Annotated in this window: 38 protein-coding genes and 1 pseudogene; 25 read left to right on the top strand and 14 right to left on the bottom strand. The window is 44.2% G+C overall.

From position 1 onward, the window contains the following. From F6K63_RS29570 to F6K63_RS29555, 4 genes and pseudogenes are all read left to right on the top strand, one after another. The coding region (locus F6K63_RS29570; protein ID WP_287313938.1) for a CHAT domain-containing protein at positions 1–227 on the top strand (227 nt) is incomplete at its 5' end. Between the two features lie 258 nt (positions 228–485). Then, a pseudogene (locus F6K63_RS29565) lies at positions 486–722 on the top strand (DUF4058 family protein); the annotation flags it as partial. Between the two features lie 215 nt (positions 723–937). Then, entirely contained in the window at positions 938–1,429 is a 492-nt protein-coding gene (locus tag F6K63_RS29560) for a DUF4058 family protein (protein WP_502708381.1), read from the top strand. Positions 1,430–1,588: 159 nt separating this feature from the next. Beyond that, a complete protein-coding gene (locus tag F6K63_RS29555; protein ID WP_287313937.1) occupies positions 1,589–1,780 on the top strand; it encodes a hypothetical protein in 192 nt (63 codons plus the stop codon). 3 nt (positions 1,781–1,783) lie between these two features. Here F6K63_RS29555 and F6K63_RS29550 read toward each other — a convergent pair whose 3' ends face one another. From F6K63_RS29550 to F6K63_RS29540, 3 genes are all read right to left on the bottom strand, one after another. Further along, positions 1,784–3,265, bottom strand: coding sequence for a cytosine deaminase (locus tag F6K63_RS29550; protein ID WP_287313935.1), 1,482 nt, complete (start codon positions 3,263–3,265; stop codon positions 1,784–1,786). Continuing rightward, positions 3,180–3,386: a hypothetical protein gene (locus F6K63_RS29545; RefSeq protein ID WP_287313934.1), complete on the bottom strand. Its 207-nt coding sequence runs from the start codon at positions 3,384–3,386 to the stop codon at positions 3,180–3,182. Before F6K63_RS29545 ends, F6K63_RS29550 begins: the two co-directional genes overlap by 86 nt. 212 nt (positions 3,387–3,598) lie before the next feature. Further along, positions 3,599–5,002: a putative bifunctional diguanylate cyclase/phosphodiesterase gene (locus tag F6K63_RS29540; protein WP_008181747.1), complete on the bottom strand. Its 1,404-nt coding sequence runs from the start codon at positions 5,000–5,002 to the stop codon at positions 3,599–3,601. A gap of 719 nt (positions 5,003–5,721) precedes the next feature. Between F6K63_RS29540 and F6K63_RS29535 the strand changes: the two genes are divergently transcribed. The 12 genes from F6K63_RS29535 to F6K63_RS29480 all read left to right on the top strand — a co-directional run bounded on the left by F6K63_RS29535 (position 5,722) and on the right by F6K63_RS29480 (position 18,213). Then, positions 5,722–7,059 (top strand): AAA-like domain-containing protein, encoded by a 1,338-nt coding sequence (locus F6K63_RS29535; protein WP_008181745.1) that lies wholly within the window; start codon positions 5,722–5,724, stop codon positions 7,057–7,059. Positions 7,060–7,081: 22 nt separating this feature from the next. After that, positions 7,082–8,350, top strand: a complete 1,269-nt coding sequence (locus F6K63_RS29530) for an AAA-like domain-containing protein (protein ID WP_353736804.1) — start codon at positions 7,082–7,084, stop codon at positions 8,348–8,350. A gap of 369 nt (positions 8,351–8,719) precedes the next feature. Then, a complete protein-coding gene (locus F6K63_RS29525; protein ID WP_008181742.1) occupies positions 8,720–8,926 on the top strand; it encodes a WD40 repeat domain-containing protein in 207 nt (68 codons plus the stop codon). Positions 8,927–9,079: 153 nt separating this feature from the next. Beyond that, positions 9,080–9,232, top strand: coding sequence for a hypothetical protein (locus F6K63_RS29520; RefSeq protein ID WP_154659725.1), 153 nt, complete (start codon positions 9,080–9,082; stop codon positions 9,230–9,232). Positions 9,233–9,433: 201 nt separating this feature from the next. Then, positions 9,434–10,045, top strand: coding sequence for a hypothetical protein (locus tag F6K63_RS29515; protein ID WP_287313933.1), 612 nt, complete (start codon positions 9,434–9,436; stop codon positions 10,043–10,045). 601 nt (positions 10,046–10,646) lie between these two features. After that, on the top strand, positions 10,647–11,612 hold the full coding sequence (locus tag F6K63_RS29510; RefSeq protein WP_287313932.1) for a DNA adenine methylase: 966 nt from the start codon (positions 10,647–10,649) through the stop codon (positions 11,610–11,612). A 153-nt stretch (positions 11,613–11,765) separates the two neighbouring features. Further along, on the top strand, positions 11,766–12,698 hold the full coding sequence (locus F6K63_RS29505; RefSeq protein WP_287313931.1) for a type II restriction endonuclease: 933 nt from the start codon (positions 11,766–11,768) through the stop codon (positions 12,696–12,698). Positions 12,699–13,114: 416 nt separating this feature from the next. Continuing rightward, positions 13,115–13,303 (top strand): hypothetical protein, encoded by a 189-nt coding sequence (locus F6K63_RS29500; protein ID WP_287313930.1) that lies wholly within the window; start codon positions 13,115–13,117, stop codon positions 13,301–13,303. 50 nt (positions 13,304–13,353) lie between these two features. After that, a complete protein-coding gene (locus tag F6K63_RS29495) occupies positions 13,354–14,058 on the top strand; it encodes a helix-turn-helix domain-containing protein (RefSeq protein ID WP_287313929.1) in 705 nt (234 codons plus the stop codon). Between the two features lie 330 nt (positions 14,059–14,388). Next, complete coding sequence (locus tag F6K63_RS29490) at positions 14,389–16,029, top strand: M10 family metallopeptidase (protein ID WP_287313928.1); 1,641 nt, start codon at positions 14,389–14,391, stop codon at positions 16,027–16,029. Between the two features lie 208 nt (positions 16,030–16,237). Further along, the gene (locus F6K63_RS29485; RefSeq protein WP_287313927.1) at positions 16,238–16,897 is read left to right on the top strand and encodes a hypothetical protein; all 660 of its coding nucleotides are present in this window, start codon (positions 16,238–16,240) and stop codon (positions 16,895–16,897) included. Positions 16,898–17,283: 386 nt separating this feature from the next. Beyond that, the gene (locus F6K63_RS29480) at positions 17,284–18,213 is read left to right on the top strand and encodes a thermonuclease family protein (RefSeq protein WP_287313926.1); all 930 of its coding nucleotides are present in this window, start codon (positions 17,284–17,286) and stop codon (positions 18,211–18,213) included. Positions 18,214–18,533: 320 nt separating this feature from the next. Here the strand turns inward: F6K63_RS29480 and proX (F6K63_RS29475) are convergent, their stop codons facing one another. Then, positions 18,534–19,556, bottom strand: a complete 1,023-nt coding sequence (gene proX / locus F6K63_RS29475; protein WP_287313925.1) for a glycine betaine/L-proline ABC transporter substrate-binding protein ProX — start codon at positions 19,554–19,556, stop codon at positions 18,534–18,536. Positions 19,557–20,041: 485 nt separating this feature from the next. Here proX (F6K63_RS29475) and F6K63_RS29470 point away from each other — a divergent pair, with 485 nt between their 5' ends. Beyond that, on the top strand, positions 20,042–20,971 hold the full coding sequence (locus tag F6K63_RS29470; protein WP_287313924.1) for a thermonuclease family protein: 930 nt from the start codon (positions 20,042–20,044) through the stop codon (positions 20,969–20,971). A gap of 320 nt (positions 20,972–21,291) precedes the next feature. Here F6K63_RS29470 and proX (F6K63_RS29465) read toward each other — a convergent pair whose 3' ends face one another. Next, the gene (proX, locus tag F6K63_RS29465) at positions 21,292–22,314 is read right to left on the bottom strand and encodes a glycine betaine/L-proline ABC transporter substrate-binding protein ProX (protein WP_161603190.1); all 1,023 of its coding nucleotides are present in this window, start codon (positions 22,312–22,314) and stop codon (positions 21,292–21,294) included. 470 nt (positions 22,315–22,784) lie between these two features. Here proX (F6K63_RS29465) and F6K63_RS29460 point away from each other — a divergent pair, with 470 nt between their 5' ends. From F6K63_RS29460 to F6K63_RS29450, 3 genes are all read left to right on the top strand, one after another. Next, positions 22,785–24,209, top strand: coding sequence for a pyridoxal phosphate-dependent decarboxylase family protein (locus F6K63_RS29460; RefSeq protein WP_287313923.1), 1,425 nt, complete (start codon positions 22,785–22,787; stop codon positions 24,207–24,209). Between the two features lie 8 nt (positions 24,210–24,217). Then, positions 24,218–24,880, top strand: a complete 663-nt coding sequence (locus F6K63_RS29455; protein ID WP_287313922.1) for a class I SAM-dependent methyltransferase — start codon at positions 24,218–24,220, stop codon at positions 24,878–24,880. A gap of 531 nt (positions 24,881–25,411) precedes the next feature. Then, positions 25,412–26,074 carry a class I SAM-dependent methyltransferase gene (locus tag F6K63_RS29450; RefSeq protein ID WP_287254500.1) on the top strand — a complete coding sequence of 221 codons (663 nt, stop codon included), beginning with the start codon at positions 25,412–25,414 and terminating at the stop codon, positions 26,072–26,074. A gap of 58 nt (positions 26,075–26,132) precedes the next feature. On the opposite strand, the gene F6K63_RS29445 is transcribed toward F6K63_RS29450, so the two are convergent. The 5 genes from F6K63_RS29445 to F6K63_RS29425 form a co-directional block, all read right to left on the bottom strand. Beyond that, positions 26,133–27,026 carry a class I SAM-dependent methyltransferase gene (locus F6K63_RS29445; RefSeq protein WP_287313921.1) on the bottom strand — a complete coding sequence of 298 codons (894 nt, stop codon included), beginning with the start codon at positions 27,024–27,026 and terminating at the stop codon, positions 26,133–26,135. Further along, positions 27,007–27,885 (bottom strand): TauD/TfdA dioxygenase family protein, encoded by an 879-nt coding sequence (locus tag F6K63_RS29440; protein WP_287313920.1) that lies wholly within the window; start codon positions 27,883–27,885, stop codon positions 27,007–27,009. The genes F6K63_RS29445 and F6K63_RS29440 overlap by 20 nt, the downstream gene beginning before the upstream one ends. A gap of 29 nt (positions 27,886–27,914) precedes the next feature. Next, complete coding sequence (locus F6K63_RS29435) at positions 27,915–29,201, bottom strand: cysteate synthase (RefSeq protein WP_008187905.1); 1,287 nt, start codon at positions 29,199–29,201, stop codon at positions 27,915–27,917. A 517-nt stretch (positions 29,202–29,718) separates the two neighbouring features. Next, positions 29,719–31,467 carry a diflavin flavoprotein gene (locus tag F6K63_RS29430; protein ID WP_008187904.1) on the bottom strand — a complete coding sequence of 583 codons (1,749 nt, stop codon included), beginning with the start codon at positions 31,465–31,467 and terminating at the stop codon, positions 29,719–29,721. A gap of 41 nt (positions 31,468–31,508) precedes the next feature. Beyond that, entirely contained in the window at positions 31,509–33,227 is a 1,719-nt protein-coding gene (locus F6K63_RS29425; RefSeq protein ID WP_008187903.1) for a diflavin flavoprotein, read from the bottom strand. A gap of 568 nt (positions 33,228–33,795) precedes the next feature. Between F6K63_RS29425 and F6K63_RS29420 the strand changes: the two genes are divergently transcribed. Then, the gene (locus F6K63_RS29420) at positions 33,796–34,593 is read left to right on the top strand and encodes a pantothenate kinase (RefSeq protein ID WP_287251922.1); all 798 of its coding nucleotides are present in this window, start codon (positions 33,796–33,798) and stop codon (positions 34,591–34,593) included. Between the two features lie 32 nt (positions 34,594–34,625). On the opposite strand, the gene F6K63_RS29415 is transcribed toward F6K63_RS29420, so the two are convergent. Then, entirely contained in the window at positions 34,626–35,081 is a 456-nt protein-coding gene (locus tag F6K63_RS29415; RefSeq protein ID WP_008187901.1) for an NUDIX hydrolase, read from the bottom strand. A gap of 380 nt (positions 35,082–35,461) precedes the next feature. Here F6K63_RS29415 and rbp point away from each other — a divergent pair, with 380 nt between their 5' ends. Both rbp and F6K63_RS29405 read left to right on the top strand, forming a co-directional pair. Beyond that, positions 35,462–35,752 carry an RNA-binding regulator gene (rbp, locus tag F6K63_RS29410; protein WP_287265581.1) on the top strand — a complete coding sequence of 97 codons (291 nt, stop codon included), beginning with the start codon at positions 35,462–35,464 and terminating at the stop codon, positions 35,750–35,752. A 683-nt stretch (positions 35,753–36,435) separates the two neighbouring features. Then, on the top strand, positions 36,436–36,633 hold the full coding sequence (locus F6K63_RS29405) for an Asl3888 family RNA-binding protein (protein WP_008187899.1): 198 nt from the start codon (positions 36,436–36,438) through the stop codon (positions 36,631–36,633). 579 nt (positions 36,634–37,212) lie between these two features. Here the strand turns inward: F6K63_RS29405 and argH are convergent. The 3 genes from argH to F6K63_RS29390 form a co-directional block, all read right to left on the bottom strand. Beyond that, positions 37,213–38,607 (bottom strand): argininosuccinate lyase, encoded by a 1,395-nt coding sequence (argH, locus tag F6K63_RS29400; RefSeq protein WP_287313918.1) that lies wholly within the window; start codon positions 38,605–38,607, stop codon positions 37,213–37,215. A 313-nt stretch (positions 38,608–38,920) separates the two neighbouring features. Continuing rightward, positions 38,921–39,172: a hypothetical protein gene (locus F6K63_RS29395; protein ID WP_008187897.1), complete on the bottom strand. Its 252-nt coding sequence runs from the start codon at positions 39,170–39,172 to the stop codon at positions 38,921–38,923. Positions 39,173–39,200: 28 nt separating this feature from the next. Beyond that, positions 39,201–40,661, bottom strand: coding sequence for a GAF domain-containing SpoIIE family protein phosphatase (locus F6K63_RS29390; protein ID WP_287251918.1), 1,461 nt, complete (start codon positions 40,659–40,661; stop codon positions 39,201–39,203). Between the two features lie 435 nt (positions 40,662–41,096). Between F6K63_RS29390 and F6K63_RS29385 the strand changes: the two genes are divergently transcribed. Continuing rightward, complete coding sequence (locus F6K63_RS29385) at positions 41,097–41,528, top strand: helix-turn-helix domain-containing protein (RefSeq protein WP_008187894.1); 432 nt, start codon at positions 41,097–41,099, stop codon at positions 41,526–41,528. A 408-nt stretch (positions 41,529–41,936) separates the two neighbouring features. Then, positions 41,937–42,797: an RNA-guided endonuclease InsQ/TnpB family protein gene (locus F6K63_RS29380; RefSeq protein WP_287313939.1), complete on the top strand. Its 861-nt coding sequence runs from the start codon at positions 41,937–41,939 to the stop codon at positions 42,795–42,797. Positions 42,798–42,821 lie beyond the last annotated feature (24 nt).

Genomic DNA, 42,821 nt, shown 5'->3' with positions numbered 1-42,821 from the left:
TGCAAAATGCTGGTGCGGATGCTGCGATCGCATCCCTGTGGAGCGTGGATGACAAAGGTACCCAAGTCTTGATGAATAAATTTTATGAGGTCTTAAAACAGGGGAACGTTACTAAAGCCGAAGCCCTGCGACAAGCTCAAATTGCTTTCATTAGCAGCAAGGTAGGGTCTGGTTTCGAGCATCCCTTTTATTGGGCACCGTTTATTTTAATTGGGAATGGATTATAGGGTTATTTGGTTGAAGGTTAGGAGGTTGAAGGTTGAAGGTTATGGGGTTGAAGGTTATGGGGTTGAAGGTTGAAGGTTATGGAGTTTAAGGTTGAAGGTTCAGAAGATAACCGGCAAACTTGCTAACTTGCTAACTTGCTAACCTACTAACCGGCAACCTACTAACCTTCTGCTAACCTTGGCCAAAAGGCCACGCTACGCGAACAACCTGCTAACCTTCTGCTAACCTAGAAGACAGAGCTGATGGGAGGTTAAGGGATGCCGTCAATCTTTCCCGGTATGGATCCGTATTTAGAGCATCCGGATTTATGGCCAGAAGTACATCATTGGTTGATTAGTTTAATTGCTGAGTCTTTAATTCCTCAGGTACGTCCGAAGTATAAAGTAGCTATTGAAAAGCGAATTTATCAGGTTAATAAAACTAACCAAGATGACGTCTTATTAGTGGGAATTCCTGATGTTACTGTTAAACGTCAACCCAATACTGAAGATTCTCCCACCTCTAAGAGGTTGTCTGAGAAGTCTCATTTGCTACATCCAAGCCCCCTAAATCCCCCAATTTTGGGGGACTTTTAGAAGCAAATTGACTCTTGTTCCCCCCAAAGTTGGGGGGCTAGGGGGGCAAAATTCAGTATCAAAAAACTTTTCAGATATCCTCTAAGGTTGCTGTTGCGTCACCAACCACAAAACCGGTAACAGTAATCGTTCCTATGCCTGAAGAAATCAAACAAGGGTATTTGGAAGTAAGAGATATGACTACCGGTGCTGTGGTAACCGCTATCGAAGTTTTATCTCCAGTAAATAAGCGCTCTGGTGAAGGAAGAGAAACTTACCTGAAAAAACGCCAACGGGTGTTAGGAAGTTTGACCAATTTAGTGGAGATCGATTTGCTCAGAGGCTGGAAACCAATGCCACTCTTAGATAATACTATTGAAAGCGATTATCGGGTTTTGGTTAGTCGAGAGGAGCATCGCCCACGAGCAGAGTTATATACTTGTAATCTCCCAGAGCAACTACCAACTTTTTCCCTACCGTTACGTCCAGAAGATTCTGAACCGATAGTGGATTTACAAGGTATAATCAGTAGTGTTTATGAGCGAGGGGGTTATGATTATCAACTCGATTATGACCAAGAGCCAGTACCAGCTTTATCAGAAACAAATCGGATATGGGCTAAGGAATTGTTGAAAACTGCTATATAGCAATTTTCATAGTTATCAGGTACAGATAATTTTTTCTAAATTCCTAATTCTAAATTCGCGCATTCTACTTGGTGGTGCGTTACGGGGCGGGCTATTCTAATACTGGCGACGAAGTGGAAAATTAGGGCAAGCCCGCCCCTAACACACCCTACACATCTGTTGCTAAATTCCCAATTCGCGCATTCTACTTGGTGGTGCGTTACGGGGCGGGCTATTCTAATACTGGCGACGAAGTGGAAAATTAGGGCAAGCCCGCCCCTAACACACCCTACACATCTGTTGCCCCGATTCCCGACTCCCGATTCCCGATTCCCGATTCCCGACTCCCGATTCCCGATTCCCCAATTCTAAATTCTAAATTCTAAATTCTAAATTCAATAAATCATCCAACTCAGCATAATCCGGCAACCTAGTATCAATTGACTTACCCTGGCGCAAGATAATTCGGTCATGTTGGGGACGGGACAAAAGTTCACTGAAATGGCGTCCCTTAAACAAAATCAAATCTGCCGGGAGTCCCACCCCAATCCTACCCATGTCAGGTAAACCCATTAAATCAGCCGCTGTCTTGGTTACGGCACAGGGCCAATCACCGATGGGCATATCTAAATGGGCAATCCGTACGGCTTGGGTAAACACTTCTAATACATCATGGTCCCCAAATCCATAAAAGGGGTCTCGACAATTATCACTAGCTAATGTTACCGGAATACCCTGTTGTTTAATTTCATGGAGCCTGGTTACTCCCCGCCAGGAAGGTGTAGAGTTAGCCTGTCGATCTTGTAGATAAAGATTGCACATGGGTAAGCTAACAATAGCAATTCCTGCTGCTTTGACCAACTTGAGAGTTTCCGCAACCTCGTCTAAGGGTTGCATGGCCAAACTGCAACAGTGACCACAAATAATTTTTCCGGTAAACTGATGACGAATCGCAGCTTGGGCAATCTTTCGTAAGCAATGGGAATCGGGATTACCGTTTTCATCAGCATGGAAATCTAGGTTGAGGTTTCTCTCCTTAGCTAAGGAAAAAACCCTATCGAGTTGAGCCTCCAGGTCTTGGTTGCTATAGGCTACTCCCCCAAGTATGCCTCCGACTTCAGCAATTTTGTCGGCTAAGGTCATGCCAGCGGGAGTTTGATAATAATCTAGAGTAACTAGAGACACCGCTTGTAGGGTAATTCTGTCAAGCCATTCTTTCTGGAGGGTTTGGAAAACGCCTAGGCTAATGGCAGCTTGTTCGCCGACCGAGTCAATGTGGGTGCGGATAGCTTTAGTGCCATGAGCATAGCTACATTTGAGTCCAAATTCCATGCGCCGATATAAATCTGACCGTTGCCAATAGGTTTCGGCATCAGCATGTCCGGTCAGACAGGCACTATTAAAGGTACCATCAGGATTGGGAGACCGTTCCCAAATATGACCTTTATCCAGATGGGTGTGTATATCTAGAAAACACGGCCATACTTGTCCTTGCCTGAGATTTATACTGGGTATATTACTGGGTATGTGACTAGGTATATTACTGGTATCTGTGCTAGCTTCAACACTGTTTGCGATACTGTTTTCGGTACTGTTTGCGATCGCGTAGCGTGACCGTTCGCGTAGCGTGGCCTTTTGGCCAAGGTCAATCCCATAACGGCTCTTTTCGAGCATCGTGTTTTGCTGCCCCTTGGGAACAATCGCCTTTGGCACTATTCCAGCAATGGCTCCCTGATTAATTTCAATATCAACTAAGCACAAACCCTGCTCGTTACGATGGTAAACGTTGCTGTTTTCCAGTAGGCAAAATGGTACATGGGCATTTGTGAGCCAGTATCGTTCGGCTTTGGGAATCATTAGGGAGTCGGGAGTCGGGAGTCGGGAGTCGGGAGTCGGGAGTCGGGAGTCGGGAGTCGGGAGTCGGGAGTCGGGAGTCGGGAGTCGGGAGTGGCCTATGGGAAAATTGAATGTACCTCATAAGTATCATAAACAGTATCATAAACGCGCAGTCGATCATCAAACCCAATCCTGATTTCTGATCACACCAAGAAATCCTCTGCTGTTCTAATCTTCCTTTATCCGAAGTTCCCGATTCCCGATTCCCGATTCCCGATTCCCAATTCTAAATTCTAAATTCTAAATTCTAAATTCTAAATTCTAAATTCTAACTTCTAACTTCTAACTTCTAACTTACCGATTCCCCATCTCCCCATCTCCCCATCTCCCCACACTTAGAGTCTCTAACCAGGCTTCAGTAGCTTCGGGATTTAAAGGCTTAGAAAACCAATACCCCTGTCCATATTGACAACGCCAATCACAAAGCTGTGCCAATTGCTTTTCAGTTTCCACTCCCTCTGCTACTACATCTATGCCGAGGTCGTTTGCCAACTTTACCATCCACCGCAAAATTTCCCCATGTTTGTGATCATCACTCATACCTTTTACAAAAGAGCGGTCAATTTTTAATATATCTATCGGTAAATTTGGCAAGTAACTTAAGACAGAATAACCAGTCCCAAAATCATCAATGCACAACTGAATCTGTCGCTGTTTGAGTTTCTCCAACAGAACCACTGCAGTGGTTTCCAGCAGTAAACTTTCTGTGATCTCTAGTTTCAAACTCTGGGCATCGAGACCAGAATCCCACAAAATTGTGTCGATTTTACCGATTAGATCCGGTTGGGATAATTGTAAGCTGGAGATGTTAACGCTGATCGTTAAATCCTGATATTGGGGAAACTGTTGTTGCCACTGCCACATTTGTTGGCAAGCCTGGCGTAGTACCCACCAACCCAGTGGCACAATCAGCTTTGTTTCTTCTGCCACTGGAATGAACTCTGCTGGCAACAGCAGTCCCCGTTCGGGATGCTCCCACCGCACCAGTGCCTCAAAGCCAGCCAGCTTATGGGTTTCAAGAGACACAATTGGCTGGTAATAAAGCCGCAATTCTTCGCGCTTAATACCCAAGCGTAAACTATCTTCTAACTCCAACCGCTCTATACTCCGGGTGCGCATGGCAGGGGTAAACAGCTTATAGCCAGTGTTACTCTCCATTTTGGCTCGATAAAGAGCTAGACTGGCGTTGTCAAGAAAAGCAGAGGCTTGGTAATCATCCCTGTCATTGCTAGCAATTCCAATATTGGCACTCAAAAAAATCTCATGGTCATCAATCGAAAAAGGCGTCCGCAGGCTAGTGCCAATCTGTTCTGCTACCAAGGTAGCTTCACTGACATCGTTAATGTCTTTGAGTAAGATAGCTAATTCATCTTCGGACCACCGCGCCACGGTATAGTTAACGGTATAGTTAACGGTAGAATTCAGGGCATCAGTCAAGCGAGAATCAAAAGCCTTTAGCAATTTTGCTCCCACCTGCCGTCCCATACTAAACTGAATGACTTTAAAACGTTCCAAAGCCACCAATAAGACGGCGAATCGATAACCCTTATACCACTTTGACCTCTGGATTACTTGCCTCAACCGTCTCCTAAAACTATCTGCGTTGAGCCAGGGAATCAGGAGGTCATTAAAGGTAGAATCCTGAAACCTTTGTACAGGTTGCTGATCTTGCTGATCATTGTTACTTCTAGCGAACACCTACTTTCTCTATCACCCTGAATTAGCTCAATTGAGTTACTCATTGATAATTGAGCCAAAAAGGAAACCCAAAAGGAAACCCAAAAGGCAAAAGCTGTGGTATAGTTAACCTTTTACCCTATTCTTTAAGCTCAATTTTGTTAATGGTTGTTAACGATGAACATCCTTACTGATGGTTTGACTAAGCAAATCAATAACGCTGTTTGGGGTCATCCTAAGTTGCGGTTATACCGTTTAAATCAGAGGTGGGACTGTTGAATGTTGAGTGAATGTGGACGATAAACAAGCAACGGCCAACTGTCGAAAACCCAACTTCAAGAGAACGCTAGCCACCGTGGAGCACTACCGTGGATCAGTGATGGAACATCTTAGTTAACCATTAGTTAACTAGATTAGTTAACTAGGGAAAACAAAATAGAGCATGGACTAGGGGTAAATCCCATGCCCTATTCTTGGATGCCCACAATTACGAGGTAGTTTTAACTGTTACCCTTTAACCCGTATAGGTAGTTTTTAGATGGCTTAATTGCTTAAGCCTGGTTGACTAGGGAAGCTGATCCCCCTTGAAGTAGGTAGCCAGCGATCGGCTATTGATCGCTGGCTTGGTGTTAACCCTAAAGGACGATTTGCGATCCCTGACTTTAAGGTAAATCGGCAATGTGGCTTTGTCTGTGAGAAAAAGTAATAAATAATTCTAATTGATTACATAATAAAAAGTAATGAGTGTTGAAGAAGCATTGGCGATGGTGGATACGGTCATCAAACCCGAACGCTTAAACGCAGTTCAAGAACTGGTGCTCCGCCAATGTTGGTCAGGACAAACTTATCAAGAGATTGCTGAGGGGTCTGGTTACGACGCCGATTACATTCGGGTGGTTGGCTCCCGCTTATGGCATATCCTGTCAGAGGTGTTTGGAGAGAAGATCACAAAAAATAACATTCGTTCTGTGATCAGGGACCGATTACGAGAGGTCGAGCTTCAGGAGTTGCCAGAGGTCGAGCTGGAATTACCTACAGAGTTCGAATTACCTAGAGGTGTGGTCCCTCTCAATTCTTCTTTTTATATCGAGCGTCCCCCCAATGACTCTCTATGTTACGAAACAGTGTTGCAGCCAGGGGCATTAATCCGAATTAAAGCCCCTAGACAGATGGGTAAAACCTCCCTGATGGTGAGGATTCTTGATCACGCTAGAGCATCTGGCTTCCGCACAGTCGCTCTGAGCTTGCAGCAAGCTGATGCCAATGTCTTTACGGATTTAGAACGATTTTTACAATGGTTCTGTGCCACAGTCACTCGTAGCCTAGAATTACCAAATCGACTAAATGATTATTGGGATGATATCTTTGGCAGCAGTGGTAATACCACAGATTACTTCGAGAATTATCTATTAAAAGAAATAGATACACCGATGGTATTGGCATTAGATGAGGTCAACCTGTTGTTTAATTACCCTGCTATTGCCACGGATTTCCTCGGTTTGCTGCGAGCTTGGTATGAAAAAGCCAAATACGGTGTAACTGGTAGCACAATTTGGCAAAAACTGCGCTTAATTATTATACATTCTACTGACGTTTATATTGCCTTACATATCCACCAATCGCCGTTTAATGTGGGATTATCCATTGAATTGCCAGAGTTTACCAAGGCCCAAGTGCAAGAATTAGCCCGTCGCCACGGAATCGATTGGGGTACTGATGATTCGAGGGTCGATCACGTATCTTTAATTATGGCTAAAGTAGGAGGAAATCCTTGTCTTTTAAGGGTAGCGTTATATCATCTTAGGCGCGGTGACGTTACCTTTGAAGAGTTATTGAATTCAGCAGCAAGGGAATCGGGGATTTATCATGATGACCTTCGACGACAATGGTGGAATCTACAACAATATCCACAACTGGTCGCAGCCTATGGAAAAGTAGTGATGTCATCCCAGCCAGTGGAATTAGAGCAAAAGCTAGCCTTTAAGTTGCAAAGTTTAGGATTAGTACAGCTCCACAAACAGGGGGCTGTACCTAGTTGTGATTTGTATCGTCAGTACTTTAGTACTCACCTGGGCTAAAACCCATGGATGCCTGGAAGTTATGAAAAAGCACAACTATCAAGTTGGCGGGAGTTTACCCCCTGATACCCCCTGCTATGTGCGTCGTAAAGCAGATCAGGATTTGTATCAGGCTCTGGTAGCCGGTGAGTTTTGCTATGTCCTTACCTCCAGGCAAATGGGTAAGTCTTCTTTGAGGGTGCAAACTACTCACCGATTACAAGGAATAGGCATCCACTGTGGAATCGTTGATTTGACGGAAATTGGTACCCAAGATTTGACAGCAGACCAGTGGTATGCTAGTATATTACGCTGTCTGGTGAGCAGCTTCAACCTCCAGGTCAATTTACGCGCTTGGTGGCGCTCACGCTCTGATCTATCCCCAGTCAAGCGTCTGAGTGATTTTATTGAGGAGGTGCTACTGGCAGAGGTTGAGGGAAATTTGGTGATCTTTATTGATGAAATCGATAGCATTCTGGGTTTATCGTTTCCGATTGAAGATTTTTTTGCCCTGATCCGAGCCTGCTACAACAAGCGCACAGAAAACCAAGCCTACCAACGCCTCAGTTTTGTCTTGTTAGGGGTAGCCACTCCCTCGGATTTGATCGTAGATAAGCAACGCACTCCGTTTAATATCGGACGGGGGATTGAGTTATGTGGATTTACTCTGGAAGAAGCCAAACCCCTAGGGCTAGGATTTAACGGAATGGTTAGCAATCCCAAAGCCTTACTTAGGGAAATCTTGGGGTTTACGGGAGGACAGCCTTTACTGACTCAAAAGCTATGTCAGCTGATTCTAGAGGATATAGAGAATGGTACTGTCAATGGCAAATCCCTTGAGTCTCTTGTGGATAGGCGGATTATCGACAACTGGGAAGTCCAAGATGAACCAGAGCATCTCAGGACCATACGCGATCGCATTCTCAGTAATGAGCAACGGGCTGGGCGGTTATTAGGACTTTATCAGCAAATTCTGCAACAGGGAGCAGTAGCAGCAGATGACAGTTGGGAACAAATGGAATTGCTACTGTCGGGATTAGTGGTCAAGACTGAGGGCAAGGTTAAGGTCCGCAACCCCATTTATGCTGCTGTTTTCAACTGTGATTGGGTCAGCAAGCAACTATCAAATCTTCGTCCCTATGCTACAAGTCTAAGAGCTTGGTTCAATGGTGATTGTCAGGATGAATCGAGACTATTGCCTGGTCAAGCCTTACTCGATGCCCTAGCTTGGGCAGATGCCCGTAGCCATCAAGGCTTGGAACAAACTGCAACAGTTAGCTGGGGCAAAGGCAAATACCCAGACTCAAGTTGAGAAAGTTGAGAAAATGCTCTGGCGAATCATTAGACCTTCTAGCAGCGATGCAGAGGTCCTTTTTGCTGCATTGCTTGCCTGTTCCTTGAGGAGTAGGATTTACCCCGTCTCTTACTGGCTGGGATTTCACCGAAAAGCGCAAAAAATCAACGTAACCAACCTTGTTCTTACTTACTATTCTAGTTTAACACGATAGCCGGGATAAATCCCGGTACGCTGGCCTTTGGCCACGCTACGCGAACGCCGCCCACTGAATAAATTAAGTGGCTAACTCTCGCTTGATGTTTTTGTGTTTATTATAGCACAAATTTTCAATGATACGCAACATTTTCAGTCCCCAATTCCCCTCCCGCGCTTGTCTTACTGGCAGTGCCAGACGCTGCGCGAACGACTATAACGGGAGTCCCCTTGGGGAAGAATGATGGTACCTTGCTCACTACCCTCACCGCACATCAGGATGAGGTAGAGGGCATCGCCTTCAGCCAAGATGGGGAAATTCTAGCTTCTGCCAGTGCTGATAGTATAGCAGTCGCCAGGGCAGTTAGGACATCGACATTAGTCTCACACCCTTTGTAAGCGATGCAGAGGTGCGACCCGTGGCGAATTTAATTCGCCAACGGAAAGCGCACCATTACGGTCTTGGGGGTTTCCCCCATGAGCGACTGCATCAAGAAGCGCAAGAGTTTGACTTCTGACAAATGACTTCTGACAAATGACTTCTGCTATAACGTGATTTTGTGGAATGTGGATCAAGTCCTGGATCTTGATCAAGTCCTAACCTATAGTTGTGATTGGCTCCAGGATTATTTGAGCACAAATGCTGAGCTAGAAAAACGCGATCGCACTCTTTGTGATCGGATTAAGCACTTGAAAAGGGAGTAGGGAGCGGGGAGTAGTCGTCAAGAGATCCAAAGAGTGTTTGATATTATGATAAATCAGCAAAATTGTTCATGATATAATTATCAATTATATAGATAATTAAAATTAGATAATTTCAGGATAATTACCCTTAATAAAAATCTCCCCATCTCCCTATATCCCTATCTTCCCATCCCCCCACACTCCCGACTCCCTATCTTAATAATGAACAAAATTCCCATCCTCCAACCTGGTAAATCTTATACCTTTAGAAGTTATTTTGATATGGTCGTTGAGCCAGAAGACATTTTGGCGGAATTTGGCTATACCTTGAAGCGAAGCTCTTTGACTTTAGAAAAGTCTACGACAAAACTAGACCGACTCCCTAGTCTCAAATCTAGAATTGAAGAAAGCTTACCCTATGTTAGTTTAACCAGTGAAACAGCTCGACGGGAATTACTAATCGCTCCGATCTTGCTTGATTTAGTCCACTATACTCAAGCTCAGCTAAGAATCGAATATCCCCTAACTGTTACAGAATACTTGAAAGGTTATTTAGACTATTATCTTTATACCGATAGTAAATTGCTGGTAATAGAAGCAAAAAATGCTAATATCCAAAGAGGCTTTACCCAACTTGCTGTAGAACTGATTGCTCTCGATCTATGGAGTGACGCTGACCAATTGATTTTACAGGGTGCTGTTTCTACAGGGGATATCTGGCAATTTGGGCTTTTGCACCGAGAGCATAAACAAGTTACTCAAGACCTGAATCTTTACCGTGTTCCAGCTGATTTAGAAGAATTGTTCCGAATTTTGGTAGCTGTTCTTGGGTAAGCGATCAGCGATCAGCGATCAGCGATCAGCTATTAGCTATCAGCTATTAGCTATCAGCTTTGAGTCTGTGGCTGACGGCATCTCAAGTAGCGTGAGCTAAAAGCTCACGGCTGACGGCTGATCGCTGTTCGCGTAGCGTGAGCTAAAAGCTCACGGCTGAATGCTTACGGGAGCAGGGGAGCAGGGGGAGAAAGATTTTGTCTGGATATCGTAAGTGTGGGCAATTATCCGGATTTGATATAAATTAAGATATTTTTAAATATCAACAATCAATTATTTTTAATACTTATTTTTTTTTTGTAAAAACTGGATTAAATTAGCATAAAAAAAATTTTTAATAAAATATTTCCTAGATACAAGTTATCTGGCATGGTGAAAAAATCATAATAGCTGAGGGATATATAGCCTTGATAAAGCTATCATCAAAACCAATGCTTATTTAGAATAAAATCAAAAAAATATGGCATATTTTGACTACTGTTCCCTGTTCCCTGTTCCCTGTTCCCTGTTCCCTATTTCCTTGTTATATTAATCCTATGTTTACATCTCAAATAAAAATGCTATACAATATTGATGGTATGCAATTTTACTAATTACAAACGTGGCTATTTTAACAGAATCTGAACCATTTACCCTAATACAGCACCCAATAAAAAAAGAAAGAGAATTAGCATCTCCTGTGCTAAAATGGGCAGGTGGCAAAACGCAGCTTCTGCCACAACTTCGAGAGAGATACTCACCAAAGCTACGCAAGGGAAGTCTGACGACTTATATCGAGCCCTTCGTGGGAGGAGGTGCAGTTTTTTTCGATATTGTCAACAGTTTCGATATCCAGAAAGCTTATCTATTCGATACCAATCCTGAGCTGATTATCCTTTATAAGGTTATCCAACAGGATGTTGAATCACTGATCAAAGAACTGTTAAAGCTTAGTAATACATACCTACCCAAAGATGATCAACGTCGGAAAGCATTATACTACGAATACCGCAAAAAATATAACACCTTTAATAAACAAATAGATGCTAACTCTTACGCTCGGAATTGGAGCAAGCGAGCTGCCATAACGGTTTTTCTGAATAAAACTTGCTTTAACGGTCTGTATCGGGTCAATAGCAAAGGAGAATTTAATGTGCCAGTGGGACGATACAAAAATCCTAAAATTCTGAATGCCAATAATCTGCGAGCTGTCTCCAAGCTATTCGAAATTGCTCAAATAGAACAAAGGGACTTTAGTCAAGCCCTGGAATATGCTGATCATAGCACCTTTATTTACTATGATCCTCCCTATCGTCCCATCAGCAAAACTTCAAATTTTAATTCCTATCATTCCCTGGAATTTGATGATAATGAGCAGCGTCGTTTACGGGATGTGTTTGTGAAAGCTGATCAGGCAGGAGCCCATCAAATGCTCAGCAATTCTGATCCAACTAACTATGTTAATGATTTGTTTTTCGATGAGTTATATCAAGGGTTTACTATTGAGCGAATATTGGCATCCCGTAGAATAAACTCAAAAGGAAATAGCAGAGGATACATTAGAGAAATTCTGGTTAATAACTATTAAAGTGACATTTAAACTAATCTGAAAAGGGAGCATTTCAATCATGTAACTATAGGAGTAATTATAAGAAGGTAGAGGGGGGATACGGGGAATGATTTTACCATTGGTTCTTTTTATTTAAAAAGGACAAAGGATATAGTACACAGGACAAATCCGATGAAATTTAATTCTGTATTTAGGGAAAATCTTGGCTGTAATGACTCTGATAGCGTATTCGAGTATGTGATGGCAACCCTGAAACCCTCTATTTTGAAATGGGATTATTTCGTAAATTGGAATAAGGTTGGGAAAAATGTTAGAGATATTGAGATTAGTCTCAATCTTTTGAACTATCTTGTGGGCAAGGATAATGTTGAAGAAGAAGCAAGAGTGTTATTCAGAGAACATCCAAAGCTAATCTCTATCATTCCAGCCTTGCTAGCTTGTCGTGAGCATAAGTTTCAGATTTTAACCGACTATCAATCAGGAAAATTTAACTATGATAATTTCAGTTTTAAAAAGAAAGAAAATTTAACAGAAGAAGATATTGATCAAGCTATTGTTTTTCTAAAGGAGTTAGGTTTCCTAGAGCAAATCACCTCAAGACGTATCAAGTCCCTAACAGATTACTTTATCGGTGTCGAGGTCGGTCTAGATACAAATGCTCGCAAAAACCGGGGCGGTAAAGCTATGGAAGACATCGTCGAGTACTTTGTCAATTCTATCTGTACTCGTCATGGCTTTAAGTACATCCCGCAGGCTAAGTCAGATGGCATCAGATCAGAATTTGGTAAACACCTTACCATCAAGAAAGCGTCTAAAACGATTGATTTTGCAATTAATACTCCTAATAAACTCGTTTTAATCGAAACCAACTTTTATAAAGGTGGTGGCTCTAAACTAAAATCGACAGCTGGTGAGTACAGTGAGATATTCTTACAGTGGAAACAAGATGGTCACGAATTTATCTGGATTACCGATGGTGTTGGTTGGCAAACAGCTAAAGGACCTCTTCGCGATACCTTTGATAAAATTGATTACATTCTCAACCTAGATATGGTTGAAAAAGGTGTCCTAGAGGCTTTGATATTAGACCAAGAATTCTCTTGATTTATCAGGGGTTGCCTTACATTAGCTTACAGCATTCATCTGATAGCTTAATGCTGTCGATTTCCCTGAAAATTACTATCATTTTTTTAATTATTTATTAGTTTTATACGCCATGATTATCTTGGCTATTTCATAATCTTAATTAATTAAATAGGGTAAAAAAATGGTAATGTATAGGGTTTCTCATAGTTATGAGGTACACAGAATTTTTTCCCACTTTCGACTTTCCTCTTCTTTCTTCCCTGCTCCGAAGTCCCTGTTCCCTGCTCCGAAGTCCCTAAAACCCAGAACCCAAGTATCTCACTCAAGTGAAAATTGCTATACTTAAAAGTAAGGTGTAATTAACTGACCAGTCAAGGAATAGTGAAGCCATCGATTATGAACCGGCTAAACCCCAAGGAGGTACCAGTGGTCAAATGGTACAGTTCAAGATTGAACTCATTGAGCATAGCCCTTTTTCGGATTTTGGCTTCAATGCTTCAGCCGAACGAGGGACAAGGAACTGCACCAAAGACCAGGTGGTCTCAAGTGCCTTTACTCGACAGATGCTGCCGAGATCCCTCAGCCCCTCTCGGTTGAGCCATGGCATGGCAAAGGGATGTTGAACACTTTTCCAGCGGCAGGTTGTGTGATTTTTGAATAGGAAAAGAGCCCTATGGAACTCAAGCAAAGGGTGCAATTGAGCTGCGATCGGCAAAATTTCACAAAGTGCGATCGCTGTGTCCTGAATTTACTGCGTCCTCACCTGATGCAGGCCGAGGCGAATACCCCTGAATGCAGCCAAATTCAGCAAATAGTGACACAGTTTAAGCAAGCGTTGGATCACGGGTGTGTGATCAGTTTGGCCAGGGACGGGCAGGTGCAGTTGATGACGGAACAGGCAAAGCATCTACTAAGGCAGTATGCTTTACCCCATGACCCACAGGCATTACCAGACCCCTTACAACATTGGTTCAAGTATCAGATTTCGCAACTCACTTTCAACGGTGATAGACCGTCCCCCTGCTTACCCTTACACATAGAGCAAGCAGAACGACAGTTGATCATCCGTCTCATTCCTGATCTCCCCACAGAGCAATATCTGTTGCTGCTGGAGGAACAAGAACTGCCCTCGTTCTCCATTGCTGCTCTAGAATTGCTCGGACTGACCAAACGTGAGGCGGAGGTACTTTTCTGGATTGCCAAGGATAAAAGCAATGCCGGAATTGCTAGAGTACTCGGTTGCTGTGAAGGAACAGTGCGGAAACATTTGGAGAAGCTTTACAAAAAACTAGGTGTTCAAACCCGCATGGGTGCGGTGATGGTGGCTCTGGAAAAATTGGGGATACTCAAAGAGTCGTTTGTTGCAAAGTCGTCATAATCCTATACGCGGATCTTCGTATTGTTTCCAAGGCTGATTCTGAGGAAAAATAGAGTTAACTAGATCAGCAAGAAATCCTTCAGCAATTACTAGCTGCCATGCAGGAGGAAGCCGAAAGGGGGGTAGCAATCCAGGGCTGTTTCATTGTCAATTTTTCGGTTCACTGAACCTCCCGAGTGGCAGCAGTTTCGCTCCTGTTTTTCTATTATTAAACTCAATAGTAGAAAAAAACGGCGATTTGCGTGACCTTAAGGTGCTTTGAGCCCCTCAACCATGAATTTTATGGTCGAGAATGAAACAGCCCTGGGGTAGCAATCAAGGAGGAAAATTATGCCCTCAAGAACAACTGTAACAGCAACGGGCAACAATAACATTGATGGTTTGCTGAAAGGGGTTAAGTGGTCCTCTCGCTCACTGAGCTTTAGCTTCCCTAACAGCATCAATGACTATGAGTCCGGTTATCCAGACCGCGCCACTCATGGAGCTAGTTTCCAAACCCTAAACGCCACCCAGCGAGCTGTGGCTCGCGCATGGATCGGGCCAGGGGGAGAATTCTATAATGTCTCTTTACTCAGCCCGTTTGAACTGACCGGTGCCAATGACCGCAATGCCACCATTCGTATGGCCGAGTCTAACGTACCGCGCACCGCCTTCGCCTATTATCCTGCAAACACTGTCCAAGCAGGCGATGCATGGTTTAACAGAACCTCTTACAATAACCCGGTCATTGGCAGCTATGCTTATCGCTGCTTTGGCCATGAACTTGGTCATGCCTTGGGTCTGAAACACGGTCATCAGACTGGTGGTGTTAGTAATGTCGCTATGAACTCCGATCGCGACTCCATGGAGTTCTCGATTATGACCTACCGCTCCTATGTGGGGCATCCAGGCACGGGGGGATATACAAACGAGCGCTGGGGATATGCACAGTCGCTAATGATGTATGACATTGCAGCGATCCAACATATGTACGGTGCATGGTTTGGCTACAATGCTACCAACACCACTTATACATTCTCAACCACTACCGGGGAGATGTTTGTCAATGGTGTCGGGCAAGGCACACCTGGTGCTAACCGCATCTTCCGGACGATCTGGGATGGTAATGGGAATGATACCTACAACTTCTCTAACTACACCACTAATCTATCCATCGACCTGAGTCCAGGTGGTTGGTCTAACCTTGATACCAGCGGGGGGCACTTCCAGCAAGCCTATCTAGGCCGTGGTCATTATGCCCGTGGCCATGTCTTCAATGCCCTTCAATACCAGGGCGATAGCCGCTCGCTGATTGAGAATGCCTATGGTGGCTCAGGGAATGACCGCATCTATGGTAACAGCGCTAATAATCAGCTGCGGGGAAATTCTGGAAATGACACCCTCTACGGCTATGGGGGCAATGATACCCTTGATGGTGGGAATGGTGATGACTTGCTCTATCTCGGTGATGGTAACGATTACGTTAATATTACCTCCTTGGGCAACGACACTTTTTACGGCGGCAATGGTAATGACTCCATTTACGGGTATACTGGCAACGAACGCTACTACGGCGATGCTGGCAATGACACCCTAAAAGGATATTCCGGTGACGATACAATTATTGGAGGTGCAAACAGTGACATACTGCTTGGCGGGTCAGGGGATGATGTCTTAACAGGTTCGAATCCTAGTGTCTTCTATTCTGGTATGGGTGAATTTGATAATCTGACTGGTAATGCCGGAGCAGATATCTTTGTCTTGGGTGACTCCTATGAGGCTTACTATCGAGGTCTTGGTAGTGCTAACATTCTTGACTTCAACTCGAATGAAGGCGATCGCATCAGAGTCTTTGGCAGTGCCAGTAGCTACTCTCTGTCTTATAGTGGTACTGGCCTCTTAGACACTACCATCAGTTACCAAGGTGATGCCATCGGTATCGTCCATGATACGACCAACGTGTCCATATCCCGTGATTTTATCTTCGTCTAGGGGTATGTGGTCGAGAAACTGGTGTCAGCTAACTTATCGAGTGGTAGACTAACCCCGTCGGGAGGTAGGAGTTTTGAGAAAGAATCGATGGTTTAAAAGCTATTATTTCATAGTTGTTTTTGGTGCTACAGCTTTTGGAGCTACTTTATTAGCTGTTTCAAAGCCGTTTTCTCAAGCAAGAGTTCCATACCTAAACCACGAAAAGCAAATGACTGGTCAACAAGGATTTCAGTCCAAGAGTGACAATGAGATAGTTCATTTTTATGCAGAAAAATTTAATTTTGAAGCCCATGTGGACTTTCCCTCTTCGGTCTTCACCAATCCAGATAACTATGCCGAGTCTATCACTCACGATAATAACGGGGCTTTCGATATTACTCTGATCAATCAGGGTAATACTATCAAATATCTGTTTCAGGTTTCCAGCATACCTGAACAGCAATGCCAATCAGACGCGACTAGAGCTTGTCTTCAGGGGGGAGCAAATGCACCAGCCAGAGGCAATGTTGCGGAGATTCAACTGTCGTTGCCAGGCAAGAAATTAATCCCAGGAACCTATAGGGTTCGACCAGGTGGAACAACACCCGTGGAAGAGGTGATAACTTACTCACGGCAATTATATTCAGACCCTTCTCATGGCCAGTTAGGATGCCAGACATGGGGAAAAGGTAAGCTGAAAGTTAAAAAGGCTGTTTATAATGCCAAGGGCAAGCTAGATTACCTCGAAGCAAGCTTGCTTCGAGTGTGCGAACAAACAGCACCTTTCGCAGCTATATTACCACAGGACAATCTGTTGCAGGTTGAAGCAGAAAACATACCAAAATACACATACCATGCTTCTTGGTCTTGTCAACTGAATAGCAAGTAGGTTGACAAAAATGTGATTTACTATTGGAAAGGTGAGAATAACAGCTATAGGAATGAAGAATTGAGAATTGAGAATTGAGAATTGAGAATTGAGAATTGAGAATTGGTAATTCTTCATTCTTCATTCTTCATTCTTCATTCTTCATTCTTCATTCTTCATTCTTCATTCTTCATTCTTCATTCTTCATTCTTTATCAACATCGATTATATCTGGGGCATCTCGCTTTTGCAATTAGGCAAAATTGCTAATAAAATAACCAAAATTACCACACTTGCCCTTCTTTTTTACAATTATTGAGATGCACCCCATTAGACCGGGCGCTGCACCTCAAAAAACCAGCAATTCTAATGCCTCATTCCATTGTTAACGAACAAAGAGGAGAGCTCATGAAAGGTACAGTCATCAAAAATCTCAAACTGATCAAAGTTGTTGACGGTGACACCATCAAGATACTCTTGGATAATGAGCAAGAATCAATTCGGTTTGTTTGTCTTGACACAGAGGAAAGTCAGCGCGGTGGGAGTAAACCGATAACCAACGCTGGCATCCTGGCCTCAAAATGGGCGAAGGAGTATTTCGGGGCAAACGAGCAAGGGATACCCAATCAGGATGTATGGGTAGATCTTGAATTCGACACCAACGATCCGGTGGAGGTTTGCCTGGTCAAACATCGCGGCAATTATGGGCGATTGCTCTGTTATATCTACAAAGCCGGAGAGCAGGAGAATTTTAATGTGCGCATTGTGCGGGAAGGCTGGAGCCCTTATTTTGTAAAATATGGCTCGTCGCGCCTCTATCACCGCGAGTTTATGGAGGCGGAGGCGGAGGCTCAAGCCAAAGGGATAGGCATTTGGGATCCAGCCACCAATGCGGGTGGAAATCGCAGAGACTATACCACGCTGATTCCTTGGTGGCATCTACGAAACCAGGTGGTACAAGACTACCGTTACGCAGGCAGTCAAACTGGGGTGCTATCGGTGCGTCTAAACTACGATCAGATCGTAGCAGCGGCTAAAGCTGGCAACAAAATGACGGTATTGTGTGACCTGCAAGGAGGGATTAATAAATGGCCTGGTAATGGTGCTCTGATCTACGCTGGGTCAAAATTTCACCGGTTTAATCTTTGGATTCCGGATCGGGATTCCGAAGCAGCTCAAACCATCTTGCGACTAATTGAAACCCGCTATGCCAAATCGGGTCGAGGCTATGTGTATGTGTCTGGAACTGCTAGTCTTTATCCTCCCAATCAGGATGGCAAGCCTCAAATCGTGATCACGGATGCTAAGCAACTAGCTGATTTCCCTCCTGGACAGTAACATTGCTAGTAAGCATTCAGGTATTAGCTAATGCGCTACTTCACAGGCTTCTAGCCTGTGCCACGCACGCTACGCGAACAGCTAATGCGCTACTTCACAGGCTTCTAGCCTGTGCCACGCACGCTACGCGAACGAGGTTTATTTTAAGGATTAGGCTGACAGCTGTTCGCGTAGGGTGAGCTAAAAGCTCACGGCTGAATGCTTAGATGTAATTTAAATTATCTAGCGTTTTTAATAGCTATTAAGTACACAAAATTTTTCCCTACTTCCTACTCCCTATTCCCTACTCCCTATTCCCTCTTGCCTATTGCCTCTTCACTTTAAATAGAATCCCCTCCTGCCTTTTTTGCTTCTTCTACCCAGCTATCAAACAACTCTTGACGATTTTCCACCCATTCTTTGGCATGGCGACGGATATCTTCTGGACTGCTCTCACCCTCTTTGATCTTTAGGCTTTCAACATTAATGTCCTCAGCCGGAATTTGAACCAGTTCAAACCAACGTTTGGCAACTGGGTTAGCTGCCAAAAATTTCTTGTTAGCAACAATGCGCTGGCGATCGACAGTAAATCCCAGATTTTTTCCGTCTACAGAGGTGTCTTTTTCAGTTAGACCTTTCTGGGATTCAGGAAGAGAAGTAAAGGGAACTTCTAACCAAATTATATCTTGATCGGGTTTTAATATTGTAGATATCCAGTGAGGTTGATAAGTATAGTACATAACGCTTTCCCCTTGCTTGTAGCGAGTCATAACATCGGCGAGTAGCACAATGTATTGTCCTCTAATGTGTTCAACGGTATCTTCTAGTCCGTAAGCTTTGAGGTGATGATCGATTACCACTTCGCAAAACCAACCAGGATTACAACCGATTAAATTAGCTTTCCCATTGCCGTCTGTATCAAATAGTTTTGCAATCTTTGGGTCTTTAAATTGTTGCAGGTTAGTAATGTTATATTTCTCAGCCGTTTTTTTATCGATCTGATAGCCTTGTACCCCATCAGGAGTAAGCACTCCAACTCGCTCTAACTTTTTGCTACCCCCAGCATTTTCAAAGAATTCTATATGTGATTTTTCATAGTTGATAGTACTATAATCTAGGTCGCCATTAGCGACAGACACATAAATAATAGGATAGTCAATTTCCTTCGGTTTGTCGATTTCATAACCAAGTTTTTCCAAACCAATATTGACTATCTCGGTTTGAAACTGTTCCTCGATCCAGTTACTATGGGCAGAACGAACTTTAGTTTTTTTTCCAGAGGAGGTTGACTCACAGGCAATTGAACCCATTAAGCAAGCGATCAGAGTCATTCCTAAGGTAAGTTGTCTCAATTGTCGTTTCATTAAATCCTCTCCCAGGGTTTTTATCACCAAGTCTTACCGTCAATCATAACTATAGCAGTTTTCAATGGGGTAGGGAGTAGGGAGGGTGGGGAGATGGGGAGATGGGGAGATGGGGAGATGGGGAGATTTTAAGTAAAGGTATTCTGACATGAGATAAACCAAAATACTATGTCCTAAACTCTACTTATATTCTTATATTTAGGTGTAATTTTACTTATCTAGCGTCTTTAATACCTATGAAGTACACAAAATTTTTTCCCTGCTCCCTGCTCTCTGCTCCCTGCTCCCTAATAAAGGAGCCTTAACCAGCATCAAACTGGAGATGAAACTCCACTGACCGAATTAGATTTGCAAAAACATGATATCCTATAGGAAAGGTCAGAAAAACAGTTATCTCACACCCATTATATATTCTGGCGCTGCACCTCAAACAACAAGCAATTCTAATCCCTCATTTCATGGTTGACCAACAAAGAGGAGAGCTAATGAAAGGTACAGTCATCAAAAATCTCAAACTGATCAAAGTTGTTGACGGTGACACAATCAAGATACTCTTGGATAATGAGCAAGAATCAATTCGGTTTGTTTGTCTTGACACAGAGGAAAGTCAGCGCGCTGGCAGTAAACCGATAACCAACGCTGGCATCCTGGCCTCAAAATGGGCGAAGGAGTATTTCGGGACAAACGAGCAAGGGATACCCAATCAGGATGTATGGGTGGATCTTGAATTCGACACCAACGATCCGGTGGAGGTTTGCCTGGTGAAACATCGGGGCAATTATGGGCGATTGCTCTGTTATATCTACAAAGCCGGAGAGCAGGAGAATTTTAATGTGCGCATTGTGCGGGAAGGCTGGAGCCCTTATTTTGTAAAATATGGCTCGTCGCGCCTCTATCACCGCGAGTTTATGGAGGCGGAGGCGGAGGCTCAAGCCAAAGGGATAGGCATTTGGGATCCAGCCACCAATGCGGGTGGAAATCGCAGAGACTATACCACGCTGATTCCTTGGTGGCATCTACGAAACCAGGTGGTACAAGACTACCGTTACGCAGGCAGTCAAACTGGGGTGCTATCGGTGCGTCTAAACTACGATCAGATCGTAGCAGCGGCTAAAGCTGGCAACAAAATGACGGTATTGTGTGACCTGCAAGGAGGGATTAATAAATGGCCTGGTAATGGTGCTCTGATCTACGCTGGGTCAAAATTTCACCGGTTTAATCTTTGGATTCCGGATCGGGATTCCGAAGCAGCTCAAACCATCTTGCGACTAATTGAAACCCGCTATGCCAAATCGGGTCGAGGCTATGTGTATGTGTCTGGAACTGCTAGTCTTTATCCTCCCAATCAGGATGGCAAGCCTCAAATCGTGATCACGGATGCTAAGCAACTAGCTGATTTCCCTCCTGGACAGTAACATTGCTAGTAAGCATTCAGGTATTAGCTAATGCGCTACTTCACAGGCTTCTAGCCTGTGCCACGCACGCTACGCGAACAGCTAATGCGCTACTTCACAGGCTTCTAGCCTGTGCCACGCACGCTACGCGAACGAGGTTTATTTTAAGGATTAGGCTGACAGCTGTTCGCGTAGGGTGAGCTAAAAGCTCACGGCTGAATGCTTAGATGTAATTTAAATTATCTAGCGTTTTTAATAGCTATTAAGTACACAAAATTTTTCCCTACTTCCTACTCCCTATTCCCTACTCCCTATTCCCTCTTGCCTATTGCCTCTTCACTTTAAATAGAATCCCCTCCTGCCTTTTTTGCTTCTTCTATCCAGTTATCAAACAACTCTTGATTCTTCTCAACCCACTCTTTAGCATGGCGACGGATATCTTCTGGACTGCTCTCACCCTCTTTGATCTTTAGGCTTTCAACGTTAATGTCCTCAACCGGAATTTGAACCAGTTCAAACCAACGTTTGGCAACTGGGTTAGCTGCCAAAAATTTCTTGTTAGCAACAATACGCTGACGATCGACAGTAAATCCCAGATTTTTTCCGTCTACAGAGGTGTCTTTTTCAGTTAGATCTTTCTGGGATTCAGGAAGAGAGGTAAAGGGAACTTCTAACCAAATTATATCTTGATCGGGTTTTAATATTGTAGATATCCAGTGAGGATTCTGAGCATAGTAAATAACGCTTTCCCCTTGTTTGTAGCGAGTCATAAGATCGGCGAGTAGCACAATGTATTGTCCTCTAGTGTGTTCAACGGTATCTTCTAATCCGTAAGCTTTGAGGTGATGATCGATTATCACTTCGCAAAACCAACCAGGATCACAACCGATTAAATTAGCTTTACCATTGCCGTCTGTATCAAATAGTTTCGCAATCTTTGGATCTTTAAATTGTTCCAGGTTAGTAATGTTATATTTCTCAGCCGTTTTTTTATCGATTTGATAGCCTTGTATCACATCAGGAGTAATAACTCCAACTCGCTCTATTTTTTTGGTACCCCCAGCATTTTTAAAGAATTCTAGATGTGATATTTCATAGTTGATAGTACTATAATCTAGGTCGCCATTAGCCACAGACACATAAATAACCGGATAGGTTATTTCTTTCGGTTCTTCGATTTCATAACCAAGTTTTTCCAGACCAATATTGACGATTTGGGTTTGAAACTGTTCCTCGACCCAGTTACTATGGGCAGAACGAACTTTAGTTTTTTTTACAGAGGAGGTTGACTCACAGGCAACTGACCCGAGCAACAAAGCGATCAGAGTCATTCCTAAGGTAAGTTGTCTCACTTGTCGTTTCATTAAATCCTCTCCCAGGGTTTTTATCACCAAGTCTTACCGTTAGTCATAACTATAGCAGTTTTTAATGGAGCTAGGGAGTAGGGAGTAGCAGGGTGGGGAGATGGGGAGATGGGGAGATGGGGAGATGGGGAGATGGGGAGATGGGGAGATGGGGGAAATTTTAATTAAGGGTATCCTGACATGATATAAACCAAAATACTATGTAAGCATTCAGCCGTGAGCCTTAGCACAAAGCTGAATGCTGATAGCTGATAGCTAAATCCTTACAGAATAATTAATTTTTTTTTCGCTTGATTTAATATAAAAAAACTGATATGATGATATCATTGCCGCTCGTTACTTTTACAATAAAGTCTAGTATAACCGTCGATAATATATCCATTTATAGCGTTTTTAATAGTAAAAATCAATAATAAATATAGAGTCAATTTTTCCAACCACTACTCCCTACTGCCCACTCCCGACTCCCTATGAAAGATACAGAAACAACCCTGACTAAAACCCTTGCCATAATTCTCAACTATTTAGACGGTAATTTGGAACCGGATTCCAACGTCGTTAATTATCAAACCGCTAATGATCTTAAGGAAAAACTCGATTTAACCTTACCCGATGAGGGAGTCGCTTTAGAAGCGTTAATTCCTATAGTAGAATCTTACCTGAACTATAGCGTTAGAACCGGTAGCACTCAATTTTTTAATCTACTTTTTAGTGGGTCTAGTATTCCGGGAATCATAGCCGAGATGGTTACCAGTGCCACGAATACTACCATGCACACCTATGATGTCGCCCCCGTAGCCACCCTGATGGAAATAGAATTGATTAAAAAATTGACCAGTTTAGTGGGGTTTAATTCAGGTGAAGGGTTGATGGTAACTGGAGGAAGTAATGCTAATCTGATCGGCATGCTTTGTGGACGACATCAAGTTTTACCGGACGCTAAATTGCACGGATTGGGTCATCATCAGTTAGTCGCCTTTGTTTCCGATCAAGCTCATTATTCCTATTTAAAAGCTGCTAATTTGTTAGGGATTGGCATCAAAAATTTAGTCAAGGTTAAGTCTGGTGTTGATGGCAAAATGATTCCCGCAGCACTAGAAGCTGCCATTCAACAGAGCTTGTCAGAAGATAAAACACCGTTCTTTGTGGGTGCAACTGCGGGAACAACTGTTTTAGGAGCCTTCGATCCATTACCGACCCTTGCCGAAATTACTAGGAAATATGGCTTGTGGCTACACGTCGATGCGGCTTGGGGTGGGCCGGTTTTATTTAGTGAAAAACACCAGCATTTGTTAGCAGGAAGTGAGTTAGTTGATTCGTTTACTTGGGATGCTCATAAGTTAATGGGAGTTCCTTTAATTTGTTCCGCTATTTTAGTGAAACAAAAAGGACTATTGTCAGAAGCTTGCTCTGGGGGAGGTACGGATTATCTATTCCATGATGATGAAAATGATTTATATAATTTGGGAACTAAGTCGTTACAATGTGGTCGGAGAGTAGATGCCCTAAAACTATGGCTGTGTTGGAAATACTATGGTAAAAAAGGTTATGAGCAGCTGGTCAATCATTTATTTGACCTAGCTAATTATGCCACCGAGTATATCCGCCGTTGCGATAATTTAGAATTAATCGCTGAACCACAATTTTTGAATATTTGTTTCCGTTATATCCCCAAAGATAAACAGCTTGACGCTACTGGGTTAGACCAGCTGAATCTAGACATACGCAACCGATTATTTCATTCTGGAACAGCTTTTGTCAACTATGCTCATTATCAAGGTCTGGTTATGATTCGGTTAATCCTGGCTAACCCTGAACTGCAAAAAACTGATTTAGAAACGTTTTTCCATAATTTACTTAATGCTGGTAAACTAGTTGAAAGTGTTAAAGGATAGAAAAACTAATGAAGGATAGCAAAGACTTTTACGAAGGGATGGGATTAAAGTTTATGGATCCTCAAAATCAGACGGAAGGAATCAGGGAGTATATGGAGTTAGAGGATGACTTTATACTGAAAACCTTTGAAGGAGTGGATAGTGTTCTGGATGTAGGATGTGGTGAGGGACGTTATGTTCGTAAGCTTGCCCCTATTGTAGGAAAGATTACAGGAATTGATTTTTCAGAACAGCTTGTAGCCTTAGCTAAAGACTCCACTTCTACCTTTAATAATGTCACCATTTTAGCCGGAAGAGCAGAACATTTAACAACTCTGGTTCAAGAAACGTTTACTTACGGATTATTGGCATGGAATACCATTGGAAATATTCCTCAACAACTTCATCAAGCTATTTTCGATAACCTGGCAAAAGTAGTAGATAAAAAGGTATTTATATCTACGTTTAAATCTAACCAAGAAGTCATGGATGAGCGCTTACGCTATTATGATAAAACAGGTTTTAAGGTAGAAAGTATCGATGGCAATCAAGTGATTTTAGAAGGGGGATTGCATCATGCTAATGCTTATCCTTTCAGCTATTTCCAGGAGTTGCTTGAATCAGCAGGATTTTCTATGGAAACTCATGATTTGGGCTGGGTTGGTGTGATGATTGAAGGAACTAAAAAATAACTTAACTGGTCAGCTAATGCGCGAAGCGCACGCTGCGCGAACAGCTATCAGCTGTCAGCGGTCAGCTAATCAACGGGAAGTAGTAAACAAGCTGGGGAGTGCTAGTACGGCTGGTTGAAAATCCCTGCTCGTTTTATTCATCCGACCCCGTGTAGTTAAAGCACCTGCTAGCTGAACGCGATCGCGTGCGCGTAGCGCATTAGCTGATAGCTGATAGCTGACGGCACTTCAAGTAGCGTGCGCGTAGCGCATTAGCTTACATCTCAACAATCACAACAGGGGTTTAAAGTTCAGATTTAAGATAATCTAGATTAGACCAGCTTAATCTAGACATACGCAACCGATTATCTCATTCTGGCACAGCTTTTGTCAACTATGCTTATTATCAAGGTCAGGTGATGATTCGGTTAATGCTGGCTAACCCTGAACTGCAAAAAGCCGATCTAGAAAAGTTTTTGCATAATTTCATTCATGCTGGTAAACTCTTCATGCTGGTACACTAGGTGAAGCTGTTAAAGGATAGAAGACATCATGAAAGATAGCAAAGACTTTTACGAAGGGATCGGATTGACTTTGCTCGATCCTCAAAATGAGACGGAAGGAGTCAGGGAGTATCAGAAGTTAGAAGAAGAATTTATCAAGAGAACCTTTGAAGGGGTGGATAGTGTTCTGGAGGTAGGATGTGGTGAGGGACGTTATCTTCGTCATCTTGCCCCCCTTGTCGGCAAGATCACAGGAATTGATTTTGCCGAACAACTGGTAAACATAGCTAAAGAATCAACTGCAACTTTTGATAATGTAAAAGTCATTCTCGGAAGAGCGGAACATTTACCTACTCTGGTTCAAGAAAGGTTTACTCATGCTTTACTGGGATGGAATACCATCGGCAATATTCCTCAAGAAGTTCATGAAATTATTTTCGATAATCTCGAAAAATTAGTAGACAAAAAGATATTTATTTCGACTTTTAAATGTGCTCAAGAAGTCATGGATGAGCGCTTACGCTTTTATGCTAAAACCGGTTTAAAAGTAGAAAGGATCAATGGCAATCAAGTGATTTTAGAACGGGGTTCCCATTTTCCTAATGCTTATCCTTTCAGCTATTTTCAGGAATTGCTTGAATCAGTAGGATTTTCTATGGAAACTCATGATTTGGGCTTTGTTGGTGTGATGATCGAAGGAACTAAAAAATAACTTGACTGAATGATATTTTCCCCACCTTGAGGAAAATATCAACAATCACAACAGGGCTTTAAAGGTCAGATTTAAGGTCATAGGCATATACCGTAGCCTCCCCATGGGAAGCACGCCCCGCAATCGCTCCATTGATTAGCTCCTTTGCAGAGCCATCCCCTAGCACCGCTTCGACCTGAGCCACAAACTGGCTCATTTCAGCAGGTGTCAGCAACGCAAATGCCACATCTGTTGACCGCCAACCAGGGTCGAGGCTAAGCCTCACCATCTGTTCATCCTGGGCTTCAATCCAGTGGGATTCCGCTGGGGTTACATTACCAGTCATGGTGAACCCCATTTTCTCCATCAGCGATGTGAACCAAAGACCCTCGGTCAGGGACCAGACAGAATCCAGACGCTCCCACGCTGATTCTGGAAATAGGTTAAAATGCCAGTAAGCTTTACGACGCTGCTCTCGGCTAGTCGTGACAATTACAAGTCGTCCACTAGGTTTCAGCACTCGTTTGGCTTCCCCGATCGCCTGCTCACATTGCTCCGTTAAAGATGCTGAATGGACGTCTTCCCCTCCAAGGTGGTGTAGCACTTGGGCCAACAGCACTAGGTCAAAGGAACCGTCTTCAAAAGGAAGCTTGGTGACAGAACCCACCTCAAAGCTGGCATTGTCCAAGTCTTGACAATGTTCTTTGGCGATCGCAATCCGCGCGGAATCTGTGTCAATTCCCACAACTTTACTCGCCACCTCAGCAAGGTATCGTGCGTGCTGCCCTGTGCCGCAGCCAGCGTCTAACACCATATCTCCTGGCCGGACAAATCCCAAGATCTCTTTTACCCCAAAGGGGCTGCGTGCTTGGTTGTATTGGGCCGCTGACTGGTCTGAATTGTTGTCGCCGTAACCAGCCTGATTGTCATCTTGCTTCAGGTAGTGCTCGATATTATATGGTTTCCTTGGCATCCCCTGTTTCCCCTACATAACGCTCTGTCCGCAGATCGGGGTCGTGGGCCACCACCCGGTGCATTCGGCGCAGGCCAAGGTAGTCTGCCCTAGCCAGGTGCTGCACTCCAAAGTTGTCCCAGATCACCACATCCCCCTTAGTCCAGGAATGGCAAAGAACCTGGTCTGGACGGTTGGCTTGCTCAAAGACGCGGTTCAAAAGTTCCGTACTCTCCTCTTCCGACATTCCTACCAAGGACACCGTGAAATTTGAGTTCAGATAGAGCAGTGGCACACCTGTGTCGGGATGCTTAATCACTGCCGGATGAATAGCCTGCACGTCATTAGTCACATCATCCGGTCGGTTGACCCGGGCATAACCCTTCTGGAGAGAGTGGAGAGCGCTGATACCATGCAACTGCTCCCTTAGTTCTGGTGAGAGATTGCGGTACATTTGGTTAGCATTTTGGAAGCAGGTATTGCCACCACTGGGAGGCAGGATAAACCCACATAATACGCTGGCCCGGGATGGGTTCATTCGCCAACTCATATCTGAGTGGAATAGGAAGGAATCCGCTGGAATCCCCGTGTCACCCATGGTTTCCAGAATTTGCACCTTGCCAGTGCTGTCTTTGGGTGCGTTTACTGGGTGGTAGTTCTCGATCTTCCCGAAAAGCCCCGCCAACTTTAACAGACTTGCATCAGCTTGGATTGGTTGATCACCGAAACTGCCTCCGTCAGGAGGGATGATCACTACCCCATTTTCGTAGAGCAGCTCTCGAATGCGATCGCATTGTTCTGGGGAATTAAGATCAACGTTCGTCAGCTTCACCCCAAAGGGTTTGAGTTGATGGACTGCAAGAGTGGATAAGGTTTTCATGGATATTGAACTGTTTAACTGGTAAACCGTTATGATACACTGGTAATTCTCTGTTCCAGAATATCCGGCTCAATCTCTTCAGGTTTAAAAACTAAATCAGGTTTGAGGTAGTGTAACGGATAATCTTGGCGCATCCGTTTGTAGCCTGCACTAGTAATATTGAGCACAATGGTGTCCTTTTTCCCTATTTTACCCGCTTCAACTGCTTGAATTAAAGCACCAGTAGCAACACCGGCAGCAGGACTAACATCTATTCCTTCCAATTTTTCAAATAAAATTCTTGCTTTCTCTGATTCGTCATTAGTCACACCATACATTTCTCCCTCAGTATCAGCCAATGCTTCATAAAGTCCTCCTGCAAGAGAGTAAGCCGGGTTTCGGTTGGTAAGTACCTTTGCAGAAACCTGACTAATGGATTTTTTTGCTTCTATTTCGCTCAAAGCAGTAATGTCTCGACTACCTGCTTTCCAGGCATCGGTCATGGGGGTAAAAGGAATATTTTGACAGAGGTGAAGCTTGATTTTTTTGTTGCCAAATCTGCCATCTGCTAAAAATCTGAGATTGGCTTCGTAAGCTGAAATCCCACCAGTACCGGAACCCACAGCTTGGAAATAGTGATCAGGAATTTCCCCAATGGTTACTGTAGCATCCACAACGGTTAGCCCCATGCCATCCCGTCTGGCTACATTTTTAGCTCCTCCTTCCGGAAAGAAACCCTCTAATTCACTGATAATTTTTCCGATCCGAATGGCATCGGAGTAGTCACTATTCCCACCAACAGCAATCAGACGAACACAAGAATCAAACGGCTCCTTTGACCAGATGGCGGATAAATTTTGCTCTGGAATGACCAAGCAAAAGGGAATCTTCAGCTTAGAGCAAACCGTAGCAAACGCTCGGCCAGTATTTCCAGCTGAAGCAACGACTAGGGTTTTGGGGTTATCCTCTGGTATTCTAGCTAATATCGGGAAAGCTTCTAATTCTTTAAACGAACAAGTAGAAAGATCAGCATCTCGCTCTGGCCAGTAGCCATTGAAACAAATGAAAAGATGATCTAATCCGAGATGGTGAGCCAGATTTTTGCTTTGATAAGTAATCGGTTTACCTTCTGTCTCTAAGTATCGATCAACCGGTAGCCAATCGATATATCGGAATAAACCTGGGAGATTCTCTTTGACTTCTAGCTTTTCGTTAGGATAGACAGCACGCAGAAGGGATGGCTCATGTTCTTCGTCACAGCAAAGGCGGAAAGGGTCTGGTTCATAGTCTTTTCCACACAACGTGCAACGCAGGATATATTTGAGTTTAGACTTCATTGTGATTAGTCCTTGGCTACCGCAATATTATAACAGGTAGTTAAAAATAGTCCGATTTGGAAGTCGGGAGTCGGGAGCGGTGCGACCCGTGGCGAATTTAATTCGCCAACGGAAAGCGCACCGAGGGAGTCGGGAGTCGGGGGAGATTTTTATGAAGTATAATGATCCTGGTATAGTTTGAGGGTTAATAAAAAAAAGCGACACTCTTTGCTGAGCATCACTTTTTTTAGGTCTATAGCAGTCGAAGTAAAGGTTAAAACATCGGTAAGCATTCAGCGGTCAGCCGTCAGCCGTCAGCCGTGAGCTAAAAGCTCACGCTACTTGAGGTGCCGACGTAATAGAGATTAAAATAATGCTGACCTCTTTTATTCAAAAGCTGATAGCTGCTAAGCATTCAGCCGTCAGCCGTCAGCCAAAGGCTGATACGCGACACGCTGATACGCGACACGCTGATAGCTGATAGCTTACAGATATAGTTATGTTCCCTGTTCCCTTTAAACCAAAAAACTATCTCCTATTAATAATAGGTTCCCGACTTACGATGATGCAGAGCAGTTACTCCATCAGATAGCACCTTCCCATTTTTAACTACCCCATAAACTAGCCAGTGGTCACCACATTCCATCCGATTTTCTACAGTACATTCCAAATAAGCTAGGGCATCACTTAGTATTGGACAACCATTCTCTGATTCTTCGATCTTTATCCCACCAAATCGGTCTTCACCAGGTCCAAATGGTTTAAGAAACTGTTTCATCAAGGGTAAATGTTTCCCATCTTCTAACACATTCAATACAAAGTTATCCCCAGTGTGCATCAAAGACTCAACTGCTCGTTCTTTAGCTACCGCTACGGTTAACCCTGGAGGCGTAAAGGTAGCTTGAGATACCCAGGAAGCTAGCATCGCTCCGGTCAGGTCTTGTTGTTTAGTAGTCACAACACACAGTGAACCAATCAACCGTCCCACCGCTTGCTCCGTGCGGGCAGCGGAAGACTCACCAGCAGGTTGCTTGGGTTTCCGGGCTTTTTTGGCTTTTTTCAGGGCTTGAGCAAAATCTGTACCGGCTTCTTCACAGTATTTGAGGTCTTTGTCTGTAGGCTTAAATTTGACCCGAATCGTCTCAAAGCCAAACTTGTAACCCGCATCCCGGAACTTACTTTCTAATAGGTCTATGGCTTCCCCACTCCAGCCATAGGAACCAAAGACACCCGCTAGCTTAGTTTTAGTAGCGCTAGATAAAACCATACCCAAAGCGGTTTGAACCTGGGTTGGTGCGTGACCTCCTAGGGTAGGAGAACCCATGATAAATCCGTCTGCTTTCTCCACAGCAGCGCCAATCTCTTCCGGGTCAGCTGCTTCACAGTTAAGGGATTCTACCGATACACCAGCTTTAGTGATACCTCGTGCGATCGCTTGGGCAATTGCTCCAGTATTGCCGTAAGCTGAGGCATAAATTAGGGCAACATTAGCCTCTTGAGCTTGTTGTTGCTTACTCCATTTTCCATAGGATTCAGTCAGTTCTTGAAAGCCATAGCGCACCAAAGGTCCGTGACCGGTAGCATAAAGCTTAGCATCAAAGTCATCTAATTTAGCTAAAGCTGTTTCCACCTGTCGGGCGTGGGGTGCCATCAGGCAATCAAAATAATAGCGTCGGTCTTCGTCATAAACCCTCCAACCTTCATCCATTACCTGGTCGCCACAGACATGAGCACCAAATAATTTATCTGTAAATAGGATTTGAGTTTTAGAATCGTAGGTACAAAGCTGATCAGGGAAACGGGGATTAGGGGTAGGGATAAAATCTAGGATGTGACCTTTCCCTAAATCGAGAGTGTCATCCCCTTTCATTACCAGGATTTTGAGCTCCTGTTCTGGAATAGCTTTATCCTCTAGTTTCTCAAACAGAGTGCGCAAGGATTTAGCACCAGGATTGGAACAAACAAAGGTAATATTAGGAGCAAGTTTGAGCAGAGCATTCAGAGTAACCAGGCGATTGGGATTAATGTGACCGAGGATGACATAATCGATCAGCTTTGGGTCAAGGCGTTCTTGTAATGCTTTGAGAAATACCTCTGTAAAGGATTCTCCTGGTGGATCGAATAGGGCGATTTGATCAGCTCTAATGACAAAAGAATTAGCAGTGGTGCCTCGTTGCAAGGCATATTCGATTTCAAATTTGAGCCGGTCCCAAGTACGCGATCGCAATATGAGGGTATCGGTAGCAATATAGAGAGGTTGGACGTCACGGGGTTTTGTAGTGTTCATGGTTCAGGTTAGCCGATTACATTTAGAACTGCTATTAATGTTTAGTAATGATTTCCCACTTTCCGATGGTGGATAGCAGTCAGAGACTCTGGCTTAGAAACCCGTCCGGTGTCAACGGTAGAGTAAACAATCCAATGATCACTACACTCCATACGAGTGGTAACTTTACACTCTAGATAGGCTAGGGCGTCGCTCAGAATCGGGGAACCGTTTTCTGCGGTTTGTGTATTAACCCCTGCAAAGCGGTCAGCACCAGGTTTGAAGCGCTTGAGGAAGTGTTTCATCAAGTCTTGGTAGTTGCCTTCTTCCAGTACATTGAGTACAAAGCGGTCTCCCACTTGCATCAAGGATTCAATCGCCCGGTCTTTGGCTACAGCAATGGTGAAACCGAGAGGCTCGAAGCTAGCTTGGCTCACCCAAGAGGCTAACATCGCACTCTTGACATCCCCTTTCTTAGCGGTAATGATGTATAACCCACCACTGATACGACCTAGGGCTTTGTCTAGGTCTGTATCTAGGGATTTCATGTTCTTGATCAAGCGATCGCGACTCAACCATTGCCCGATGTCAGTACCAGCTTCTTCACAAAGCTTGTAAGTGGTTTCACTAGGAGTGTCTTTGATGCGAATCCCAGGAAAGGCTTCTTTGAGTCCTAGGCTTCTCAATTGACTGCGTAGGGGGTCAATCGGTTCGTCATCTTCGCCATAGGATTCAAACAGACCAAAGGATTGCTTGGATTTGACCGCAGCCAATACCGTGCTAACTGCTGCTGTAGTGTTGCTGTTTGTGGCTGGAGCCATGCCAATCACTATGCCAGCCGCGCGGTTGACCGCTTCCTGAACCTCTTGGGGGTCAGCGGATTTGAGGTCCATCATCTCCACAGCAATCTCAGTTTTGGTAATCCCTAGGGCGATCGCTTGAGAAATGCGATCGCTATAGCCATAATCTGAGACATAAAACACAACAACGGATTTTTCTGCCTTGGCCTTAGCTTGACTCCAGTTGCGGTAATTTCCTACCAGTTGTTCTACATTGTGGCGCAGTAGAGGACCATGACCATTAGCAATAGTAGTCACCTCTCCCAACTTATCCATCCGCTTGAGAGCAGATAGCACTGAACGGGCATTGGGAGCCATCAGGCATTCGTAGTAAAATCGATAATCTGCTTCGATAGCGCTGAGGTTGTCATCATAGGTGCTAGCAGAGCAGTAGTGCATGCCAAACACATCACAAGTATACAGCACCTTAGTCCCCCCATCGTAAGTGAGCATGGTGTCGGGCCAATGGAGATTAGGGGCATTAACAAAATCCAGGATATGCCCATTGCCTAAATCTAGCTGATTACCAGTTTTGACAATTTGGCGCTGAAACGGTTGATGTACAAAGTCTTCCAGGAACTGGATTGCCACTTTTGAGCCCACCACAGTAATATCTGGAGCCAGTGCAAGGATATCTTTGACTAAGCCACTGTGGTCTGGTTCGGTATGGCTGATAATTAGGTAATCAATATCGGTAGGGTTAATTAGTCCAGTTAGAGTATCTAAATATAGCTGGCGGAATTTTTCATGGGAGGTATCGACCAAGGCAATTTTCTCACCCCGAATCAGATACGAGTTGTACGTGGTGCCGTTTTGTAGTCCAAATTCGATGTCGAAGCGATCGCGATCCCAATCCAAAGAACGAATAGTTGTGGTATCTGGAGCAATCTCGCTAGTCTCTATGGTTAGCCGCTTTTGAACCCGGTCAGTGAGTACTACCATCCCTTTACTCCTTTATCCGCTATTTTTAAGTTATGTAACTTTTCTTTATTTTTACACAAATATCTTCAAAAGCTGGATTTAAATATGCTATAGCTCTGATTTAGGATTGGTTATAGTTCAGTCACCACCAATAGCTGATAGCTAATGCCCTAGGCTAATCCTAGCCTTAACCAACCTTGGCTTTTAGGCCACGCGCTTCGCAGCAAAGCGGGACGCGCGTCCATCGCGTTCAACCTTGGCCTTTCGGCCACGCGCTTCGCAGCAAAGCGGGACGCGCGTCCATCGCGTTCAATAACCTTCAACATTCAACCTTGGCTTTTAGGCCACGCGCTTCGCAGCAAAGCGGGACGCGCGTCCATCGCGTTCAACCTTCAACCAACCAACCTTCAATCTTCAACCTTCAACCTTGGCTTTTAGGCCACGCGCTTCGCAGCAAAGCGGGACGCGCGTCCATCGCGTTCAACCTATCGGTAGAGTTGTGTCCTCCCTACTCCCTACTCCCGACTCCCGACTCCCGACTCCCGCGCAACCGAAAACGAAAGGACCTAACCCAATTGATAACTGCTATATGACAACTAAGGCAAACAGCTTTTTAGGATTAGTGATTGGCAATTCCCGGCTACATTGGGCTTGGTTTGTGGATAACACCCTGAAAAAAGCCTGGGATACCAACCATCTAACCCCAGCAGCTGTAGAGCAGTTAATCAAGGACTGGACGTCTAATGTAATGTCAGAGGAAATTTTCCCACCCCAGTTAGGAGCTCAGGGTACAGACACATCCAAGCCATTACCCCTTTACATCGCTTCAGTAGTACCTGCCCAAACAGCACTCTGGCAAAACTATTCCGATACTACAATATTGACCCTGGAAGATTTACCCCTTTCCGGACTATATCCCACCCTAGGCATTGACCGCGCCTTGGCGTTATTTGGTGCTGGTCACAGGTATAGTTATCCAATTTTGGTTATTGATGCTGGTACTGCTCTAACCTTTACTGGTGCTAACCAAAACCTACAGCTAATCGGAGGGGCTATCTTGCCAGGATTAGGATTACAGTTACAGTCTCTAGCACAAAAAACTGGAGCATTACCCGCCATTGAACTACCAGCTCAGTTACCAAAGCGTTGGTCACTCGAAACATCAGGAGCCATGGCAAGTGGTGTGGTCTATACAGTATTAGCTAGTATCCGGGATTTTATTGAGGATTGGCAAAGGGAGTTTCCCAACAGTCCGATTGCTCTGACTGGTGGCGACTCTGAGCAGTTAGTTACTTATCTCCAATCTCAATTTCCTGGAATAGCAGCTCAGATTATTGTTGATCCTTACTTAATCTTTTGGGGAATGTTGTCAGTCGTTGGTAGTTAGTTGCTGCGGTGACTTTTGTGGGGAATGGGGAATTAAGCAACGGTGATATTACCCTCAAAATAGTCCTGTAACTGACGGTCATGGTCATGGCTGAGGTTTCCCTTAGGGATAGCTTCCAGTTCAAACGCCTTGACTTCACTAATTTCCAATACGTCCTGTACCTCCATGGTTCCAGTCACATCAGCTTCTACCAGAATACAGATAGAATGGACTCTGGGATCTCTTCCTGGTGCTGAGTAAACCCCAACTAACTGGCGAATCTTGAGCAACTCAAGTCCGGTTTCCTCAAATAATTCCCGTTCGATAGTCGTTGGAATATCTTGACCCCAGTTAACCATCCCTCCTGGTAGAGCCCACTTACCATTGTCACGACGTCGAACTAGCACAATTCGCCCATCCGGCAAGAGTGGAATGATGCTCGTACCGGTAATAGGATGTCGAAATATAATCCCCAGAACTGTTTGGACAAATTGCCATAATCTTCTCATGTGATGATAGGGCTGTTGATTGTGTGTGTTGCTTTTACTGACTGCTATGATAGACATTATGGATGCAAGTTCGGTAACGTCAGTGATTGAAAAGTCCATTGTGATGCAATTCAACGTTGAACGTCTGAGTAGTTAACAGCTAGGAGCCTAAGGAATACCTAACCGGTTACAGGCAAATCACTTGTGGTTAAATCTCTGTCTTGATGCAAAGCGCGAGTGGGGGGCCTCCTTTGACCGCACCGGTAGTCGCTCATGGGGGGTGATCCCCAAGACCGCGCTACCTCGCTGCATCGCTGTCATAACCTGGGTAGATATGCACCAGTGCTTTGCCCTCTCACCGACCTTCATCTGAACATTTTCGATCAGATGGACAACTCTAAATGACTATATACATTGGCAACCTAGATTATCAGGTTACCTCTGAAAACTTACAGGAAGTATTTCAGGATTATGGTACAGTATCAAAAGTAGTAGTTCCTAAAGATAGGGAAACAGGTCAAGGGCGTGGATTCGCTTTTGTTGATATGGGGACAACAGATCAGGAAGATTCTGCCATTGCTGAGCTAGATGGTGCAGAATGGATGGGGCGTTATATGCGCGTCCGCAAAGCTAGACCAAAGACTAACGACAACGACAACAATCGAGGAAATCGTAGTCGCAGTGGGTTCTAGAATAAGTTATAACAACAGTAGGCTTCGAGGACAATCAAGAAGTATGTTGTGGAAAACTAACCATTTTCCTTTGCCGTGGGTGACCGAAAAAGTGGGTCTCAAGCCCCGTCCTTCTAGGAGGGCTTTTGTTCACTGTGGTATAATAAAAAGGTAGCCTAGCACAGACAGGATTCGTCGGTACTGTCAACAAACTAACGACGTAAAGCGATGCTAGTACATGAGGCGCGAAAAACCTCATTAAAAACGTATGGATCAAGCGCGGATACCGACAACCAGTAAAGCAAATCTTAAAAGATGAAAGTACCGTGGGGTTAGAAGTTACCGTAAGAAGAGTGGAGCCAAAATCGGCAAAGTTTTAACCCTTTTACCCATAGACGACTAACCATAAAGGCTCCACTCTTCTAAGGTTTCGTCTCCGGCACACGGAAACTGAGGAAACTCAACGCTTAGGGAGATAAGCCCACTGGGGTTAGTTAAATTAAGCTCAATATTTGGTTTTTAACGGATATTTGGCTTAAATATTGCCTTTGGCGGATAACTAATTTTAAGGCATGTCGAAGAACTAAGAATCCCCGTCCTTCCAGGGCGGGGAGTGTCAAATGGGTAACTTAAATAAACCAAGCTGAATCTAGTCTAAGACTTGGGTTTGATAGTGTTTTTGTTTTTTTATCAATGAGGTAGACATGGCAAAGCGCCGCAATCTAAAAAAGGAAAAGGCGCAGCGGAATCAAGCTTACGCCCGTAAGTTTCGGAAATCCAAGCGTAATACGGGCCGTTTTTCCAAAAATAGACGGTACGGTAGCAAACCTCCTAAGTCGGAGGAAACAACAGCAGAAACTAACAACGAGGATAATTACCAAGGTGGTACTGGTGCGATGTAAGGAGTCAGCTATCAGCTGACTGTCATAGCTGACTCCTTACATCCGATCAGGCAGCTACCCCAGTTGATTAACTACTGTTGATGTAGAAAACTTAGGAGTATCGAGTCAGGAGCTTCGAGTCAGAATAAGTCAAGGTTATGTGATTGGAATAAACAAAAGTCAAAGTATCTTTTAAGCCAAAAACTAACTAAAAATCCTTACTTCTGATCCGAAGTTTCCCGATCCGAACTTCCCTATTATTAAGATTATTAAGTATTTTTGTACTGGTGCAAGATCGACAAGATCTAAATTAGAGATAAATTGTAAGCATTCAGCCGTCAGCTATCAGCTTATGCGCTACGCGCACGCTACTTGAGGTGCTTATGGGCTACAGATGTTGCTACAGATGCTGCTATCACCTTATGCGCTACGCGCACGCTACTTGAGGTGAGGTGCTTATGGGCTACAGATGGTGCTTTTGAATAAAACAGGTAAGCATTTGTTTAATCTGAGTTACGTCTGCATGATAGCTGACGGCTGACAGCTGATAGCTGTTCGCGTAGAGTGCGCGTAGCGCATATGCTTACGATAAATTAGCGATCAATCATGATTGGAATTTAAGCGATCGCATGCATCCTGAATCCCTCGCCTAACCTGGTCAAAACCAGTGCCACCATAACTATTCCGACGAGCTACTACTTGAGTAGGGGCAATGGCTTGATAAATATCCTCCTCAAAGGCTGGGTGCAAAGTTTGCCAGTGTTCGAGGCTCAAATCCTTCAGTAACTTCCCGGATGCCAAACAACTTCTGACCACCTTACCCACCAGATTGTAGGCTTCCCGAAACGGAACCCCTTTTGAGGCTAAATAGTCAGCGACATCGGTAGCGTTAGAGAAATCTTCAGTAACTGCTGATGCCAAACGTTCGGTACGAAATTCTAACCCTTCCTGCCAGAGAATGGTCATGGCTTCGAGACAGGCTTTGATAGTGTTAACGCTATCAAACAGTGCTTCTTTGTCTTCTTGCAGGTCTTTGTTGTAAGCCAAAGGTAGCCCTTTCATCAATACCAACAACCCTTGCAGATGACCAAAGACACGACCAGTCTTACCTCGTACCAGTTCCGGAACATCAGGATTTTTCTTTTGGGGCATGATGCTCGAACCAGTAGCACAACTATCGATGAGAGTAACAAAGCCAAATTCCTGAGATGCCCAGAGAATGATTTCCTCTGACAATCGGCTCAGATGTACCATGATCAAACTGGCAGCACAGAGGAATTCAATGGCAAAGTCGCGATCGCTTACTCCATCGAGGCTATTACCATAAATTCCTTCAAAATGCAAGGTTTCGGCGGTATGATGTCGGTCAATCGGGAAGGTAGTCCCTGCTAAGGCTCCACAACCGAGGGGTGAGATATTCACCCGCCGTCGGATTTCCCCTAAACGCTGCCAGTCCCGCTCTAGCATTTCTACGTAAGCTAATAGGTGATGGGCTAAACTGACTGGCTGAGCCCGTTGCAGGTGAGTATAGCCAGGAATCAGGGTTTCAACATGAGCTTTGGCAAGATTGAGCAAGACCTCTTGGAAGTGACGTAATTGGTTACGAATCTGGTCAATCTGGTCTCGGAGGTAGAGTCGGGTATCTGTACCAACTTGGTCATTACGCGATCGCGCTGTATGTAGCTTCTTGCCAACATCACCCACAAGATCAGTTAGGCGGCGTTCTACAGCTAAGTGTACATCTTCAGCATCAACACCAGGGTTAAATTTTCCTTGGTGGTATTCTAAGCGGATTTGTTCTAAGCCAGCTACTAGCTGCTGAGCTTCCGACTCAGAAATAATGCCAGTATGGGCAAGCATCTTGGCATGAGCCACAGAACCAGTAATGTCATACTCAATCAGTTCTATGTCAAAGCCGATACTGGCATTGAAGCAAGCAATTGCTGGATGTAACGCTGATTCAAATCGCTGACTCCAGGTTTTTTGCTCAGTCACAGTTTTGGAAACAAGATAAAGGACAAAAGATAAAGCACAAAAGACTCGTTAAACGAAGTTAGATTTAGTATAAGCATTCAGCTATCAGCTATCAGCTATCAGCTATCAGCTATCAGCTATCAGCTTAGGCGCGTAGAGCATAAGCTAAGAAGGGCAAATCCCCAGACTTTCAATTCTATAAAATTTGGAACTATTAAATTTTACCGTTTGGGCATTGTGCAATGGGCATAGGTGTAGACTAAGCGAACCGCACAGGCTACGGAAGATGTATCTTAAGCTGACGGCTGACAGCTGACGGCTGACAGCTGACGATTTAGTTAAACGAAGTTAGATTTCTGAATAAGTAACCAACAACTAAACCAATCACCAGCGCCACAGCCTGACCAGAATCAATAAACTTTTGCCAGGCCGTCTTGATTTGACCAAGTACATCTGGATCTTCAATAGTTTGAGCTAAAACTAGCCCATCGATGGGTAACTGAGAGTTCAGCCATCCCAAGACATCAGTCCAATCGCTAATGCTATCTAACGGAACTATTACTGTTTGTATGCCTACAATCACCATTGCTATGCTTTCCTATACGTTAAATCTATTAGTCAAGCCTTGATTTTACCTGCATTACGACCAGTGTCATATCATCTCCGTTAGTTGTTGTACCAGTAAACTGCTGGACTTGCTGAAATAGGTAATCTAAAATTTCCTGAGCACTATAACTATGTTCACAGGCCCACTGGAAGCTTTGGGTTAGATTTTCCTCATCAAAGCGATTGCCATTGAGATTCGCTGCCTCGGTCACCCCATCAGTGTAGTAAATAATGGTGTCCCCTGAATCGAGCTGCACTTGAGAGTCTTCGTATTGAGAATCAATTTCTAAACCAATCAGCATCCCTCCTGCGGTATCCAAGGGTTTGATAGAACCGGTTGATGCCTGCCACAACAAGGGGGGATTGTGAGCGGCATTACTATAGGACAAAATCTTGGTTTTGGGGTCGTACTCAGAATAAAACAGGGTGACGAACCGATGGGAATTTTCCAAGTCAGGATACATAACCCGGTTCAGGTGTTCGAGAATGCGTGCAGGGGAGTGACCGTTTAGTACTTCTGCTCGCAGCATTCCCCTGGTCATAGTCATAATCAACCCAGCCGGAACCCCTTTTCCCATCACATCACCAATCACAATGCTCCAAGGTAAATAAGCACTGTGGTCATCAGTGAGATGACCATCCCCGGAGTTTTTCGGTCCGAGCTGGTCGTAGTTGGTGGGAATGAAATCGTAGTAGTCACCTCCGACACGGTTAGCGGTTTTACAGAAAGCCGCTAATTCCACCCCTTCAATTTCAGGGCATTGGCGCGGTAGTAGGCGGATTTGGATATCGGCACCAATTTCTAACTCTCGATCTAAGCGTTCTTTATGGCGTAGCTCAACTTTCAGTTCATCATTAGCGATCGCTACTGCAGTTTGGTCAGCCACTAACCTTACCAACTTCTGTCGTGTTGCTGTCCAGTTATATTGTGGGTCATGGCTAAAGATATACAAATGTCCTTGTTCAACATTTTTAACCAGAATCGGAAGACTAAACAGTTTGATATTGGGTTCAAGATAATCCCTCAAGAGTTTATCAAAGGATGCCTGAACCAGTTTCAAAGAGGTTGGTGTGTGCTGATCATTCCCCCCTTGGCCATTAGGACTTGTCACTTGGTGGGTGGTCTTTTCTATCGCTTTACGAATAGTCTGAACCACCTGAGGGTTCTGGTAGTGTAGGTCAGAGCGTTGTACCTGACCATCTCGATTGAACAAGATTAAAGCTCCCCCATCGGCATCACTCACCCGTGCTGCCATTAGAGGAATTAACTCTAAAAACTGATTGAGATTGTTGAAGCTGCGTAAGGCAAACCCCAATGAACTTAACAAATCTTGAACCTTGTGCTGTTCTCGATAAAGACGTGCCACCAGTTCTTTGAGGGTGGACACAGGGTTTTTCTTAGCAGCAGCATAGGAGCTGGTGCTATTCGTTGAACTTGAGGGTTGGTGGGGAATGGGCAGTGCTGTCATTGCATCAGGTGTTAGGAGCGTTACCAGTTATGCTGCACAAACCATCAGGTTAATCAGGAGTTAGAACAGATGTCTACTCAGGTTTTGTCAAGCAGCTGTTGCTGACACTGTTGACCTGTGAAGCCTACGATGGCTGACCCTGGATCTTCACGGTAGTTTTGCTTAGGTATTGATTCAACCATGTAGGATAACTAGCGCAACAGTATGGCATCCTACAGTAGCACTGATTGCCATTTTTAGCTATTCCAGAAGTCCCAACCAATCATTCCAACTGACCTGATTTGTCTAATGATAGCCCTAATTACACTCAATGTTATTCAGGGAATCTTCTGAGTGCTGAAGTTTAATGCATTAATTAATAGCACCCGATGATTCCACGTTTCACAAATTTTTCTGTTATACTAGTTTTATCGGAATAGTTTAAGGAGTCAACTGATGAACAAGTGCGTTGGTACTACTGAAGCGGCATCTCTGTTAGGAATTTCTTCTAGACGATTGCGACAACTCCTAAGCTCTGGCCGGGTCAGAGGTGCTTATAAAAGCGGTAAATTCTGGATTATTCCCCTGTTTAACTATCTGCCTCAAATTACCAAAGGCAGACGTGGCCCAAAGGGTAAGTGGCTTAAAAATCGTCCTCCGGCTCTAGCTAAGATCAATGTCAACCGCAATCACATTGGCTCGAATATGCACAAAAGTCCCAAAGACCGGAAGCCAGTGATTTCAGTAAAACGAAGTGGCAACAATCTATACGGCAACCAAGTAGAAATCCTCGGCCCATGTCGGATTGTCTATCAGCCAGATCACCCACTCGATTGTGGCGCTCGTTTGTGGATCGAAACCTTCAGTGATGTTCACTTCATTTCTTGATGCAAAGCGCGAGTGGGGGAAACCACGGCAGTCGCTCATGGGGGAGACCACGGCAGTTGCTCATGGGGGAAACCCCCAAGACCGCACTGCCTCCCCAAGACCGCGCTGCATCGCTGGTGGCAGTTTTCCTGCTAGTCGCTAATTACCAATTACTAGGAATCCCAACACTGAAAGCTCCGTCTCTTTAGAGCCGGTCAGAAGTTACCGCAAGAATAAGGAAGCCTTTATGGTTGGTCGGCTATGAGTAAAGGGTGAAAACTTTATGATTAAGGCTTCCTTATTCTAAGGTTTCGTCTCCGGGATGAAAGTGCTTAGCGAGTTTATTCGCCTTGAAAAGATATTGAATCATAGTTGTATAATTACGCTATATGTGTTAGCGTAATTGTATACATAAGAGGTCGATTTATGATGATCATAATTGAATTCAAAGCCTACGGAAAATCGTGCCAATATCAAGCTATTGACGAAGCAATTCGGACAGTAAAGTTTATCCGAAATAGTTGTATTCGTCTGTGGATGGATAATAAGGGCACAGGAAAATATGACCTCAGCAAGTATAGTAAAATACTTGCCAAAGAGTTTCCCTTTGCCAATGAACTGAATTCAACGGCTCGACAGGCTGCGGCTGAGAGAGCCTGGTCATCAATTACTCGCTTCTATGACAATTGCAAGAAAAAAGTACCAGGAAAGAAAGGTTTTCCCCGTTTTCAAAAACACTGTAGATCTGTTGAGTACAAACAATCAGGATGGAAACTTTCCCCTGATAAAAAGTCAATCACTTTCAGTGACAAGAAAGGAATAGGAAAGCTGAAACTCAAGGGTACCTGGGACTTGTGGCGCTTCGATAAAAAATTGATCAAACGGGTTCGCATTGTCACAAGGGCTGATGGGTACTACGTTCAGTTTTGCGTCTCTGTTGATGTAAAAGAGCAATTAGACCCAGCTGATACCACTCTAGGCTTAGATGTAGGACTAAAAGAGTTCTATACCGATTCTAGGGGAAACACTGAACCTCATCCTCGCTTCTATAGGGCAGGAGAGAAGCGTCTAAAATTTTATCAACGCCGAGTATCTCGGAAAAATAAAGGCTCATCTAACCGTAAGAAAGCCATTAATAGATTAGGCAGACAACACCTTAAAATAAGTAGGCAGCGTGAAGAACATGCCAAGAGACTGGTTAGAAGTTACCGCAAGAAGAGTGCAGCCTTTATAGTTGGTAGGCTATGCATCAAAGGTGGCAGGTTTTGTTGTAAGGCTGCACTCTTCTAAGGTTTCGTCTCCGGCGCGTTGCGT

The organism is Moorena sp. SIO1G6 (assembly GCF_010672795.1).
Taxonomy (GTDB): domain Bacteria; phylum Cyanobacteriota; class Cyanobacteriia; order Cyanobacteriales; family Coleofasciculaceae; genus Moorena; species Moorena producens.
This window is presented reverse-complemented; position numbering and strand designations above follow the sequence as displayed.

Bases quoted from the DNA above. Each gene is read 5' to 3' on its own strand.
- F6K63_RS29560 (WP_502708381.1), top strand. From the start codon at position 938: ATGCCTGAAGAAATCAAACAAGGGTATTTGGAAGTAAGAGATATGACT.
- F6K63_RS29550 (WP_287313935.1), bottom strand. From the start codon at position 3,265: ATGATTCCCAAAGCCGAACGATACTGGCTCACAAATGCCCATGTACCA.
- F6K63_RS29545 (WP_287313934.1), bottom strand. From the start codon at position 3,386: ATGAGGTACATTCAATTTTCCCATAGGCCACTCCCGACTCCCGACTCC.
- F6K63_RS29535 (WP_008181745.1), top strand. From the start codon at position 5,722: ATGAGTGTTGAAGAAGCATTGGCGATGGTGGATACGGTCATCAAACCC.
- F6K63_RS29530 (WP_353736804.1), top strand. From the start codon at position 7,082: ATGAAAAAGCACAACTATCAAGTTGGCGGGAGTTTACCCCCTGATACC.
- F6K63_RS29515 (WP_287313933.1), top strand. From the start codon at position 9,434: ATGAACAAAATTCCCATCCTCCAACCTGGTAAATCTTATACCTTTAGA.
- F6K63_RS29505 (WP_287313931.1), top strand. From the start codon at position 11,766: ATGAAATTTAATTCTGTATTTAGGGAAAATCTTGGCTGTAATGACTCT.
- F6K63_RS29500 (WP_287313930.1), top strand. From the start codon at position 13,115: ATGGTACAGTTCAAGATTGAACTCATTGAGCATAGCCCTTTTTCGGAT.
- F6K63_RS29495 (WP_287313929.1), top strand. From the start codon at position 13,354: ATGGAACTCAAGCAAAGGGTGCAATTGAGCTGCGATCGGCAAAATTTC.
- F6K63_RS29490 (WP_287313928.1), top strand. From the start codon at position 14,389: ATGCCCTCAAGAACAACTGTAACAGCAACGGGCAACAATAACATTGAT.
- F6K63_RS29485 (WP_287313927.1), top strand. From the start codon at position 16,238: ATGACTGGTCAACAAGGATTTCAGTCCAAGAGTGACAATGAGATAGTT.
- F6K63_RS29480 (WP_287313926.1), top strand. From the start codon at position 17,284: ATGAAAGGTACAGTCATCAAAAATCTCAAACTGATCAAAGTTGTTGAC.
- proX (WP_287313925.1), bottom strand. From the start codon at position 19,556: ATGAAACGACAATTGAGACAACTTACCTTAGGAATGACTCTGATCGCT.
- F6K63_RS29470 (WP_287313924.1), top strand. From the start codon at position 20,042: ATGAAAGGTACAGTCATCAAAAATCTCAAACTGATCAAAGTTGTTGAC.
- proX (WP_161603190.1), bottom strand. From the start codon at position 22,314: ATGAAACGACAAGTGAGACAACTTACCTTAGGAATGACTCTGATCGCT.
- F6K63_RS29460 (WP_287313923.1), top strand. From the start codon at position 22,785: ATGAAAGATACAGAAACAACCCTGACTAAAACCCTTGCCATAATTCTC.
- F6K63_RS29455 (WP_287313922.1), top strand. From the start codon at position 24,218: ATGAAGGATAGCAAAGACTTTTACGAAGGGATGGGATTAAAGTTTATG.
- F6K63_RS29450 (WP_287254500.1), top strand. From the start codon at position 25,412: ATGAAAGATAGCAAAGACTTTTACGAAGGGATCGGATTGACTTTGCTC.
- F6K63_RS29445 (WP_287313921.1), bottom strand. From the start codon at position 27,026: ATGCCAAGGAAACCATATAATATCGAGCACTACCTGAAGCAAGATGAC.
- F6K63_RS29440 (WP_287313920.1), bottom strand. From the start codon at position 27,885: ATGAAAACCTTATCCACTCTTGCAGTCCATCAACTCAAACCCTTTGGG.
- F6K63_RS29435 (WP_008187905.1), bottom strand. From the start codon at position 29,201: ATGAAGTCTAAACTCAAATATATCCTGCGTTGCACGTTGTGTGGAAAA.
- F6K63_RS29430 (WP_008187904.1), bottom strand. From the start codon at position 31,467: ATGAACACTACAAAACCCCGTGACGTCCAACCTCTCTATATTGCTACC.
- F6K63_RS29425 (WP_008187903.1), bottom strand. From the start codon at position 33,227: ATGGTAGTACTCACTGACCGGGTTCAAAAGCGGCTAACCATAGAGACT.
- F6K63_RS29420 (WP_287251922.1), top strand. From the start codon at position 33,796: ATGACAACTAAGGCAAACAGCTTTTTAGGATTAGTGATTGGCAATTCC.
- F6K63_RS29415 (WP_008187901.1), bottom strand. From the start codon at position 35,081: ATGAGAAGATTATGGCAATTTGTCCAAACAGTTCTGGGGATTATATTT.
- rbp (WP_287265581.1), top strand. From the start codon at position 35,462: ATGACTATATACATTGGCAACCTAGATTATCAGGTTACCTCTGAAAAC.
- F6K63_RS29405 (WP_008187899.1), top strand. From the start codon at position 36,436: ATGGCAAAGCGCCGCAATCTAAAAAAGGAAAAGGCGCAGCGGAATCAA.
- F6K63_RS29395 (WP_008187897.1), bottom strand. From the start codon at position 39,172: ATGGTGATTGTAGGCATACAAACAGTAATAGTTCCGTTAGATAGCATT.
- F6K63_RS29390 (WP_287251918.1), bottom strand. From the start codon at position 40,661: ATGACAGCACTGCCCATTCCCCACCAACCCTCAAGTTCAACGAATAGC.
- F6K63_RS29385 (WP_008187894.1), top strand. From the start codon at position 41,097: ATGAACAAGTGCGTTGGTACTACTGAAGCGGCATCTCTGTTAGGAATT.
- F6K63_RS29380 (WP_287313939.1), top strand. From the start codon at position 41,937: ATGATCATAATTGAATTCAAAGCCTACGGAAAATCGTGCCAATATCAA.